The organism is Rhizobium sp. BK602 (assembly GCF_014195095.1).
In the GTDB taxonomy this organism is placed as follows: Bacteria; Pseudomonadota; Alphaproteobacteria; order Rhizobiales; family Rhizobiaceae; genus Rhizobium.
On the sequence record NZ_JACIBC010000011.1, the window covers coordinates 1 to 57,671 of the forward strand.

Sequence of the window (57,671 nt, forward strand, 5' to 3'; positions counted from 1 at the left end):
AAGCTGATCGGGGCGACGGCGCATTATGTGACGGCGGATCTGGACGAGGGACCGATCATCGAGCAGGACACGGCGCGGATCACGCATGCGCAGTCTGCGGAGGATTATGTGTCGATCGGCCGCGACGTGGAGAGCCAGGTGCTGGCACGGGCCATCCATGCGCATATCCACTACCGCACCTTCCTCAACGGCAACCGCACCATCGTCTTCCCGGCAAGCCCCGGAAGCTATGCATCCGAACGGATGGGGTAGGGGATGGCGCCTTGCCGCCATGGCCGGGTTAACGCAGTGACCCGTCGGCGGTTCGATCCCTTCGGGGCAGTTACGAGAGCTTGTTCTGATCCCAAACGGCGCATGGGATTACCGGCCGATATGATGCATTCTGAAATGTTGCGCGCCCCTCCAGTTCTTTACGATCGATGCATGAAGGATGGATCAAATTCGGCGAAGCGATCTTTCTGCTGATCGTGAAAGTCGGACCTGTGTCTGCAGGCGACGCTTGTTTCGGGTTCAGGAATTGCCGCTTTCGTTTCCCGTCGGACTATCCGTAAACTACCTTGCAGACCGCCTCGCATTTGTCGAGATCCAGCCAGCCATTCGTGCGAATGCCCGATTCCATGTCGATCCAATAGAGATCGCCGGCGCAAGCGCCGATGGCAGCGATGATGGCGGCAACATTGTCGGGCTTTATGCCGCCGGAATAGCCGCAAAATGGTCCGCCTTTTGGAAGCGTTGGCCATGCTTTCGGCGTAGCTCCGGTGCCGAAAGACGTGTCGAACAACCAGTCCAGGCGGGTCTCATCCGGAAACGCGTCCTTGCACTGAAGCATGGTCCGGACACCCAGCCGCCGACCGAAGCGCCAGCTATTGTCAATTTGCGTGGCCGAACTGCCGGAGAAGCTGTGATTGACCTGAATGCGCTGAAAACCGGTGAGGTCGAGCGATACAGTGTCGGGTGCGTTGGCTATCTTCGATGCCTCCACGCCGCAGACATGGGCGGCGAGACGCAGGCCTCCGGCTGTCAGAAAGGCTTTGCGCGCTCCCGCATCCGGAAACAGCGGTTTTTCCTCCTGCGCATCATCCACAAGCACGCCCCATTCGATCGGATAGCGCGCCGAAAGGCTCTGCAGATCGCTGATCAATCGCGCGTCGTCCAATCCGGTGAAGGCGATAAAGGCAGGCGCCTGGGCCATGGATGTTCCTCGATTTGTCGTTTGTGTGGGCATGTGCCTGTTTTGTGAGCTTCTTGGAAACATAATGGTACGTACCATATATGTCAATTTTGTTCAGATAGGCTGAAAACTTGGCGTAGTATGAATTTTTATTGACACACTGGTACGTACCATATAGTTCTAGCAAACAGTCATTTCGGAACTGGTGCGATGGTGGACTTGCTGGACGAAACGGGTGATCTCGAACTGGCGCAGTCGGGCGTGCCGCTTTACCGGCAATTAGCTGCAAAGCTCAGGGCGGAAATCGAGAGCGGCTCGCGAGGCTCGAACGAACCTTTGCCTTCGGAGCGTGATATCGCGGTTCGCTATGCGATGAGCCGGGACACGGTGCGCAAGGCTGTTCGTTTGCTGGAAGAGCAGGGGTTGCTCTATAGCGAGCACGGTCGGGGAACCTTCGTGGCGCCGTCGTCGGTCAGGGAGATGTCGCGGTTTCTCGACAGCTTCTCGCAGGATACCGAAAAGCGCGGAGGCGTTGCCGGCCAGGCCATCATCCTCGTCGAGCAAATGCCGGCCAACCTTGCGATTGCGGGTGTTCTCAAGATCGAGCCGCGCCAGATGGTCATGCGCGTGAAGCGCATTCGCACCGTTGATGGTTCTCCGGTCGGCATTCACGATGCCTATCTGGTGCTTCCGCCGGGTGCTGTCTTTACGGCCGACGATCTGGTTCGATCGGGTTCGCTCTACAAGCTGCTTGGCGATCGTTTTGGTCTGAACGCGGCGGAGGGTCTTGAAAGCTTGAGTTCGGTTGCAGCCAATGCCGAGGACGCGAGCCGGCTCGGTGTGGCTGTCGGGGCGCCCTTGCTCCTGTGCGAGCGCATCACCCTTTCCGAGCGCAGGCAGCCGATGGAATATTGCGAGATGAAATACGTGTCGAGTTATCGCTACACGACGCGTGTCAACAAATTCAGTCAAAAATAAAAATAGAGCAACCTCAGAGGGTTACGTTATGGGAATGATCAGATTGGGCGCCGCTTTGCGGCGTGCGCGTACGATTGCCTTGTCCGCCGGCATGGTTCTTGCCGCGATGACGGTGGGCCATGCGGAGGACCTTAATCGTCCGGCGCAGAACATCGTCTACTTTGTCAACGGCACGCTCGGCGACAAATCTTTCTTCGACTCGGCGGAGCGCGGCATCCAGCGCGTCAAAAAAGAGCTGTCGGTTTCGACCCAGACGGTCGAAGGCGGTGTCGATCCCACCCGTTGGGAAAGCGCGATTATCGACCTCGCGGAGGGTGGTGACTACGATACGATCGTGCTTGGCACCTATACGATGGTGCCCATGGTCGAAAAGATCGCGCCGCAGTTTCCCGACATCCGCTTCATCCTCTTTGACGGTGCGGTGGACTATTCCAAATGCAAATGCGGCAATGTCTATTCCATTCTCTTCCGGCAGAACGAGGGAGCCTACCTGGCTGGTGTCCTGTCCGCGCGACTGACGCAAGCGGGTATTGCCGATATCGCCGCCGGCAGTCCGCTGGGTACCGTCGGTGCCATGCAGATCCCCGTCATCGACGACTTCCTGGTCGGCTACGAGGCCGGAGCCAAATCCGTCCTGCCGGATGTCAAGGTGTTGAAGCAATATGCCAATTCCTTCAGCGATCCGGCGACGGGCAAGGAGATCGCCAAGGCACAATTCGCCCAGGGCGCCGGCATCGTCTTCCAGGTGGCGGGTGCGACGGGGCAGGGTGTCATCGAGGCCGCAGCCGAGGCCGGGCGTTATGCCATCGGTGTCGATTCCGATCAGGCCCTGATCTATGAAACCTCCCGCCTGGACACGGCCAAGCGCATCGTCACCTCCGTCATGAAGAATGTTGACAATACCGTCGTTCGCTCTGTCGCTTTGATGAAAGAGGGCAAGCTGCCGCTCGGCACGGCGGAATCGCTCGGCCTGAAGGAAGGCGCAATCGGTCTGGCGGACAACAAGTTTACTCAAGCCATCGTTCCACCGGCTGTTATGGGCGAGGTCGACAAGGTCAAGGCGGATATCATCGCCGGCAAGGTGAAGGTTCCGACCGCCTTCTGACCGCTTATGGTCTCGTCTCTTGCGAGGAGCGTCCTTCGATGGAGCATCATCCTTCTGGCGCCCGCGGAATGGCGCCAGCCATAGAGCTGCGGGGTGTCAGCAAGCGCTATGGCAACGGCACCTTGGCGAACGAGGGCGTGTCGCTGACGATCGAGCGCGGCGAGATCCACGCGATTTGCGGTGAGAACGGCGCCGGCAAGTCGACGATCATGAAGATGATCTACGGCCTGATCCAACCGAGCGCCGGCACCATTCTGATCGAGGGTGTCGAGCGTCATTTCACTCATCCAGGCCAGGCAATCGCAGCCGGCATCGGCATGGTGGCGCAGCATCTGAATCTCGTGCCCTCTTTCACCATCGCCGAAAATGTCGTGCTCGGTCAGGAACCGTCCGGCCGGGGCGGGCTCCTGAGCCGGGAGGCTAGCATCGTCGCCGTCCGGGAACTGGCGAAATCCTTTGGGCTTGATGTCGATCCGACCGCACGGGTAAGCGATGTTTCCATCGGGATGCAGCAGCGCACGGAGATACTGAAGACGCTTTATCGTGGCGCGCGGATCCTGCTGATGGACGAACCGACCGCCGTTCTGACACCGCAGGAAACGGACGAGCTGTTTGCGGCGATCCGCCGGCTGGTTGTGTCGGGCGTCACGGTCGTCGTTGTCACCCATAAGCTTGCCGAGGTGAAGGCGATTTCCGACCGGCTGACCGTGCTGCGCGATGGCCGGGTGACCGGGCATGCCGATACCGCCGACATCGATCACAAGACCATCGCCGAGATGATGGTCGGCCGACCGTTGGCGCCGCAGATCGTCAAGCGCATCGACGCGCGCGGTCGAGAGCCGCGTGTGCGGGTGCGTCAGCTTGGTTATGTCAATGCGCAGGGCAGCGTGCGTTTGTCCGATGTCAATTTCGATCTCGCCGGCGGCGAGATTCTCGGCATTGCCGGGGTCGAAGGCAATGGGCAGAATTCGCTGGCGCGTGTGCTGAGCGGGCTTGCCGCGCCGCATGCGGGAGGGGGCGATCTCGATGGTATGCCCTTTACCGGCCGGGGCGTTCGAGCCGCGCGTAAATCCGGTGTGGCGACGGTTCCCGAGGATCGCTTGACCGAGGGTGTCGCGGTCAATCTCGACATCGAGCAGAATATCGTCGCGACGACCTATTACGGACCGTCCTTCTCTTCCTTCGGCTGCCTGAAGACCGGCGCGATCGGCCAATGGGCCAGGGATCTGGTCAAGCAATTTGGGATCAAGACGGATTCGAGCAAGACGCCGGTCGGCGCGCTTTCCGGCGGCAATATGCAAAAGGTGGTCATGGCGCGCGAAATATCGGGCGAACCGAAATTCCTCATCGCCGCCCAGCCGACGCGCGGCGTCGATGTCGGTGCGGCCGGCTCGCTGCGGGACGAGCTGGTGGCGCTGCGCGATCGCGGCGCGGCCGTGCTGCTGATCTCCGCCGACCTGGAGGAGGTCCTGAGCCTTTCCGACCGGATCGCCGTGCTCTTCAAGGGTGAGATCGTCGCGCATTTCCGCGCCGACACGGCCGACCAGCGTGAGATCGGCCTCTATATGACCGGGCTGAAGCGCCAGCCGGATGCGGCGGCGAGGCTCGACGCCGCCTTCGCCGCAACTCCACAGGAGGCAATCGCATGAGTGCATCGTCAAGCACTGCCTCCCGCCTCGTTGCACAGGTCCTGCGTCTCGCTTTTGTCGTCACTGCCGCTCTCGGCTGTGGCTTCGTCCTGACGGTTCTGGTCAGCGCCGAGCCGTTGAAAGCCTATGGGGCGTTGCTCACCGGCGCCTGGCCGGATTTCGGCTGGAACAGTGCGGGACAGTTCACGGTTCGCCGGATGACCCGGCTTGGTTCGCTGCTCGAAGACGCGACGACATTGACGCTGTTGGGTCTCGCCGTCGCTATCCCTTTTCGCGCCCGGCAATTCTCCATGGGGGCGGATGGCCAGCTTTTCCTTGGCGCGATCGCCGCGGCGGCCGTCAGCCTTGCGCTGGGCGGTCCGGCGATCATCGTCATTCCCGCCGCCTGCCTGGCGGCGATGACGACCGGTTTCCTCTGGGGCCTGCTGCCGGGCGTGCTGAAAGCGCGTTTCGGCGCCAGCGAGATCGTCACCACCCTGATGCTGAACGTCATCGCCGTTCAGTTCTACCGCCTGGTCATCACCTATTGGCTTCGCGACCCCTCCGCCGGCTTTATCACCACGCCGTCACTGCCGGACGCGGCCGTGCTGACGGCGCTGCTCGCCCGCACCAATGTGACGGTCATGGGTTTTGTAGCGATACTCGCCGCCGTGGCCGCATGGTTCCTGATCAAGCGGACGACTGTCGGCTACGAGATCACCCTTGTTGGCGAGAATTCGCGATTTGCCGAACAGGCCGGCATCCCCGTGAAGCGCGCCACGGCGCTCTCGATGGCTCTCGGTGGCATCTTTGCCGGCCTTGCCGGTTTCCATACATCGAATGCGCTTTTGAAAGCCCTGCCGGTCGATCTCGCACCCGGTCTCGGCTTCGAGGGTATCGTGGTGGCGCTGCTCGCCCGCAACAATCCGCTCGTAATCCCGATCGTGGCCATCCTCTATGCCTATCTTCGGATCGGCGCGCAGGTGATGGAGCGCAGCTCCGATGTCACGCGCGAGATGGTCATGATCATCCAGGCCTTCATCATCCTGTTCGTCATCGCCGAGCGCTTCGGCCCGACCCTGCTGACGGGCTGGCTGCGGGCGCGATCATCTGCGAGGGCCGGAAAGGAGGTGCGTGCATGAGCACCGAATTCGTCCTTTGGGGAACATTCCTCGGAACGCTCCTTGCCGCCATATTGCGCGCTTCCGCGCCGATCATCCTATCGGCCTTCGGCGGTCTGATTTCGGATCTTGCCGGCAGTGTCAACATTGCGCTCGAAGGTATCATGCTGGTCGCGGCCTTCTTTGGCGTTATCGCGTCGGCCTATTCGGCGATCTGGTTTCCCGAAGCACCGCTCTGGCTGCATCCGTGGATGGGTTGCCTTGCCGGCCTGATCGCGGGCACGGTGATTGCCGGCGTGCTCGCGGTCTTTCACCTCGAGCTTGGCGCCGACATCATTGTCGCCGGCGTCGGCATCAATATCCTGGCCTCCGGCCTGACGGTCTTCCTGCTTGTCTCGATCACCGGCGACAAAGGGTCGACCGCGACTTTGACCAGCTATGCATTGCCGTCGCTTCATATTCCTTTCGTCGATCATGTCCCGATCATCGGGACGATCCTCAACGGTGACGGCCTGGTCGGCCACAACATCGTCGTTTACGCGGCGCTTCTCGCCACGCCGCTCCTGTCGCTATTGCTGTATCGCACCCGCTTCGGGCTGAGACTCCGCGCGGTCGGCGAGAACCCGGATGCGGCCCTTGCGGCCGGCATCTCGGTCAAGCGCGTGCAGTATTCGGCTCTGTTGCTGAGCGGGTTGCTGGCGAGCCTCGGCGGCGTGTTCCTGAGCATGGGCTATCTCACGCTGTTCCAGGCCGACATGACCGGCGGTCGCGGTTTCCTGGCTCTGGCCGCGGTGTTTCTCGGTGGTCGCCGACCGCTCGGTACACTCGTCGCCGCTGTTATCTTCGGCGCATCGACCGTGTTTGCCGCACAGTTGGGCAGCTACAACGTGCCAAGCCAGGTCGTCTTCATGATCCCGCCGGCACTCACCATTCTCGCTCTGGTGTTCTTCAATATTCAGCAGAGGCGCCGGGTGGCCAAGCGCATCGCCAGGGCTGCGGTCGTTCTGCGCCACGCCTGATGCCGGGAGTGTCGGCAAATGAACGATAAGAAACGGACCAGGGATGACAACAAACAAGTTTTACGATTCGATCCTCGCCTCCCTTGCGCTTGCCGGCATCGGCGATGCGCTCGGCGCGCCAACGGAGCTTTGGGGGATAGACGAGATCTTCGCCCGTTACGGAGGGCTTGCCGATCGCTTCGAGGAGCCGACGCCGGACACGTTCGCGGGTGCCAACAACGGCAAGCGCGGCGAGGTCACCGATGACGCCAGCCAGATGTATTATCTTGCCCGTGCCTTGATAAGGGCAGGCGGCCAGCTCGATCAAGCAGGCTGGGTTGCTTGCCTGCTCGATTGGGCCGAGACCTCGCCGAAGGCCGGATTCATGGGGCCGACCACTGCGGCGATCGTCGCCGCCTTGCGGGCAGGCGAAAGTCTTGACCATGTCGGCGTCGTCGGCACATCGCAACGCAAGTTGCCGACCATGGGCAACACCAATGGCGCCGCCATGCGCGTTGCGCCTGTCGGTCTCGTGCATCCCGGCAATGTTGTCGCCGCTTGCCAACAGGCGCTGGTGACGTGCCTGCCGTCGCACGACACCGATGTCGCCATAGCATCCGCCTGCGCGATCGCTGCCGGTACGGCTACGGCGCTTGTGGAACGCGATATCGGCGCTGTTGTTCGGGCTTGCTGGGAGGGTAGTGCGATCGGCGCGCGTTTGGCGGCCGGGCATGCGCGCGTGCCGCCGGGTCCGCGGTTCTCGACGCGGCTGGACATGGCGTTGGAGATTGCAGCGCGAGCGGCGGATGATCGCCAATTTCTGTACGATCTCGATGCGACCATTGGCGCTTCAATGCTCGCCTGCGAATCCGTGCCGGCGGCGATTGCCGTCTTTGCCTATGCGAAAGGCGATCCGCTGCGCACGGTGGCACTGGCGGCAAGTGTGGGCAATGACACGGATACCGTCGCCACTATGGCTGGTGCGATGGCGGGCGCCATGACCGGCACGGCAAAACTGCCGCAAACGCTTTACCGCGAGTTCATCGCGGTCAATGATGCAGAGTACCATTTGCAGAAGCTTGCGGCCGGGTTGGCCGATATCGCCTTGGAGAATGACAGCCATGGTCGATAACAGAACCGAACTTGCGACACTCTTCCAGAGAAATGCCGACCGCCCCTTCGATGTGCTCGCCTATGGCGACCCGAACATCGACTATGTCTTCGAGGCCGCGCGCGTGCCCTTGGCAGACGAAAAACTTCTTGGCCGACGGCTCGGCACATTTGCCGGCGGCACCGTGGCCAATGTCGCCAGCGCTGCGAGCCGGCTGGGTGCTCGCGTCGCGGCCTACGGGCGCGTCGGTGGGGATGCCGACGGTCAGCTGCTGTTGACGGCCAACGAGGAGGCCGGCGTGTCGAACGCATTCCTGCGCGTCGTGGAGCAGTCGACGGCGGCGGCAACGATTATTGTCGATGCTGCCGGCGAAAAGGCATTGGTCTATGCGCCTATGTCGGGTGAAGCGGTGGACGAGCCGATCGTGTCGGCGGCGCTACGGCAAAGCCGGCTGCTTTATACCATGCCCTATGATCTCGCCGAATTCCGGCAGATTACCGCCCTGGCGCATGCCCACGGCGTTGCCGTCGCCATCGATATCGAGGCGGCCGTCGCGCCGACCCGCGAACGCCTCGATGCCTTGCTGGAATGCTCCGATATCGTCTTCATGAACGAAGGCGGTTTTCGCGCCACGTTGGACGGAGAGATCACCGTTGAAACCATTCGCCCGCTTCTGGACAAAGGCCCGCAATTGATTGTCGTTACCATGGGGGCCGCCGGCGCTATCGCCTGCAGCCGCGCCGCATGGGCCGAACACCCGGCCTTTCCGGTCAAAATGGTCGATGCAACTGGCGCAGGGGATTGTTTCAACGGCGCTTTCCTGGCCGCCTGCTTCAACGACCGTACCCTCCGGGAGAGTCTGGTCTTTGCCTGCGCGGCGGCAAGCATCGCGGTTTCGGCAGTCGGCGCGCGAACCGCGTTGCCGACGACAAGGGAGGTCGAGGGCTTGATTTTGAATCACTCGGCGGGGAGAACATGAGGCGTTGCCGCTTGGGCGGCCTCTTCATCGGTCGGATCGGCGGAAGCCACCGATGGTTTTCCGCGTGAAGAGGTGAATGCTATGATCAATGCCGTTTGCATGTGAAGTGATGGTTGAATTTACTGTTTATCTGGGTCTGTTCATCGCTGCTTTTGCAGCCGCCACCATCCTGCCCATGCAGTCCGAGGCTGCTCTTGTCGCGCTGCTCCTGACAGGTGAGCATTCGGCCTTTATCCTGATTGCCGTTGCAAGTGCGGGCAATGTTCTCGGCTCGGTGCTCAACTGGGTTCTCGGACGCGGTGTCCTGCGGTTTCGTTCCCGGCGCTGGTTCCCCGTCGGCGAGGACAAAATGGAGCAAGCACAGAAATGGTATCGCCGTTATGGGCGATGGTCATTACTGGCAAGCTGGTTACCCATCATCGGAGATCCCATCACAGTCGTTGCCGGCATGCTGCGAGAGCCTTTACCCATATTTCTGCTGCTGGTGACGATCGCGAAGGTTGGGCGCTATGTCGCGATTGCCTTGGCGACAACGAGCCTGGCTTCAGGCTTTTATTCCTGAATCTCAATGCGACGCTCACGGCGCTGAAGCGTTTCGGCGTCGCAGAGCAGATGTGGGCCGCAAACGAGATTATATGGACAAAGATCCCGCAATACTTAGCCAGGGAACCGATTTCCAGTTCGCGCACCGAGGCTGGCGCTACCTTCGCCATATCATTGAAATATTAGCAGCTGGAAATCAGTGTGGCAAAGCAGCTACACCTGCCGCTCGCCAAGCATAAAACCGTAGTTTTCTAAAAATAGTCCGTAGTTTTCTAAAATACCGCCGTCACGAATGGCGCCATCCTCACCATCGTAACCATTCGGTGCGTTATGGACACTCAATTCCCAGGTTTTGAAATCTTTGCTCCGAAAATCGAGCCGGGCCGGATCGCCTTGCAACGGCAATGTGCCGACCGCCTCATCGGCGCTGAACTCGACCATCTATTTGCCTGCCATGTCTATGGGTTGATCTCTCCGGCCTGTGCCGAACGGGAGCCGGCTCTTCAATTCGATATCTGCCGCGCGCTAGTCGCGGTACGGAGTGGTTTGTCCGGTTTCCAGCATGCTGGCAAAGCCAAGGCCAAACAGGACCAGATCTGACAAGACGTGCATCACCTGATGGATTTTGCCGCCGGCATGAAATGTGTGCGAAGCGTCGATCGTCCGTGACTTGCGCGTAGTGCATGCAGCCAACCTTTACGAATTCGGCAATGCCGATGCTTCAATCGATCGGGAGAGTCGCATGAATACCGAAAAAATCATCATCTTCGACACCACATTGCGTGACGGCGAACAAAGCCCCGGCATCAACCTCGACGCCAGTGAAAAGGTCGAGATCGCGCTTATGCTCGAAGGGCTGAAGGTCGACGTGATCGAGGCCGGCTTTGCCGTCTCCAGTCCAGGCGAGTTTGACGCGATCAAAGCCGTGGCGCGCGCTGTCAAGGACAGTACGATTTGCAGCCTGAGCCGGGCGGTCGAGCGCGACATCGACCTGACGGCGGAAGCTGTTTCCGGTGCGGCGTCGTCCCGCATCCATATCGTGCTGGCGACCTCGCCCATTCACATGAAATACAAGTTGCAAATGACACCGGAAAACGTGCTCGAGCACGCCGTTCGCGCCGTGCTCCACGCGCGGCGCTATTCCGAGGACATCGAGTTTTCCTGCGAGGACGCGAGCCGGTCGGAGCCGGAGTTTCTCGCGCGTTTCGTGGAACAGGTGATCAAGGCCGGCGCGACCACGGTCAGCCTGCCGGACACCGTCGGCTATGCCACGCCGCACGAATACGGCAAGCTGTTCACCTATCTTCGCAATACCGTACCGAACGCCGACAGGGCCGTGTTTTCCGCGCATTGTCACAACGATCTGGGCATGGCTGTTTCCAACTCGCTGGAAGCGACCCGGCAGGGTGCGCGCCAGATCGAATGCACGATCAATGGCATCGGCGAACGCGCGGGCAATGCGTCGCTCGAAGAGATCGTCATGGCGCTGCACACCCGCGAGGATTTCTTCCGGTGCCAGACGTCGATCGAAACCCGCCGGTTGACCGCTGCATCCCGGCTCGTCTCGGAGATCACCGGCTTCGTTGTGCAGCCGAACAAGGCGATCGTCGGCAGGAATGCCTTCTCGCACCAGTCCGGCATTCACCAGGACGGCATGCTGAAGAACCCGTCGACCTATCAGATCATGACGGCGGCGGAGGTCGGCGCCGACGAATATCGGCTGGTGCTCGGAAAGAATTCGGGTCGTAACGGCTTTCGCATGTGCATGCGCACGCTGGGCGTCGAGTTTGGCTCCGATGCCGATCTGGATCTCGCTTTCTCGCGTTTCAAGGATATCGCCGATCGCAAGGCATCGCTTTGCGATGAGGATCTTCTGGCGACGGTTGCGGGCATGGAAGCGCTCTCCCAGGAAAAGCGCATCGCATAATTATGCTTCCAGGCCATGCAATCGGGATCGTCTGCGTGGCGGAGCCGTGCTTGCCTCCGGGCTCGGGTCGGTTTGGGCAAACACGCGTCAATATCTTGCGGAATTCAGGAACAGGGATCATCGCGGAAAGGCGAGCAAATGACGGTGAATCTTGCAGTCGAAACGGCAGGAGATGTTCGGCTCGTCAAGCCGAAAACAGGGTATGAATTCCTGATCGACACACTCAGATCCTGGCATGTGCGTCACTATGCCGGTGTCACGGGGGGAGGGGTCATCCATTTGCTCAAACATCTCGAGCCGATGGTCCTTCCCGATGACGATGCCGAACGCCCGGTCTTTTTCAATATTGGAGAGTATGTCGCCGGCTTCATTCCCCTGGGATATTATCTGGCGAGCGGGAAAATCAGTGCGGCCATTGCAACGACAGGAGCCGCAACGCGGCTGCTGACCTGCGGCCTGAGTGACGCGAAGTTGCACAATATTCCCGCTATCTACCTCATTCCGCTCAGTCCGGCGGAGACGCGACACCGCGCACCGCTGCAGGACACCAGCCCGGAGGGCGCCGATGTCGTGGCTCAGTTGAAGGCCGAGCTGCCGTCCGGCACATTCGTCTTGGATGATCCGGACCATATCGGCGAACAACTTGAGCAGGCCCGCAAACATCTCGATCAAGGCTCCCCCATCGCACTCCTGATGCCGCCGGAGGTGCTCGGAAAGATGATGCCTGAGCCGGTTTATATGCCATGGCGCGGCGGCTCCATCGCAAAGCCGAACAAGATCGATCAAGGGTCCCTTGCTCATTTCCTGGCTGAGTTCCCGCGGCAATCGGCTGGGCGTCGGGTGATCGTGCTCGCCGGGGAAGAGGCGGCCATGTATCAACACATGCCCATGCTCACCACACGTTTATGCAAGGCATTACAGGCGCCTATCGTCTGGAGCATAAACGGGGCGAATGCGGTGGCGCGCAACAATAGCTTCGGTTTCGGCTATCTGGGCTTTGGCGGCAATGATCGTGCGACGCAGCTCTGGAGAAGCCTCGGCCCCGACGATATCGTCATTACGCTTGGGTTTTGCCCTGACGAGTATACATTGAACTTCTCCGACATACCCGCCCATACGACATGGAATTTCACCAACCTGACCGCCCCATACGGCAGCGTTGGGGGCGAGTTTCGGCATCGTGTGCGCGGCGAATATTTCGATGTGCGAGGGCCGATCGATCAGGTGCTGAGCGAAGTGATCGGCCGGATCGAGAATGTCCGTCCACAGCGGCCCCCGGCACCGGCTTTTATGGTCGATCTCAATGATCGCGAGATCCTGCCGCCGCGCGCCGGGACAATCGATATCGCCCAATTTTACCAGGAACTCGATCGTCTGTGGCTGCCGGGAAGCATTGCATTCGACGATGTATGCCTTGCCTACAAAGACCGTCAATATGTCACGCAGCGCCCGCATCCGAACGTCCGCTTTCATTCGCTTTATCGCGGTTCGGCCATGGGCGGGGCATTCGGAACGGCAATCGGCGCAAAGCTTGCAAAGCCGGAGGCGACGATCTTCGCCTTCACGGGCGACGGGTGCTTCCGGTTGATTGCCGGTTGCCTGGCCGAAGCGCGGTCGTTGGGGATCGTCCTGTTCGTGCTGGACAACGGCGCACTCGGCATCATGGTGCAGGGCCTGCCCGTGGTCATTCCCGACCATTCGTCCTCCCGCTATCACAGCGATCTGCACCGCATCGACTTTGGAGCGATGGCGCGCGCATGCGGCTGGGAAAGCCGCAAGCTGATGCCGGATCTGAGCAATCTGGCCGAGATCATGCACGAAAGCTACAGTCCCGGTCATCCATCCATATTGGTTGAGGTGCCAGTCGACGCAGAGCAGGTGGTGGGACAAAATCCACGGGCTAACAATCTGTAGCGCCGGCACGTCGGCTCGCCGTTGTTATGCAGGAGAGAAGCGCGGGCTGCGAAAAGACGTTGAGCATGTAAAGATCTGGTCCTGTCGATCCGCGATCTCGGCTGGAAATTGCCATAGGGAGAATATGCATGTGGAGCACCATCGTGCGATCGCGTATGTGTTGAGGTCGGTAAACAGTGCGATCATCTGCGCCTACGGAAGGCGATGTCTAGTTCAGATTCGAGTCTGCGGAGATTGATCGACTGGGTGCATGGCACTGGCGCTGTCATCTTTCAACGTCACCCCGCTGGCGCCCGAGCGAAAGGCATTATCGACAAGCCACGCCATTTTGAATGCCGCAGCCTGATAGCTGAGACCGCCCGTCCGTATATTTGAGACGCAGTTACGGTTGGCATCCGTTCGATCTTGTCCTGGATCCAAAGTGATGTATGCACCAAGGCTGTCAGCCGCTGATAGGCCGGGTCTCTCGCCAACCAGAATGATCGACAAGCGCGCCTTGCAGAGCGCGCCAATCTCATCAGCAATCGCAACTCGTGCCTGTTTGACGAATACGAGTGGTCCCAGTGACAGATGCATGGATCTTAAGCGGGGGACCAAGTGAGAAAGCAAGGCTGCTGCGCCTTCCTGAACCGCCTTTGACGAGAGGCCGTCGGCGACAACGATGATGACGTCCTCGCTTTTGCTTCTGCGCTCCGACAAAGCCGTTCGAGACCATTCGGAAAGGCGACGCCCGAGATCTGGTCTCCTAAGATAAGTCTGTCTGTCGTTGCAAGCGCTCTCTACGACTATTTGCTCAAGCTCCAGTTCTGCGCAGCTCTGCCGGAGCGTGTCAAAATCCAATGGAGCGTGGACGGCATCGCGTGCGCGTGCGTGGTCGAAGGCAAAATCGAGTGTGGCCCGCGTCGGAAGGCTGGAACCGGCGCGGCCAAGCCCCAACCGTGCCTCGGTGGCATCAGCAGGTATCCGTACGATGTCGGGAGTGACAAAATCCTCCACCTGAGCGGAGTGGCCTTCAATCTCACCAGTGGTCATGCGGATAGCCTCATGATGCCCGAATTCAGCGGGTGATTATTTTGCAGAGGCTTGAGGCTGCCGTCAGCCGATGTGATGTCCATCTTGAGCAGCCATTCCGCGAATTCCGGGGATCGGCGAACGCCCAGTAGATCACGAGCGTAAAGCTGATCGTGAAACGATGTGGACTGATAGTTCAGCATGATATCATCGGCGCCGGGCACCGTAATGATGAAGTTTATTCCGGCCGATGCGAGAAGCGTCAGGAGCACATCCATGTCGTCCTGGTCGGCTTCGGCATGGTTGGTGTAGCAGATGTCGCAACCCATCGGTAAGCCCATCAGCTTTCCGCAGAAATGATCCTCAAGGCCCGCGCGGATGATCTGCTTTCCGTCATAAAGATATTCGGGGCCGATGAAGCCGACCACCGTGTTGACCAGCAGCGGCGCGAAGGGGCGGCATGTCGCATAGGCACGTGCCTCGCATGTTTGCTGATCGACGCCATGATGCGCAGCAGCAGAGAGGCAGGAGCCTTGTCCGGTTTCGAAATACATCACGTTTTGGCCAACCGTGCCCCTATTTGCGGACAGGCCGGCATCATAGGCCTCGCGCAACGTTGACAGAGAAATGCCGAAGCTCGCGTTGGCGGCTTCTGTGCCAGCGACTGACTGGAAAACCAGATCGACCGGGACATTACTTTCGATGAGTTTGATCGACGTGGTCGCGTGCGTCAGCACGCAGGACTGAGTTGGGATATCGTAACGGGTAATCAGCTCGTCCAGAAGATGAATGATTTGCGCGACCGTTGCCGGAGAATCCGACGCGGGATTGATGCCGATCACGGCATCTCCGCATCCATAGGTCAGTCCCTCGATGGTCGACGCGAGAATGCCGCGCGGGTCGTCGGTCGGATGGTTGGGTTGCAGGCGAGTCGCCATGGTACCGGCGAGGCCGATCGTGTTCCGAAACCGGGTCGTGACCTGGATCTTTGCCGCGACCTTAAGCAGATCCTGGTTGCGCATCAGTTTCGAGACGGCGGCGACCATTTCCGGTGTAAGTCCCGGCGCAAGACGCGCCAGCCGATCGCTCGTGGCGTGATCCGAAAGAAGCCAGTCCCGAAACTCCCCGACGCAAAGGTGAGAGACTGGAGCGAAGGCGACCGGATCATGCGTATCGACAATGAGCCTGGTGACCTCATCCTGCTCGTAGGGAATGAGAAGGTCGGAAAGGAAGGTCTTGAGCGGAACGTCGGCCAGGCGGATGCGGGCGGCGGCCATTTCCTCCGCCGTTTCGGCTGCGATGCCCGCGAGAAAGTCTCCTGACCTCGGCGGAGTTGCCTTCGCCATCAACTTCTTCAGGTCCCGGAAAGCCCAAGTCTTATTCGCCAGTGTCGTTCTGTAGGTCACGATTGCATGTCCTCGTGCATCTGTGCGGCGATCATCCTGCTCACCATGCGAGCCGTGCGCGGCGCCAGTGTCAGGCCGATATGCCCATGGCCAAAGGCGAGGATGACGTCCCTGCCGCCCTTCGACGGGCGGATGACAGGTACGGAATCCGGCATGGATGGGCGAAAGCCAAGCCAGCTTCGGGTCGGAGCACCGAGATAGGGGAAAACGCGTCGAGCATTTGTCAGGAGGGCATCCAGACGTCTCTGATTTGCTGGTGCGGAAAGCCCGCCAAGCTCGACGGTGCCGGCGACGCGCAAACGTCCTGCCATAGGGCAGAAATAGAATCCGTGTTTCGTCGGGCAGACGGGACGCTCGACCGGCATTTCGTCCATGTCGAATTCCAGGTGATAGCCGCGCTCGGTATCGAGTTGGACCCGGTCGCCGACCTGGGCCGCAAGTCGGCCCGAATGAGCGCCGGCCGCGATGACGACAGTTTTGGCATCAACCATCGTACTCCTGGCGGTGACCCGCACACGGCGATGTTGACGCACGATGGTGGAGGCGGCGTCCTTTAGAAAAAAGACGCCCGCAGTCGCAGCAGCCTGCTCCAACCGCTTCATCACCATTCCCGGATCGGTGAAGTTGATGGCTTTTGGGAAGAACAGCCCCCCTCCGGCGATTTGCGGCAGATTGGGTTCCATTCGGCTAACCTCATCCGGAGACATCAGCTGCTGCTCGATGCCCACGTTTCGGCGCAGCGCAATATCGGATTGGGCCGACTTGAATGCCTGTTCCGTCTGATAGAGGTAGAGGCATCCCTTGGCGCTCAACAAGTCGGAAGCGTCAATCTGTGCCGCGAGTTCCAGCCATTCCGGCGAGGCTTCCGAAAGTAGGTCCGAAAGCTTGCGCGTATTGTCTCGGTAACGATGCGGCAGGGATTCATAGGCGAATCTCGCCAGCCAAGGAAACAAGGTCGGCAAAGCTGCCTTGCGGATGGCGAGAGGACTGTCGGCGTTGAGAAGCAACGATGCGATGTTTCTCAACACCGACGGCGTCCCGACGGGAATGATTGCGTAATCCGCAACGGTCCCCGCATTGCCATAGGATGCACCAGATCCGGGTTCATTCGGCTCAATGAGAACGACGTCGCGACCTTCCGTCCGCAACTGGAGCGCAGTCGCCAACCCAATGACGCCGCCGCCGATAACGGCGATATCCGTAGTCAATATTTTCATGATATTTCAGTCGTTTTTACGGAGGCGAGCATTGGTGATCGTAGCCAGTTGCGACTGGGCACCGCATCTCTTCGACATGCCGCACTGCCTTTTGGGGTTATAAAACTCAGCCTGGGGACGCGTACCGGGCAACATAAGCCGCCGTGCGCGGTTCTTTTGGCCGTTCCAGAACCTCGGCTGCAGTTCCCTGTTCGATGATCCGCCCGCCATCGATGAACACGACCCAGTCCGAGACGTCCTTCGCAAAGGGCAATTCATGCGTAACGATAATCATCGTCATGCCGTCGGCCGCCAGTTCCCGCATGACGCGGAGCACTTCGCCGGTCGATTCAGGATCAAGAGCCGATGTTGGTTCATCAAAGAGAAGCACCGAAGGCCCCAATGCAAGCGCGCGAGCGATGGCAACGCGCTGCTGTTCACCGCCGGACATCTGTTCGGGATAGGCCATCGCGCGTTTTGCCAGCCCGACGCGGGTCAACAGCTCAACAGCCTTTTTAACGGCGTCGGCTTCCAGGATCGAAGCTGCGTGCATTTGCGCCAGAACAACATTTTCCACCGCGGTGAGATGCGGGAAGAGATTGAACCGCTGAAACACCATGCCGACCCGCTGACGCAGCTTGGCAAGATCCCGGCACGCGACCTTGTCATCGGAGAAGATGGTTTCGTCGCCGATGGTGATCGAGCCGCGATCGGGTTGCTCAAGAAGGTTCACGCAGCGCATCAGCGTCGTCTTGCCGCCACCGCTCTGGCCGATGATGGTGACGATCTTGCCCTTCGGGACGTCGAGGTCCACCTGGTCCAGCACCAGCCGTCCGTCGAAAGATTTGCGCAGGCCCGAAATCTTTATCTCAGGTCGACCGGCTGTCGGTGCCGCATCCGTTACAATTTCAAATTTCGTTGATGCCATGGCTCAGAGCCTCCCCTCGCTCAGAAGTGTTTTGGCAAGTGCGAGCCGACGCCTTCTACCGATTGAAAGCGGGACGCCCCCGTGAATTTTTCGTTCCAGGAAGAGCAACGACTGGGAAACCGGGTAGCAGATTGCGAAATAGACTGCCGAAATGACGAGGTAGACCTCAAGCGATCGGAATGTTTCGGATGCGATCAATTGCGCATTCGTCATGAGTTCCGCAGCCGATATCGTCACGAGCAGCGATGTGGACTTGATAAGATCGACGAACATCGTGTTCGTTCCGGGTAGCGCAAGACGAACGGCTTGCGGCAGCACCACGTGCGAGAACGTCTTGCTGCGGCTGAGGCCAAGGGCTTCCGATGCTTCCTGCTGACCGCGATGGACGCCGGAAATGGCTGCGCGGAAGATCTCGGACAAGTAGGCGGCGTAGAACAGAATGAGACTGAGTATGCCAGCTTCAAACACCTGCAGCTTCACGCCAACGGACGGAAGGCCGAAATAGGTCAGGAAGATGATCGCCAGAAGCGGAATATTCTTGAAAATCTCGGTGTAGAACGCCGCAACGAAGCGGCTCGTCTTTGAGCGGTTAAGCCGCATCAGAGCGACGACCAACCCTAAGGCCGAGGCTCCGATAAAGCTTGCGACCGTGTAGCCGAGGGTCCGCAGCAGACCCTCGCCAATGCTTCCTAGATAGTCGTTCCATGGCACTTGGAACAGGTTGCCTAATGCTGTGAACAAGGCCACGGCTCCCCTTATAGGATTACAGTTTTACTGGATCGACGGCGGCGCCCAGTCGGCCGGGCGATCGATTCCCCGACGCTGTGCTGCCATGTCAGGCGACGGTGTCAGGAACTGCTTCGGATCACCGCCCCATTTGGCAACAAGAGCGGCCAGCGAACCATCCTTGTACATGGCGTCGATCTGGACAGAGATGGCCTTTTCCAGCTTCGCGGCCTGCTTCGGCAGGTAGAATGCCGTCATATAAGGTTCGAAGTACTTATAGTCTGGATGCGCCTTGATCTGCTCGGCCGTCGGCGGGATCATGTACTGGATCTTGACTTTCATGTCCGGCCGCTGCTGCTGCTGATAGGTGACGAGCAGCGGATCGAGGAAGCCGGCATCCAATCGTCCCGACGCGATATCCGCAAACACGCTATCCGCGGACGGGAAATTGCGGGCGGTGGCATGCGGAACCTGAGCGATCGATTTTGCCCAGACATAACCGGTCACAGTCCCAAGGCTCTTGCCTTCAAGGCTTGCTAGATCCGGAAGGTTTGTGGATTCAAGCACCGCCATTGCTGGCGGGGAGTAATACGGCGGATCAGTAAACAACCCAGCTTTCTGGCGAGCTTCGGACCAGGCAATCCCGCCGATGGTGATGTCCGCGCGCTGCGCCTGCACCGATCCGAGCATGCCGGCAAAATCGGTAACGCTGTACTCGATCTTGAGGCCAAGCTTTTCCGCCACGGCCGACAGGATGTCGCTATCCAGGCCGACCAGCTTGTCGTCCTTGACTGCCGTATAGGGCATGTAGGGTTGGATTGTGACGGTCAGCGTGCCCGGCTTGATAAGCTCAAAGTTTTCCGCCTGTGCAGTTCCTGCTCCGCTTACAGTCAGCGCGGCGATGCCGAGACCGACGAATGCAGAAAGGCTGCGTGCGACGGACTTCCCGAAGATTCCAGTGATCATTAGCTGCGTTCCCTCTTATATATTGGTGATATATTGACGATATCCATATATTGCCTTCTGTCAAGCACGATCGTATTGTGCGTATTAAATAGGCGTTTTGGTCTCGCTTGACCAAAAACTGGATGGGTTTTGAAAGAAATGAACAACATGCTGGCACTTCACGCCGACTACGTAGAATCGGAGCCAACGATTGCCGATCGCACGTACATCCAGTTGCGGGAGGACATCATCACGACAGCACTTCCGCCTGGCACTTTGTTGCGGGAGACGGAGCTTATGGAACGGCTGGATGCCGGTCGCACACCTGTCCGCGAGGCAATTCAGCGGCTGCAGCGTGATGGCTTTGTGGTGGTCAGCGGACGACGAGGGACGTTTGTCAGCACGATCGATCTCAGCGATCTGACAGCAGTCTACGAAGCACGCGCGCGTATTGAATCATACGCTACCCGGCTGGCAACGGAGCGACTGCGAGAATACGAACGCCAGGAAGCGCGGGCTCTGATTGAAGAGTTGAAGGCGATCGTTGGTCCTATGGAGCTTGATGATATTCTAGCCCTAGACCGCCGTGTCCACCGCTTCATATATCGCACCGCGAAGAACCGGTATCTCCTGGATACCCTTGAGCACTATCACAATCTTTCCCTGCGCATTCTCTACGCCTCAATGAAGCGCTTCCCGGTCCTCGTTCCTCGGCTGGAAGATGTCTTGCGCGAGCAGATTATAATGCTCGAGGCCGTATGTAGTGGTGACGGAGAACGGGCGGAGCAGGTGTCCATGCATCATGTGCTCAGCTTCGAAATCGAGGTTCAGAAGATACTCTAACCTGGCGCAGTTGTGATCGATAAGCTCAACGGGCGGGCACTCAGTATTACGATCGCCGTAGGCAAAAGGCCTGCGAAGCGATTGACAGCTTCCTCATTCAGCTTGAAAAGGGGCCGACCCGGGTCGCTGCTTTTCCATATCCTGATCAGTAAAGAGCTGAAGAGTGCCTATTAGAGAAGCACCGCCCACAAAACCACGTCATCCTGAAACGACGCCACTGACATCGCTCGTCAAAAGTCTCGCGGAAAATCCTTCCAGCTCTTTCGGGCCGCGACAGGATTTTTGCAACAGAGCCGCCCGGCTCTGGATTGAGAGGGAACTCGAACTTTTCCCGTCCGAAATCGAGCCAGCGATCCCATCAGTGATGAGAGCCGGCACATCGGCGGTCAACCCTGAGGAGGATCGCGTTGCCGCGATCCTCCCTTCTGCCTGTTTCAGGCTTGCGCCGGGGTCCTTGCCGGGACGACGGCATTGACCACGATGGCGACGGCGATGTTTGCCGCAAGGGCGAGCAGGCCGGTATAGACGGTGAAGGGTTCCCCACCGAGGCTGATCAGGTGCAGCGGCTTCCAGCCGGCATCCCAGACGAGATAGGTGCCGCCGATGAAGCCGACGAACCAGCCGGCAAGCAGGGCCGGTGCCCGGAACCAGTTGGTGTAGAGGCCGAAGATCAGCGCCGGCAGCGTCTGCAAGATCCAGATGCCACCCAGCAATTGCAGATCGAGCGCGAATTGCGTCGGCAGGAAGATGATGACGAGCAACGCGCCCACCTTGACCACGAGCGAGGTCAGTTTGGCGACCTTGGCTTCGCCCGCGTCGCTGACATTCGGATCGACATAGGCTTTCCAGAAGTTACGGGTGAAGAGATTGGCGGCACCGATGCTCATCACCGCTGCCGGCACCAGCGCGCCGATGGCGATCGCCGCGAAGGCGAAGCCGGAGAACCAGCCCGAGAACAGCGTCTTGAACAGGACCGGCACGACGTCGTTGGCGCTTTCGAGCTTCAGGCCGGCGGCGTGGCCCATATAGCCGAGCAGGGCGAGAAGGCCGAGCAGCAGCGTATAGGCCGGCAACAGGACGGCATTCTTGCGGATCGTGTTGCCGCTGTTGGAGGCGAAGATGCCGGTCAGCGTGTGCGGGTACATGAAGGCGGCAAGCGCCGAGCCCAATGCCAGCGTGGCATAGGCCACATATTGATTGCCACCCAGCAGAAGATTTCCCGATCCCTTGGCCTGGAAAGCCGCATCGGCGGAGGCGAAGACGTTGGCATAGCCGCCGAGCTTCGAGGGAATGAGCGCCACGGCCGCGATCACCACGATGTAGATCATGATGTCCTTGACGAAGGCGATCAGCGCCGGTGCACGAAGGCCGGCCGAATAGGTGTAGAGCGCAAGCACGACGAAGGCGATGGCCAGCGGCAATTCGCCATGAAGCCCAAGCGCCTTGAGGACCGCCGTCATGCCGACGAGCTGCAGCGCGATATAGGGCATGGTGGCGATGACGCCGGTTGCCGCCACGGCGAGCTCGAGGCCGCGCGATCCATATTGGCCATGCACGACGTCGCCAGCCGTCACATAGCCGAAATCCCTGGCGCGTTTCCACAGAAGCGGCATCACCATGAAGACGAAGGGATAGACGACGATCGTATAGGGCAGGGCGAAGAATCCGTAGGCGCCGACCGTATAGACCAGCGCCGGCACGGCGATGACGGTATAGGCCGTATAGAAATCGCCACCGACCAGGAACCAGGTGATCCAGGTGCCGAAGCTGCGGCCGCCGAGACCCCATTCGTCGATATGGGCAAGGGTTTTCGGCTTGCGCCAGCGCGAGGCGACGAAGCCGAGAACGGTCACCAATGCGAAGAAGAACAGGAAGACGGCGAGTGCTGTCGGATCGATATCAGTCGTCATGGCGCGTGCTCCGATAGGCGATGAAGGTCAGCGCAGCGGTGATCGGCACCCAGAGAAGCTGATACCAATAGAAGAACGGAAAGCCGAAGAGTGCCGGCTCGCGGATATTGTAGAGAGACGGCCAGAGCAGGCCGATATAGGGGATGATGAGCAGCCAGAGCGCTGCCTTGTTCCGTGGTTTTTCCATCTCGGATACCTCTCGGGCGCCGGATGCGGCGCCAAGTTGCAGTTGTCGCGTGGAAGGCGGGCTCGTCAGTCGCTCGCCGCGGCAAAGCTGGCGCGGGCCGTCGCAACGGGTTTTCCGATTGAACGGAAGCGGATGTAATGCATTGAAATCCTCCCAACGGCATGCCCGTGGGCGGCCGCGATCAAGTCCTATGGCGAGGTTTTTTGTCCGGCAAGATGGCCGGAAAGATGAAATGCCCGCGTCTACCCAGAAGTGGGTAGGTGCGATCACTCCGTTTTCACACCGATGCCATGATCTAGCGCATAGCGGATCAGTCCTGCCGTCGTCGCAATGCCGAGCTTCTTCTTCAGGTTCTTGCGATGGGTTTCGGCCGTGGCCGGCGTGATGCCGAGGGCCTCGGCCATTTCCCTGTTGCTCCTGCCGGAGCCGATGAGGCCGAGAATGTCGCGTTCGCGCGGCGTCAGCGGGTCTGCGTCATTCCCGCTCTCCCGTTCCATGAGCACGTCGACGACACCAGACGAGAAATAGGTTCCGCCGTCGGCCACGGTCTCGATGGCCCGAACGATCTCGTCGCTGGACACGTCCTTGAGAACGTAGCCGGCGGCGCCACGCATCACCGACGAGGAAATATATTCGCGGCTGTCATGCATGGTGAGCATCACGATGCTCGTCTCCGGCAGTTCCTTGCGGAAGAGTTCGATGGCGTCGATGCCGTTCAGCTTCGGCATGTTGATGTCCATCAGGACGACCCGGGGCCGGACTTTGCGGCCGATCTCGAGGCCGGCCTGCGCAAGCCCCGCCGTGCCGACGACCTCGATGTGATCGAAGCTCTCGAGCACGGCTTTCAGCCCGTCGAGAAGCACCAGATGGTTGTCGATCAGCAGGACCTTGATTTTCGCGGGGGCGGTCATGCGGCCTTGACCTGGTCGTGTGGCTGCATATTGGCCGATTTCGGCATCAGCGCCGTCAGGGTCGTGCCGGCCGCCGTGCTCTCGATCAGGAGCAGGCCGCGGAAATGTGCCATTCTTTCCTGCATGTTGCGCAGGCCGAGACCGCCGGGGCTTGCCTCCTCGCCAAAGCCCGTACCATCGTCGGAAATCATCATGCGGGCGCGTCCGTCTTCGCTCCAGAGCTTGACCGCGAGATGGCGGGCACCGGAATGCCGTTCGACATTGGTGAACGCCTCCTGCGCCACGCGGTAAAGCGCCGTGCTGGCTTCGGGCTTCAGCTGGTCGACGAAGTCGGAAGCCTCGATATCCGTCGCAATGCCAGTTCGCTCCTGGAAGTTATGACACAGCGCCTGAAGCGCCGCGGTCAGTCCCATGTCGTCGAGCACGCGGGGGCGAAGATCGTGGGACAGGCGGCGAATTTCCTTGATCGCGCCGTTGAGAGCCTCGACGCCGCGATCTATGGTCGATGCCGCCTCATTGACATCGGTCCTGACCTTCCGTCCGGCGAGGTCCATCGCATAGCGCACGCCGACGAGGTTTTGCGAAATGCCGTCATGCAGTTCGCGGGCAAGCCGGGCGCGTTCCTCCTCTTGGGTATCGATCACCCGCTGGGTCAGCGCCTTCAGCTTGCCGTCGGCCAGGCGCCGCTCATGGAAGGTCAGAAGCATGCAGGTCGTGAAGACGACGAGAACGGCGGGCACCGCAATCAGCACCACGATCACGAAGGTGTTCTTGATGCTGTCACGCATGCTCGCATTCGCCGCCGCCGTCTGCGCGTAGACGTCGTCCAGATAGACGCCGGTTCCCACGACCCAGCGCCATTTGTCGAGGCTGACGACGAAGGAGAGCTTATCGGCCATCTGGCCGTTGGAGGGTTTTTGCCACTTGTATTGATGCAGGCCGCCGCCCGCCTTGGCGGTGGCGATCAGTTCCGCGATCACCTTGTCGCCGTCGGGATCGGTCAGGTCGAGCCAGTTGCGCCCATGCCTGAAGCTCTGGCGCGGATGGACGATATTGTTGCCGTCATAGTCGTAGACAAAGAAATATCCATCCTCGCCGTAGTCGAGCGAGGCCAGGATCGCTGCGACCTTGTCCTTGGCGGCCTGGTCGTCGGCGGACGCGTCGCGGTAGGTCGTCTGGGTTGCCGACAGGGCGAGATGGGTCAGGTTGAGGATTTCTGTTTCCTTGGCCTTCAGCATGTTCTGCTGGAAGGTGGCGATATTGTCCTGGGTCAGGTTCGCCGACTGCCAGGTGATGAAGCTCGTGATCGCCAGGATCGCGATCACGAGCGGAATGATCGCAAGCGCAATGATCTGGTATCTTAGCGTCAAAGAGATCTCCTCCCATGGCCCGGTCGGGTTCGCGCATCTCACTCCACGTCACGAACCGCCGAAATATCGTTCACTAAGGCGGCAAGGACAGCGTGCGGTCAAGTCTGGGGTTGCCCAATCGGATAGCATGTCGCCTGGCTCCGGCGATAGGAGGCGTTCTCGGAGCCGCCGGGCGGTAAATAAGGATGTTGCACGATAGAGAGCGCTGTCACGCCGCTCTTGTCGGCGCGGGAAACACCGCTATGCGGTCTCGCCCGCCTGTTTTGGCATCGTAGAGCGCCCGGTCCGCCGCCTGTATGAGCTCCGACGGGGTCGAAAGGAAAGACGTCGCGCCGACGTTCGCCACGCCGATGCTGGCGGTGACGACGGATTTCGCGCTGGCGCGATGTGGGATCGCACGTCCGTGAAGTTGGGCGCGAAGGGCTTCGGCCACATGCATCGCGCCATCGGCGTCGAGCCCCGGAAGAAGAATGGCGAATTCCTCGCCGCCATAGCGGGCCGCGAGATCCGATGGGCGCTTGCAAACGGCCGTCAGGCATGCGCTGATCTGCTGCAGGCAGCGGTCGCCTTCGATATGGCCATAGGTATCGTTGAAAGCCTTGAAATGATCGATATCGATCAACAGCAGGCTCAGCGGCGATCCGTTGCGGGTAATGCCGGAAAACTCCCGGGCGACGGCGTTGTCAAAGGCGCGGCGGTTGGCGATGCCGGTGAGGGCATCGGTTTCGGCAAGTCCGCGCATGTCTTCGGCGAGCTTCTTCAGATGTTCCTCGGATTGCTTCATCGCCGTGACATCGGACACGACGACGAGTGCGGAGCCGTCGGCGGCAAGACGCGTGCGCAGGCTGAGCCAGCGGCCGTCGAACATCGGAATTTCCGTATCGCGCTCGAGGAACAGCTGCTGTGCGGCGGCCTGAATCCACTCCTCGCTGACATCGGTGTCGACGTCGATGCGCTCGGCGTTGCGAACGACGGCGCGCACGATGTCGGCGATATGCACACCGGGCTGGCGCGCATAGGCGGAACGGGGGAATGCGGCGCGATATTGCTCGTTGCAGAAGAGCAGCCGCCCTTGGGGATTGAACATCGCCAACCCATCCGACATTTCCGCCATCGCCTGCGAGAGCAGGTTCCTGCTGTCCAGGAGCTCCTGTTCCAGCCGCTTCCTTTCGGTTATGTCGCGGGTCACGCCGGCCAATCCGATCAGATCGCCATGGCGATTACGCAGAGGAACCTTTGATATGAGAAACCAGCGTCCTGGGCCGTTTTCTTCAGGCAGATAGTCCTCGAAATCCACCAATGGCTCGCCGGTATCCATGATCGCCTGCTCGCGATCGAAGTATTTCTGGGCGATATCGCGTGGATAAAGCTCAAAATCCGTCAGTCCGACCATTTCTGACGAGCGCATGCGGCCATGTTGACGCGCAACGTTGAGGTTGGTCACCACGAACGCGCTGTCGAGATTCTTGACATAATGGAAATCGGGCGCTTGCGTCAGCGCGGCTCTCAGCATGTCGCGCTCGATCGTAAAGCCGCGGAAATAGGTGATCACCGAGGCGGCCAGCAATGTGGCAATGAACTTCAGGCCTGTCATCAGCAGGCTGATCGTTCCGAAACCGGTGCCGCGCGCATCGAAGAGGACACTCATCGTCAAGGAAAACGCAGTCACCGTCAGGGCGGCGATCCAGATTCCCCTCGGACGGGCGGCCGAACGACCGAGCAGGAAGTGCACGGCCAATGAGACGAGCGAGAGGATAGTGATGGAGATAAGTCCCGGCACCATGCCGACGCCGCCCATATAGGCGCGACCGGCGAGCGTCATCGGGCCCGTGACCGCGATGGCGAGAGGGCCGCCATATATCGCCGAAATGGTGATCAGCGTCGAGCGCAGGTCGAGATAATATCCCGCATCGATCCTGACGGAGAGCAACATGGATACGAGAGCTGCCAGGCCCATCATCAGGCCGAAAGCCAAATTGGATTGGGCAGCGCTCAGCCGGTGGAACTTATAGTGCAGATGCATCCACACCGAAATCAGAAGCGCAACAGCCGTGACGTTGCCGATTAAAACCTGCCAGACCATGATGCTCTTCCTGAGAATTCAAGGAAAACTAGCTTGAATTCTTTGAGAAAGATTGAAAGACGGATCCTGCTTCGGGCCGCCTGCCAATGTTTTTCACAAGGCGCGCCGAACATTGCCTCGGATCGATATTGTCCGGGCTTTCTTACGCGCGCTCTCGTTCCCATCGCAGATCCTCCTGGAGCAGCTTTCGCGAAATCTCGTCGGCCGATACGGGCTTGCCGACCATGTATCCCTGAAGCTGGTCGCATCCGGCGTCGCGCAATACCGCTGCCTGTTCAGCGGTTTCGATGCCTTCGGCCGTGACTGGAATTCCCAGCGCCGTGGCCAGGGAAATGGTCGCACGCAAGACGTCGGCTCCGTTTCCGGCTGCCTCGACACCCGACACCAGCGACCGATCGATCTTCATGCGGTCGAAACCGAATTGCCGCAGCGCGCCGATGCTTGCATAACCGCAGCCGAAGTCGTCGAGCGCGAACCGGATGCCAATGTTCTTGAGTTGGTCGATCGACCGGCGCGCCTGATCCGGATTGGTGATGAGGACACCTTCCGTGATCTCCAGGGTGAGCCGGGCCGGATCGAAACCGAAATCCTCCAGGACGGCGATCACCTGCGCGCCGAAATCCGGATTGCACAGCTGAATCGGCGATACGTTGACCGATAGCGTCAGGCCATCCCAGTTCTTTGCATGCGCGATCGACCGCCGCAGCATGTGAATGCCCAAGGCGTCGATCAGGCCGGATTTTTCGGCCAGCGGTATGAAGATCTCGGGGCTGATGTTGCCCCTCGCGCTGGGCCAGCGCGCCAGGGCTTCAAGGCCGGTGATCATCCCCGTCGACGCGGACACCAGGGGCTGAAAGGCGGGTTCGATGATACCGCTGCCGATAGCATTTCTCAGCTCGCCTTCCAGTTCGGCGATCCGCTGACGATCCTGATCGAGCGCCGAATTATAGGCGACCGCATGGCCCTTTCCGTTTTCCTTGGCGCGATATAGAGCCATGTCGGCCCGGCGCAGAAGTTCCAACGGAGCGATGTCTGCGGCACTGGCTGCCGATCCAATGCTGGCGCCGGCCTCGATTGTCCGCCCATCGAGTTTGAAAGGCTCCATGAAGAGGTCGAGAATTGCCTTTTCCACCTCTTCGCGTGTGGCGAACCCGACCTGCACCAGCGCGAACTCGTCGCCGCCGAGCCTTGCCGCGGCAGCGATGTCGCGATGACAGTTCGGCAGTGCGTCGGCGATAATGCGGATCAGATCATCGCCGACGGCGTGCCCCCATGCGTCATTGACGGCCTTGAAGCCGTCGAGATCGATCAGGTAGAGCGACATCGCCGTATTGCTCGAATTGCCCAGATGGTCGAGTGCGCTCAAAAGCCCATGCCGGTTGAGCAGGCCGCTGAGACTATCGTGGCTGGCTTCGAAACGGGCCGCTTCCGCAAGCGCGCGCAGGCGCCGTGCCTCGGACCTGCCGGCGAACAGGACGCCTCCCAGGAAGAGAACAAGAATGACGACCGCCGTCGCGATATAGGGATAGACATTGTGGAGCACCGCGGTTCCCGGTGCCTTGCTGGGCCAGACGAGATAGGTGATCGCCACGCCGTCGATATCCCTGACGGGCGTGCTGAGGAGGTTCTGCGGGGGCACGGGCGCCAGGCGCAATTCCTCAAGTTCGTGTTCGTCCGACAATGTGTTGAGAACATCGGACGTCAGCTCCTTGTAGAAGCTGAGCACGCTGAGCTTCGGGAGTTCCACGCCCGGCGTGAAAGGCTGGATTGCCTGCGATGCCACGAGGGCAACACCGCTCTCGGTCTTCATGAAATTGATGACAGGTTCCTGCCTTGGGCCGGCGGCGGCTTCGATCTGGCGATCGAAGGCTTCTCCGAAAAGGTCATGAGGCTGGAAGGGCTTGCCCTTGGAATAGGCCGAAATGACCGCGCCGTCCGGACCGATCACCGCCACGCCGTCATAGAGAGGATAGTTCGCGCTGGTCTTGCCCCAATTTGTGTAGGCCCAGTCTGCCGCGGTCGCCGAGCCGATTGCACTATAGGCATCGTCCCATACGGCGTTGTCCGTGGTGGTGCCGCTGAGACGCGAGATCAGCGCCGCCACCCCGGCCTGCGCGGCGCGGCCCGCGCGGGCATCGTCCATTTCGTTTGCCGAGCGTGTCATTGTCGTAAGGACGTGCGTTACAAGTCCCGTGAGCACGAGTGCGATCAAAAGGAAGCAGGCGGTCACGGCGAACACGGAAGACGTCTGGGCACGCGCCTGCCCAGTTGCGCGGTTGAGCGACATGAAAAGTCCGAGGTACAGATTGGGGGGATCATGTCGGCGAGACTGCAGGAGACATCATGTCCGCAATGCGCTGCATCCTCAATCTACCTGATGATCGTGTAGGCGCGATTAAGGGGCGTGGTTAACAAGCCTGTTGGACCTGGGTCGCATTGATCCAGCTGTTTTAAGGATCGAACGTCATCGTGCGAGGCATCGAAGTCTGATCTCTGACGGTTCTGGCAATATTTTGCTTGCTGGCGGAATCCATCTGGCAAATTCTTGCCGGATGAAGGGTTGCGGCCGAATCCCTCTCCACGATCAAATCTGGGGACGCGATCGTCGATAAATTTCGAAATCTTAGAGTTTTTCGTACGTTAGCGGGAACGTCTCGTGTGGGAATTCGGCGGGTCTCCATCCCGGCGGGCATTTGGCACATGCCTTGCTCCCGTATTGGCGATCCGTTTGTGGATCGCTGTTTTTGGGAGGAAAACATGAACAGTTTGAAGCGCCGGCTGCTGCTGGCCGCCGTTGCCCTTATGGCTGCAACATCCGTGAACGCTGCCGATAAGGTCCGGCTCGGCAATCTGAAATTCGCCCATTACGGTGCGATCTCCTACATGAAGGAGCTGGCTCCGAAATATGATCTGGAGATCGAGGAGCGCTTCTTTGCCAAGGGCATCGACATCCTGCCGGCCATCGTCGCCGGCGAAGTGGATGTCGCCGCAAGCGCCGTCGACGCGGCAATCGCCGGCCGCGCCAAGGGCGTGCCGATCTATGCCGTCGCCGGTTTCGCCAAGGGTGGCGCCCGCATCGTGGCCGGCAGCAAATCCGGCATCACCTCGATCGCGCAATTCAAAGGCAAGAAGGTTGGCGTTGCCCGCGGCGGCGCCCAGGAACTGCTGCTGCTGGCCGAACTCGACAAGGCCGGCCTGACCTGGTCGGAAAAGCCCGGCAAGGACGTGCAGATCCTCTACATGGCCTATGCCGACCTCAACCAAGCGCTGATGGCCGGCGATATCGATGCCATGAGCCAGTCGGAACCGCAGGCGAGCCAGGCGATCAACAAGGCCTTCGGCGTCGAGATCCTCAAGCCCTACGATACGCCGATCGGCATGCCTGTGCGTTCGCTGGTCTTCTCGGAGGACTTCTACAAGAAGGGCGACGTTGCCGAGCGCACCATGAAGCTTTTCGTCGAGGCGACGAAGACCTTCATCGGCAAGCCGGATCTGGCGGAGAAATACGTCATCAACGACATGTTCAAGGGCCAGATCACGCCGCAGGATTTCAAGGACGCCATCGGCAACTCGCCCTACAGCTATGAGATCACGCCGGAGCATGTTCAGATCACCACCGACCTGATGGTGAAATATGGCGTCGGCAAGCTCGCCAATCCGCCGAAGGCGACCGACTGGGTCAAGACCGACCTGCTGGAAAGCGCCCTGAAATGATGAAGCGGCTGTTTCAGAATCTGGCCGTTCCGGTCGTCCTGCTGATCGTCTGGCAATTGATGTCGGTCTTCGGCCTGGTCAGGCCGGAGATCCTGCCGTCCCCCGTCGCGATCCTGGAGCGGTTCTGGCTCTATCTGGCGCCCGAGCAAAGCCTCCAGGAAGCTGGCGGCCTTGGTGCCTGGGTCATGTCGAGCGAGCTTCTGGGCGATCTGCTGGCAAGCCTCCAGCGCGTCGTCCTGGGTTTTGTCGTCGGAGCGGGCCTGGCATTGCCGCTGGGGCTGCTGATGGGTACGGATCGCACGATCGAGCGCTATCTGAACCCGGTCATCCAGTTCCTGCGGCCGATCCCGCCGATCGCCTATATTCCGCTGGCGATCCTTTGGTTCGGCCTCGGCAACCCGCCGGCCATCTTCCTGATCGCCATCGGCGCCTTCTTTCCGGTGCTGATCAACACGATCAGTGGCGTGCGCAACGTCGACAGCATCTATGTGCGGGCGGCCACCAATCTGGGGGCGGACAGGCTGACGCTGTTCCGGCGGGTCATCCTGCCGGCCGCCACGCCGTATATTCTCACGGGCATGCGCATCGGCATCGGCACGGCCTTCATCGTCGTCATCGTCGCCGAGATGATCGCGGTCAACAGTGGTCTCGGATACCGCATCCTCGAAGCCCGCGAATATATGTGGTCGGACAAGGTGATTGCCGGGATGATCGCCATCGGCCTGCTCGGCCTTGCCATCGATCTCGGCGTCAACCGGCTGAACAGCCATCTCCTGCGCTGGCATCGCGGCATCGAGTCGTAATCCGGCGCAGCCACAGTCGTTTGTCTTCAATCTGCCGGTCCGCCTGTCCCGATGGATGGAGGGGACATCGGACCGGCGCGATGGCATTGATCCATCAATGTTCGCGACAGGGAGGAACCATATGTCGATCACCTCTGCAAATCTCGCCCCGCAGGCGGCCACCGCCTCCGCGCCCCAGATTCTCGCGCGCGGCGTCAACAAGATCTTCGGCAAGGAGCCGGCTTCGGTCACCGCGCTGAAGGACATCGATCTTGAAATCAGCGCCGGGGAGTTCGTCTGCCTTCTCGGCCCTTCCGGCTGCGGCAAGTCAACCCTGCTTAATGCCATCGCCGGCTTTTCGCTACCGACGACGGGGACGCTGGAGGTCTCCGGCAAGGCCGTCGCCGCGCCGGGGCCGGATCGCGGCATGGTGTTCCAGGAATATGCGCTGTTTCCGTGGATGACCGTCGAGCGCAATATCGCCTTCGGGCTGGAGATACGCGGTCTGGGCAAGCAGCAGATCGCCGAGACCGTCAATCAGCTTCTCGATCTCCTCGGCCTCAAGGAATTCCGCCAGCGTTTCCCCAAGGATCTCTCCGGCGGCATGCGCCAGCGTGTGGCGATTGCCCGCGTTCTGGCGCTCGATCCGCCGATCATGCTGATGGACGAGCCGTTCGGCGCGCTCGATGCGCTGACGAGGCGCTCGCTGCAGGACGAGTTGCTGCGTATCTGGCAGGCGGTCGGCAAGACCATCGTCTTCGTCACCCATTCCATCGAGGAGGCGATCTATCTAGGCTCGCGCGTCGTCATCCTCACCTACCGGCCCGGCACGATCAAAAAGGACATCGCGATCGAACTGCCCTATCCCAGGGACACCAACTCGGTCGAGTTCAACGAGATCAAGCGGGAGCTGGCGCAGATCGTCCATGCCGAGCAGGATCGCTTCGCGCTGGACGAGCGCAAGGGGCTGACCCTGGATTGACAGATCGGGAGGCTGCGTGATTGGAGATGTCCAATGCTCCTTCGTCACGCGGCTCATCCTGTTATGATGCCGCGATCGAGCATGGGTGGGGGACGCCGTTGCGATGGAAATACCTGATACTGGCGCTTGTGCTCGCGATCCTCTGCGTGGGCATGCCGGCGCTTGTTCAGGATATGACGCGCAAATACGGGCTGCGTGAGGCGGCGGTCCAGTCGCATGAGAGGCTGAAGCTGATTTCCGCCACGCTTTCGACCCGCATCGAACGGTTCCGCTACCTGCCCGACGTCGTGGCGCGCTCCAGCGAGATCGAGGATCTCTTCCGCTCCGGCATGGCGCAGGCGAAGCGGCCGGACATCAACCGCTTCCTTGCGCGCCTTGCCGACGCTTCCGGCGCGGTGGCGCTCTATGTCACCGATACGACGGGACTGGCGATCGCTTCGAGCAACTACGACACGCCCGACAGTTTCGTCGGCCATGACTATAGCTACCGGCCCTATTTCCGCGATGCCATGGCCAATGGCAATGGCGGCTATTACGCGATCGGCGCGACCACGGGGCAGCCGGGCTATTTCCTCTCCGTACCGATCAAGGTCGACGACAGGGTGGTGGGTGTTTCCATCGTCAAGATCGACCTGCTGCCGGTCGAAAAGCAGTGGCACGATGCCGGCGAAGAGGTCGCCATGACGGATAGCGAGGGTATCATTTTCCTCTCCTCGCGACCGGATTGGCGCTATACGGCAACCGTACCGATCTCGCCGACGGCATTGGCGCAGCTGAAGCAGGAGCGCCGCTATGGCGACGCGGCGCTGGCACCGAAGATCCGCGTCGTTCAATCCTCGGGCTTCGATCTGGCGACGGTCGGAAATGACGGGGCGTCGGAGCAGCGCCTGCAGGTCAAGGCACCGTTCGGTGAGAAGGGCTGGACGCTGATCTATTTCGCCGATCTCGCCGACATCAGGCGGCAGGACGATATTGTCGCCGTCGCCACGGCGCTGGCCGGCCTGCTTGTGCTCGCCGGCATCACCATCGCGGTGCAGAGGCGCCGCGGCCGTCTGGCGGCAAGGCGGGCCTTCGAGCAGCTCGAACATCGCGTTGCCGAACGCACCCAGCAATTGAAGCTCAGCCATGACCTGCTCGAGCGGGAAATCGCCGAGCGCAAGGAGGCTGAACGGCAGCTGAGCGTCACCCGCAGCAATCTCTCGCAGGCAGAGAAACTGGCCCTGATCGGCCAGGCCTTCGCCGGTCTTGCCCACGAGATCAACCAGCCCCTGGCGGCCTTGTCGACCTATATCGCCTCCACGCGGCTGCTCTTGAAGCGCAAGCAATATGAGCCGATCGAGGAAAATATCGACACGATGAACGAGGTCGTCGGCCGCATTTCCGATCTGACCGGCCAGTTGAAGCGGCTGGCACGCCGCAGCGACGACGAATTCGTCGATGTCGATCTCGGCGCGATCGTCAAGCGCACGCTGAAACTGCTGAAGTTTCGGTTTTCCGATCTCGGCATCAACGTGTCGCAGGATATCGATGCCCGGCTCAAGGTGCAGGGCAGTGCCGCGCAACTGGAGCAGGTGGTCCTCAATCTTCTCACCAATGCGGTCGATGCTGTAAGACACCGGAAGGACCCGGCCATTCATGTCAGCGGACGGGCGGACGGGGCGTGGTGCATGATTACCGTTGACGACAACGGTCCGGGGATTGCCGCCGAGATGGGAACACAACTGTTCGAGCCTTTCTATACGACCAAACTGCCGGGCGAAGGCCTCGGTCTCGGCCTGGCGACGGCGCACCGCATTGCCAACGATCACGGGGGCTCATTGTCCTTCGACCGGTCACCGCTGGGTGGCGCCAGCTTCGTCCTGCGCCTGAGGCAGAACGGCAGCAGCGTATCGCGTCGCCGCGAAAGGAGTGAGGGATGACGGAGACCCTTCCGGTCATTTTGCTGATCGAGGACGACGCGGCGCTGCGCCGCTCGCTCGCCCAATGGCTTTCGCTCAACGAACTGGAGGTGATCCAGGCCAAGGACGGCAACGAGGCGCTCCGCATTTTGCGCACCACAACGGTCGATCTGGTGATCTCGGATGTGCGCATGCCGGGCATGTCCGGTCTCGAACTGCTTGCGATCGTGCGGAAGAGCTGGCCGGATTTGCCGGTGATCATCCTCAGCGGCCACGGCGACGTTCCGATGGCGGTCGCGGCCATTCAGGCCGGGGCATTCAATTTCCTGACCAAGCCCTATGTGCCGGAACAGCTGATCGGCACGCTGCAGAATGCGTTGGAACAGACGCGGCTGCGCCGGCGGCTCGTCTCGCTGGAACAGGGCAATGCGACGCGGGCAAGGATCGAGCGGCAGTTGCTCGGCGCCGATCAGGCGGCTGTCCGGCTGAAGGCGGCAATAGAGCAGCTCGCCTCCTATCCTGTCGATGTGCTCATCAAGGGGGAGACCGGCGCCGGCAAGGAAGTGGTCGCCCGGCTGCTGCATGAATGCAGCCCGCGCCAGTCCGGCCCCTATGTCGCGATCAATTGCGCGGCGCTGCCTCTCGATATCGTCGAAAGCGAGCTCTTCGGCCATGAGAACGGGGCATTTACTGGGGCGTCGGGCACACGCATCGGCAAGTTCGAATTCGCCAATGGCGGTACGATCTTCCTGGATGAAATCGAAAGCATGCCTTTATCCGCGCAGGCAAAGCTGTTGCGCGTTCTGCAGGAGCGCAGGATCACCCGGCTGGGATCGAACAAGGAAATCCCCGTGGACATAAGGCTGCTGTCGGCGACGAAGGAGGATCTGCGCGAGCGCGCCTCGCAGGGGCAGTTTCGCGAGGATCTATACTATCGGCTGGTGGCAGCCGAGATCGACATTCCGCCCTTGCGCGAGCGTAGCCACGACGCGCTGCTGCTGTTCGAGCATTTCGCGCAATCCATGGCAAAGCGTCTGGAGCGCAGCGTCCAGCCTCTGACATCCGAGGAAACCCGCTTCATCCTCGGCTATGGCTGGCCCGGCAACGTGCGGCAGCTCAAGCTTCTGGCCGAACGCCGCGCCCTGGGGCTGGACTGGCAGCCGGACGCCGGCCGGCAGGACCATCCGCCGATGGACGACCGTCCCCTGTCCGAGCTTGTCGATCAGTTTGAACTTCAGATCATCGAACAGGCCCTGAACGCGGCCGGCGGCAAAGCGAGCCTTGCCGCCGAACGCTTGCAGGTGCCGCACAGGACGTTCAATGAAAAGCTGAAGCGGCTGAGCATGAAGCACAAGGATTTCGGCTGACGCCCGAGGCGGCGACGGATAGCGTCAGCTTGCCAGCAGAACCCGCTCCTGCTCATAGTGGCGGCCGAAGCGGCTGTTCAGGAAGAGGTCGAGCTTGATCTCCTCCTGTTTGACGAAGCCCGTCGCCGATATCTCGCCCTTGGAGAGAAGATCGAGAACCGCGCAGATGCTCGATGCCGTGGTGATCTGGATGGCACTCATGGTGCGTCCGGCGATCTTGGCGCTGTAGACCTTGTTTGCATAGGTTTCCTGCACCAACTGTCCGTTCCGGCGTCCGCAGACCGTCACGAAGATGATCACGACATCCTGCAGCGTCGAGGGCAGGGCATGCTCCAGAATGTCCTTCAGCACCTCGCGGCGGTGGCGCAGGCCGAGATCGTTCAGGAGCGCCTTCATGATCGCCGCGTGTCCGGGATAGCGGATCGTCCGGTAGTTCAGCGTCTTGACCTTGCCTTCCAGCGTTTCGCACAGCGTGCCGAGGCCGCCGGAGGTGTTGAAGGCTTCGTAGGTGACGCCGTCGAGCGAGAATTCCTCGCGCTCTTCCATCGCCGGAACTTCCGTGATCTGGCCGTTCACGATGGCCTCGCACGGCTCGATATATTCGTTGATGATGCCGTCCGTGCTCCAGGTGAGATTGTAGTTCAGGGCATTGGACGGGAATTGGGGCAGGGCGCCGACACGCATGCGCACGCTGTCGAGCGTGTCGAAGCGGCTGGCGAGATCGCTGGCGACGATCGAGATGAAGCCGGGGGCCAGGCCGCATTGCGGGATGACGGCAGTCTTCGCGGTCTCCGCGATCGCCTTGACTTTGCGGGTCGACTGAACGTCCTCGGTCAGATCGAGGTAATGGGCGCCGGCGGCGACCGCCGCGGTAGCGATCGGCACGGTCAGATGGAAAGGGGCAGCGCTCAGAACCGCGAATTTGCCGGCAAGAAGCGAGGCGAGCGCCGTCGCGTCCGTGATATCGATGTGGGCAACCGAAAGCGCCGGACCGGTTTCGAGCTGGCGCAGCAGCTCCGCGCTGCGGTCCGCGACGGTCACGCGGTAGTCGCCCGAATGCACGAGCATGCGCGCGATGGTGGAGCCGATTTTGCCTGCGCCGATGACGACGATGTCTCGCATATGAAGTCCCCTATAGCGATCCGAGAAATTTTTATGGTTTCTTTATCCCGAACGCTTCTGTTAATTCATAGTGTCGGATCGATCGATCCGATAAGCTATTTTAAGCGAATCGACGTTCAAGGTGATCAATATGACGTTGGCCGACAAGGACAGGCAATTGCTGTTGCTGCTCGGTGAGAATGCGCGCATGTCAACGGCCATGCTGGCGCGCAAGCTCGGATTGTCGCGTACCACGGTGCAGACAAAAATCGAGCGTCTGGAGCGGGATGGCATCATCACCGGCTATGGCGTCCGGTTGTCGGAGGCCTATGAAAGCGGCCTGGTGAAGGCGCATGTGCTGATCACCCTGAAAGCCAAGATGCTCGGCCGCGTCACCCAGCAATTGCAGGCGATCCAGAATGTGAGTTCGGTGCATTCCGTCAGCGGCAGTTTCGACATGATCGCCATGGTCGCCGCCACATCCATCAGCGAGCTCGACCGGGTGATCGACAAGATCGGCGAGATCGACGGCGTGGAAAAGACGCTGTCGTCGATCATATTGTCGACCCGCATCGATCGCTGAGCCCCTGCTCTTGGGCGTGCCGGTTGGGATTGCGACCGCGCGTGCGAACTATCCTTCATGCGACGGCTTGTCTTCTGCCTGTTTTGCCGGCAGAGCCCGCGCATTGCATTAGAAAGCCCTCACAATTGCCGGTTTAGTCAAAGTATTAATGAGTTTTGTCTATGCTAATCTAAGCCATATCTACCGGGGATATTAATGCTGCGCTTTCTATCGACATCCATCGTGCGTCAGGTCGTTGCGATCACACTCTGTCTGCTCGCCGCCAGTACGGCCGCAATCGTTGCTGTGACCTATTACAATCTCAGCCGCTACGTGATGGATAGCGCCGTTGCCGACGCAAGGGACGCCAGCCGCGCGATGGCGATCCTTTATGCGGGAGGCGACGGGGCCGCGAAGATCGCGCTGAAGGACACCGATCTCGCTTCGGTGACCGAGGAGAAGATCCCCACCTTCGCCGACCATGATCTGGTTGACCGCGTGGCACAGTCGATTGCCGGTGTTGCGACGATTTTCGAAAAGCAGGACGGCGATTATGTTCGCGTTTCGACCAATGTGAAGAAGCAGGACGGTAGCCGCGCGGTCGGCACCAAACTTGCTGCCGACCACCCCGCCCAGCCCGTGCTTGCCAAGGGTGAGGCTTACTATGGTCCGGCGCAGCTCTTCGGACGGAATTTCATGACGGGCTATTTCCCGGTCAAGAATGCCGCGGGTGCCAATGTGGGCATTCTGTTCATCGGCATCCCGATGGAAGTCTATTTCGCGCATCTGAACCACCTGCAGCTCCTCGTGCTGTCGGCCGGGGGCGCGGTCATGGCGTTGGTCGGCCTTCTCGCCTTTGTCGCCATCCGCCGCGCGACAAGGCCGTTGCAGGCCTTGACGAAGACGGTTCACGAGATTTCGGCGGGCAATTTCAACGGTGTCATTCCCTGCGTCGAGAAAAGAAACGAGTTCGGCGAAATCGGCCGCGCCCTGGAGGCATTCCGCGACAGTGCGCGCGCGCGCCTCGATCTGGAAACGCGTGCGGCCGAGCAGCGCACGCTCGCCGAGGCCGAGCGCACGCGCAACGACGAGGACAAGCGCATTCTCGACGGACAGATCGAATTTGCCGTCAGCCAGATTGCCGCCGGCCTCGGGCGCCTGGCGCAGGGCGACGTTTCGCTGACCATCGAAACGCCCTTTGTCGGCCGTCTCGAGCAGCTTCGCATCGATTTCAATGCCTCGCTCATCCGTCTGCAGGATACACTGACCCATATCCGCGACAGCGCGACCGTCATCCAGCGCAACAGCAGCGCGATGCGCTCCTCCGCCGATGAACTCTCCAAGCGGACCGAGGCACAGGCGGCCAATCTCGAGGAAACCGCCGCGGCGGTGGAGGAAATCACCGTCACCGTCCGTTCGTCGGCCGAACGGGCTCGTGAGGCCAATGGCGTCGTCGCGCTGACCAAGAAGACCGCCGATGGTTCCGGCACCGTCGTCGGGGATGCGGTTGCCGCCATGTCGCGCATCGAGCAGGCATCGCAGCAGATCGAGCAGATCATCGAGGTGATCGACGATATCGCCTTCCAGACGAACCTGCTTGCCCTGAACGCCGGCATCGAGGCCGCACGCGCCGGCGAAGCGGGCAAGGGTTTCGCAGTCGTCGCGCAGGAAGTGCGCGATCTCGCCCAGCGCTCGGCTGGAGCCGCCCGCGAGATCAAGGGGCTGATCGAAAAATCGACCGGAGAGGTCACCGCCGGCTCGGCGCTGGTGCAGAAGACCGGTAGCGTCCTTGCCTCGATCAGCGAGGAAATCATCGCGATCAGCAAGCATGTCGAAACCATCGCGACCGCCAGCCAGGACCAGGCTGTCGCGTTGCAGGAGGTCAATGGTTCCGTCAACGCCATGGACCAGATGACCCAGAAGAACGCGGCCATGGTCGAGGAAACGACGCAGGCCAGCCGTGGACTTGCCGAAGAGGCCGATACGCTGATGAAGCTCTTGCGGCAGTTCCGTATCGATGCGCCTTCGCAGCGTCATGGCGGGCAGAGGCAAGCGGCCTGATCGAGGCGATTGGCAGCGGCCGCGATTCCCCCCGCCAGCCATCTCGATCCGCTCAGCGGCAAGAATGCAAGCGCCATTCTTGCCGCCGGTATCGCTGAGGATCGGGGCGGCGCCGGTAGCCGTGATTTTTATGTTGCCGAGATTAAGCCCGATACGTAAGGTTCCCTTGATATAGCTATAGGGGTATTTCCTGGAGTCCGACGCACGAGGAACCACATGGCCAAAGATCCGCCGCCGAGTGCTACAATCGGCGCCGACATTGATCTTGGCATTGTGTATAGCTGGGCTTTTGTCCGCGGAGCTGTGGCGAAGCTATTGGGCGGCGCGACAAGATGGCGAAAGAACCGTTTTCAATCTGGTCCATGTCCTGTCCGAGCAAACGGCCAGGACGGTGCAGTCGATCGATCTGAATATCCAGGATATCGTGAAGGAGCTTTCGGATAATCCGTCGCTGCCCGACAACGACGCCGATTTTCGGGCCGAACTGCATAATCGGTTGAGCACGCTGCCCTATGTCCGGGCGATCTTTGTCATCGGACCCGACGGATTCATCACCCACGACACCGATTATCCCACGACGCCGCATGTCAGCCTTGCCGACCGGCAATATTTCAAGGCGCATGTCGACGATCGCTCGCCAGCTCTGCATATCGGTCCGCCGCTGATGAGCCGATCGGTCAACCGCTGGTTCATAAGCCTGACCCGGCGCATCGAAGGAAAAGACGGGCGTTTCGCGGGCGTCGTCGTCGCGGCAATGGAGCCGCGTTACTTTAAGGAGTTCTACCAGAAGCTGTGGGTCGGCGACGGGACGATCGCGCTCCTGCTCGCCGACGGAATATTGCTGACGCGTTCTCCGACAGACGAGGGCGTCGTGGCCAAATCCTTTGCGGATGCGGAACCGTTCAAGAGCCTGCTTTCCCGGGGCAATCGCGGCGTCTTGTGGTCCGAGAGCCCGATTGACGGGGTCCGGCGCGTGGTCGGTTACCAGCGGCTGGAGAGTGCTCCGCTCGTCATGCTTGCCACCCTGAACGAACATGACGTCATGGAGCCCTGGCGCTCGCATGCCATGATAGAACTTTCAGGCGCCGGAATACTTCTGGTGTTGCTGGTGATACTGCAATGGCTGGCATGGCGGTATCGCCGTCGCGAGGAGCTGGCACAACAGCGGCTGGAGCGGACGCAGCGGCTGGAATCGATCGGCCGTTTTGCCGGCGGCGTGGCGCATGATCTGGGCAACCTGCTGAGGGTTATTCGCTCGTCTGTCCTGCTGTTGCGGCCGACCGTCAGCGACCGGCCGGAGGCGCTCGGCGTCCTCGACGAACTCGATGGATCGCTGGATTCGGGGCGCGAGCTGGTCAATCAGCTGCTATCTTATGCTCGTGACAGGCAGTTTCAGGCCGGGGCGACGGATCTGGCGCGCCTGATCACCGATGTCCTGCCGATCCTGAAGCAGGCAGCAGGCCCGAGAATATCGATCGTCAAGACATTTGCGGATGTCAGGGCCATATGCGTCATCGACGACGCGCAATTTCGCGCGACGATGGTCAATCTGGTTTTGAACGCCCGCGATGCGATGCCTTCTGGCGGCGCGATCTTCATCGATCTTCGTTTGGTCGGCGAACGGAAGGCGGACAACAGGCCCGCCTGGGCCGAGGTCGCCATTCGCGACGAGGGAACAGGGATGAGTGAACATGTGCGCAAGCAGGCATTCGATCCCTTCTTCACGACAAAAGGGCCCGGTTCGGGCAATGGTCTGGGGCTCAACCAAGTTGCTGATTTCATTGAGAGGTGCGCCGGTCAGGCCGAATTGGTCAGCGAGGAAGGCAAGGGTACGACTGTCAAACTCCGCTTTCCGGTGAGCGAGGCTGACGACGCGTCGGATACCGGACGTTGAGGAATGGGTCATAGCCGCCCCGGATGCCGCTGTAGGGCGCTGAAATACTGCTGAAAGTCGAAAATATGACTGGGCATATGCCGAAAATCGTAATTGCGGACGATCATCCGATCGTTCGAGCCGGTATACGGGCCGCTCTTGCGCGCCGGCCGGACTGGCGCGTCTGCGCCGAGGCCGATGATGGGGAAGCCGCCATTCGGCTCTCTCTCGAGCATGGCGCCGACATCATCATTCTCGATCATAGTCTACCGATCATCAATGGGCTCGAGGCAACCCGACGGCTATCCCGGGAGATGCCGAAGCTCGGCGTTCTGGTCTATACGATGTATGAGGATCATGGCCTTGTGCGGGATATCCTGAAGGCGGGCGCACGCGGCTATGTGCTCAAGACCGAGGACGATGCCAGCCTTCTTGCCGGCGTCGAGGCGCTGATCGGCGGCAAAAGCTATATTTCCCGACAGGTGCAGGACAGTATCGCCGAGAGCGAGGGAAGCGGAGAGAGGTTCGATCATCCCGATTCCCTGACGCCGAGAGAGCGTGAAGTGGTGCAGTTCGTCGCGGAGGGAAAGTCCAACAAGACGATTGCCGAGCTTCTGGGCGTCAGCATCAAAACCGTCGATTCCCATCGGACCTCCTCGATGAGGAAGCTGAAATTGCGCACGGCGGTCGATCTGGCGCGATACGCGATCCGGAACAAATTGATCAAGCTTTAAGGCAGGTCGCAGGCGCGGCTGAACCGCCGCCCCATGTTTGCGCGCAAAGGGCGAAAGCGACCAGCATTTCCAGCCGAGTATCCCGCCAGGGGTCATGTGCTTGGGCATTCTTGTCAGGTCTACACCTGATGGTTCCCCGATTGGCGGCATGCTATCGACGTGCCTGCTTCTTCGACCGGTCATGGAGGGCGGCCAAATGGTCGGGGAGCGGAAGCCGTCGCTGTCCGCGATGGCCCCAGCATCATTGAGAGCGGCGCATGTTCCGGAAACGAAATTTTTCATCTCTTCGCAATTTCGTCACGGCCTGCTCAACAGCCCGCCGGCCTTGGCCGGGCGAAATGCCGGCATGTCACATCCGCTGAACATCCGTGCCGTGATGTCCTTCTCATCATTCCCTTCTCCTCCTTCTTTCCAATCGATCTCCAGGGCAAGAATGCGCCATCCCCATCGCGATGTGCTTGCCGATATGAACAGTGGAGTGGGTCCGCAAAGGCGCAGAGCATGACAAAAAATATCGACGTCGCGGGCCGGATTCGCGCGATCCGCAAGCAGTTGAACATGACCCAGGGCGAGCTTGGCGAGCAGGCCGGCCTCAGCCTTGCCACTATCGGCAAGATCGAGCGTGGCGAGATCAGCCCGACGATTGCCGCCCTTCAGAAAATCGCCGTCTGCCTGCGCGCACCCCTTGCGGCTCTCATCGATGACGCGATCGACGGGCCGAGGCGGATCTTCTTCGCCCGCAAGGATCTGACGGTCGCATCCTTCGGCAAGCATACAGTCCGCCAGGTGGGTAGGAATCTCGGCCGTCGCGCGCTGCAGATGACCGAGGATACCTATGAGGTCGGCGCCGACACCGGAGAGATGATGCAGAGCCACGCCGGCGAGGAGGCGGGCTTTGTCATTCGCGGCAAGCTCGAAGTCATCGTAGGCTACCAGTCGCGGATTCTCGGTCCGGGCGAAGCCTATTTCTTCGAAAGCCGGCTCCCTCATCGTTTTCGCAATGTCGGAAGCGAAATCTGCGTGGTCGTTACCGCGACGACGCCGCCGAACTAAGGCTGCGTCTTGCCGTAGCGCCGTCTCTGGCACCGATACACGGCAATTCATTTGTCGGCTTTCGCTGATATCCGGACGGCGTATGCTTGCAAGCGATGCCCATGCCCAATCCGACGGGGAAATCTCTTGCTGCCTGTGGGCTGGTCGTGATGCATTTTGATAATGTCGCAGAAAAGCTCCGATGTCGCAGTTGCTCGGGGTAATGTCTCGGCAAATCCAAAGCGTGGAGTCGCAAGCAATGGCAGAGTTTCCTCAAAAGGCCAAAGTCGTCATCGTCGGCCTGGGCGGTATCGTAGGCGCATCGATCGCCCATCATCTGATCGAGCGCGGATGGGACGATATCGTCGGTATCGACAAATCCGGTATCCCTACCGATATCGGCTCGACGGCGCATGCCTCCGACTTCTGTTATACCACCAGCCACGATTATCTCTCGGTCTGGACCACCCAGTATTCGATCGATTTCTTCGAGAAGATGGGGCACTACGCCCGCATCGGCGGCCTCGAGGTTGCGCGAACGGGTGACGATACCTGGATGGAAGAGATCAAGCGCAAGGTTTCCTCCGGCAAGGCTTTCGGCACCAATGTCCGCCTCGTCACCCCCGCCGAGATCAAGGAAATGTTCCCGCTGATCGAAGAGGATCAGGTGCAGGGCGGCATGTTCGATCCGGATGCCGGCCTCGTCGTTCCGCGCTCGCAGACGGTTGCCGGCAAGCTGGTGGATGCCGCCGAAAAGTCCGGCAAGCTGCAGGTATACGGCAATACGCCGGCGCAGTCGCTGATCGTCGAGGGTGGCCGCATCAAGGGCGTGGTCACGCATCGCGGCACGATCATGGCCGACCACGTCGTGGTTTGCGCCGGCATCTGGGGCCGCCTGATCGCCGAGATGGTCGGCGAGGACCTGCCGGTCATGCCGGTCGATCACCCGCTCACCTTCTTCGGTCCCTATAACGAGTTCGAAGGCACGGGCAAGGACATCGGCTTCCCGCTGCTGAGAGACCAGGGCAATTCCGCCTATATGCGCGACACCGGCGATCCGAAGACGACGGAAGGCGGCCAGATCGAGTGGGGCTATTACGAGACCACCAATCCTCGCCTCTGCCACCCGCGCGACATTCTGGAAAAGCATGAAGCCCGCCTGTCGCCCTCGCAACGCGACCTCGAGATGGAACAGATCATCGAGCCGCTCGAGCGCGCCATGGAGCTGACGCCGATCCTCGGCGAACTTGGCTACAACGAGGGCCATTCCTTTAACGGCCTGCTGCAGGTTTCCGCCGCCGGCGGCCCGTCCTGCGGCGAAAGCCAGAAGGTGCGCGGCCTCTGGTACTGCGTCGCCATCTGGGTGAAGGACGGTCCGGGCTACGGCAAGCTCATCGCCGACTGGATGACCGACGGACGCACCGAGATCGACCACAACTCGATCGACTATGCGCGCTTCTATCCGCACCAGCTGACGGAAGAGTTCATCGAGGGCCGCTGCTTCGAAGCTGCCCAGAAGATCTATTTCCCGGCCGTGCACACGCGCGAACCCTACGCCTCGGGCCGCAACGTCAAGCGCTCGCCGTTCTACGAACGCGAGAAGGAGCTCGGCGGCTATTTCATGGAGCTCGGCGGCTGGGAGCGCGCGCATGGTTATGCCGCGAACGAGCATCTGCTGGAGAAGTACGGCGATCGCGTGCCGGTGCGCGAGAACGAGTGGGACAGCCGCCATTTTTGGCGCGTCTCCAATGCCGAACATCTGGCGATGAGCGAGGATTGCGGCATCGTCAATCTCTCGCATTTCCACATGGTCGACCTTGAAGGCCCTGATCATGTCGAGCTGCTGGAGTGGCTGTGCGCGGCAAAGATCGGCGGCGACGGCAATATCGGCAAGGGCATCTACACCCACTTCCTCGACGACGAGGGCATGGTGCGGGCCGACTTTACTGTCATTCGCATGGCCGATCGCTGCCGGCTGATCAACGGTGCCGATGCCGGACCGCGCGACTTCCATTATATGCGTCGCGTCGCCCAGGACCGTGGTCTCGACGTCACCATCACCGACGTGACCGAGAAGTTCATCACCATCGGCATCTGGGGTCCGAACGCCCGCGAAACGCTGAAGAAAGTCGTCGCCGATCCGGCGGGGCTCGATGCGGAAAACTTCCCCTTCGCGGCGATCAAGCAGATCGAGATCGGCGGCAAGCCGGTGACCGCCTTCCGCATCTCCTATGTCGGTGAGCAGGGCTGGGAACTGCACATGAAATACGAGGACGGCCTTGCCGTCTGGGATGCGCTGCGCTCCACCGGCGTGATGGCCTTCGGCGTCGAGACCTATGCGAATTCACGTCGCATGGAAAAGAGCCTGCGCCTGCAGAATGCCGACCTTCTGACCCAGTACAACCTGATCGAAGCCGATCTCGCCCGTCCGAAGGTCAAGGAAGCCGACTTCCGCGGCAAGGCGAAGCATCTGGAGTACAAGGCCCGCGATCATCAGCCGGCCATGCTCTGCACGCTGGTCATGACGGAGAATACGGACAGCCAAGGCGTCAAGCGTTATCCGGTCGGCAATCTGCCTGTTATCGATCCGGAAACCGGCAAGGTGCTTGTCGATGAACTCGGCCGCCGGTCTTACACGACCTCCATCGCCTTCGGTCCGACCATCGGCAAGAATATCGCACTGGCCTATCTGCCCTGGGAATATTGCCAGGAAGGCCGCAAGCTGCAGGTCGAGTATTTCAACGAGGCCTATCCGGTCGAAGTCGCCGGCATCGGCTACAAGCCGCTCTATGATGCCGAAAACCTGAAGCCGAGAAGCTAAGCGGAGCCATTCGCCTCCGGCTTTGGTGTCAATGAAAAAACGCCGCCTGGATGAGAGATGTCCAGGCGGCGTTTGCATTTACTGTTTTGGTGGCGTCAGCCGGACTCCGACACTTCGCTTGGATTGGCGAGCGGCAGCATGCCGCGATAAATGCCGGGCACGGAGCCTTCGATGGGGATGGCGCCGACGCTACGGCGATAGAATTCCATCGGGCCGGCACCGCCGATGACGCCATAGGCATAGCCCTGGGCGTGCATGTCCAGAAGCGTGGTCAGCAGCAGGGCATGGCCGACACCCTTGCCGCGCATGACGGGATCGACGCCCGTCGGGCCGAAGAAGCCCTTGGCGGTCGCCTCATGGCATGCGAAGCCGATGAGGGCATCATCCTTGACGGCAATGAAGCAGGAGGGCGGCTGGCGCATGGTGGCCACTGTGGCCTCCGCCGCCCAGCCGGCGCCGAACAGCGGTTCGATCCAGGCGGTCAGCGCCTTGAGTTCGGGCGCCAGCACCCGGCGGATGACGATCCCTTCGCCGTCCATGCGCTTCTGGAGAGCTGGGTCCGGCTTCAGATCGTAGAGTCTCACAAGCATGTCCATGGATATGTCCTTGTCTCGTCACCCTTTCACTGCGCCCGCCGTCAGGCCGGCGACGATCCGTCTCTGGAAGAGCAGGACCACGAGGATGAGCGGTAGCGTCACGGTGATGGAAGCGGCCATGATCTGCCCGAAAGGATATTCGTAGCGGCTGTTGCCGGCAATCAGGCCGATGGCGACCGGGACGGTGCGGTTCTCGTCGGTGAGGATGAAGGTGAGGGCGAAGAGGAATTCGTTCCAGGCCAGGATGAAGGCAAGGATGCCGGTGCTGGCGAGCGACGGCCCCATCAGCGGCAGCAGGATCTTCATCAGGATGCGGAAATGCGAGCAGCCGTCGATGATCGCCGCCTCCTCGAGCTCGCGCGGAAACTCGCGGATGAAGGTGGTGAGAATCCAGGTGGTGAACGGCACGGTCGACAGCAGATAGGTGAGGACCAGCGCGCTCGGGCGGTTGAAGAGCCCCATCCAGTTGATCAGTTCGAACATGCCCGACAGCACCACGACCTGCGGAAAGATCGACACCATCAGCACGATCATCAGCACCGCCCGCCGCTGCGGAAAATCGATGCGGCCGAGCGCATAGGCGGCGCTGAGACCGATGACGAGCGACAGCAGCGTCGTCGCCGTGGCGACATAGGCGGAGTTGAGCAACGAGCCCATGAACACCGGATTGTCGAGCAATTGCCGATAATAGGTAAAATCGAGGGCCGGCAGCAGCGCCGACCGATAGAGGGCAGCACCCTGCTTGGTCGAGGAGACGAAGGCCCAGTAATAGGGAAAGAGCGTATAGGCGAGCACGAGCAGAAGTGCGCCGCCCTGCAAGCCCTGGATGAGCCGCCGCCTGAGCCGGTAATAGGACGCCGATTTGCGTCTTGGTCTTTGAATGATTGCGTCTGCCATCGGCGTCAATGCCCCGCTGCCCGGTCGAGGCGAAGCACCCCGATGATGATGATTGCGACCAGCGCGACCAGCAGGAAAACCCAGGTCGAAGCGGCCGAGCCGATGCCGAGTTCCTGGAAGCTGATCAGCCTGTCGCGGGCGTAGATCGATACCGTCATGACATTCTCGTTGCTGGCGGCCATGACATAGGCGAGGTCGAACATGCGAAGCGCGTCGAGCACGCGAAACAGCACGGCCACGCCGATGGCCGGCCGCAGCATCGGCAGGGTGATCGACCAGAAGCGCTTCCAAGCCGGGATGCCATCCACTTCGGCGGCCTCGAAAATCTCCGCGGAGATGAGCTGCAGGCCGGCAAGGATCAGAAGCACCATGAAGGGCGTGGTCATCCACACGTCGACGAAGATGACGACCCCCATGATCAGCGAGCTGTTCGCCGTCCAGGCGACACCATGGTCGATCAGGCCGAGTTCGATCAGGATCTTGTTGATGACGCCGAACTGGTCGTTGAGCATCCATTCCCAGATCTTGGTGGAAACCACCACGGGAATGGCCCAGGGAACGAGAATGGCGGCGCGTGCAAGCCCCCGGCCGGGGATTGCCTGGTTGACGAGAAGCGCGATCGCAAGGCCGAGAACCGTTTCGATCGCGACGGAAATCACCGTGAAGATGAGGGTATTCTTGACCGCGATCCACCAGCCGGGATCCTGGATGACCTCGATGAAATTACCGATACCGACCATGGAATAGGCGGTGGGATTGTCGAGATAGGCGTCGGTGAAGGCAAAGAAGAAGGTGCGGGCGAGTGGCCAGAGGGCCACCGCCAGCATCACCGCGATGATGGGAATGAGAAAAAGCCATGCGGCCCTGTGATCTCGGCGGGCAAGTCGCGCGCTCATCGACCCGTCCCCTCGATTGCCTTGACGACGGAGGGATGGTTTACGGTCAGGCGTTTGCCATTGGCATCGAAGACGAAGACGGCGGCTTCCGAAAAATCGAGGCCCACGCGCGTGCCGATGAGATCGTGTTCCGGCGCCGTTGCGAGCCGGATCACCCAGATCACGTCGTCGGCGATGCGGCAATAGCCGAAATGCTCATGGCCGAGATCCTCGATGCGCTCCAGCGTGCAGGTGATGCGGCCCTTGTCCGCCGCCACTAGGCGCAGCGCCTCCGGACGAATGCCGATCTCGGCGACAGGCTCGGAGGAGGTTTGCATCGAGGCGCTCAAGGAGAGGCCGCCCGGACCCTCGATGCGGCCGGCGCCGGCGGCCTGGCGCATGGTGACGGGCACGAAGTTCATACGCGGGCTGCCGATGAAACCCGCCACGAAGCGATTGTCCGGTGCGTGATAGAGCTGCTTCGGCGTTCCAACCTGTTCGATGCGGCCGTGATTGAGGACGACGATCCGGTCGGCTAGAGTCATGGCTTCGGACTGATCGTGCGTCACGTAGATCATGGTGGTCTTGAGATCGTCGTGCAGCTTGGCGATCTCCATGCGCATCTCCATGCGCAGGTCCGAATCGAGATTCGACAGCGGCTCGTCGAACAAGAATATCTCCGGCTGACGCACCAGAGCCCGACCGATCGCCACGCGCTGGCGCTGACCGCCGGACAATTCCCTGGGACGGCGCTCGAGCAAATGGTCGACCTTGAGCATGCGCGCGACGGCGGAGACCTTCTGGGCGATCGCGTCGCGCTTCAGCCCCAGCGTTTCGAGGGCAAAACCGATGTTGCGGGCCACGCTCATATGCGGATAAAGCGCATAGGACTGGAAGACGAAGGCCACACCGCGTTGCGAGGCCGGCACATCGGTGACATCGTCGCCTCCGATGCTAACGATGCCTTTGGAAGCCGAGATCAGACCGGCGACGATGCGCAGGAGGGTCGACTTGCCGCAGCCGGAGGGGCCGACGAAGACGACGAATTCGCCATCGTTGATCTGAAGATTGACGTCTTGAATGACGGTATGCGTACCAAAGCTTTTCGAAACGGATTCGAGCGAAACCGATGCCATTTTACACCCGGGCCTAGGACAACAGGAGGCTCGCCGCCTCTTTGAGCGGCGGCGAGACAGCGGCGCGAGCCGGCGGAGTGGTCCCCGCCGGCGTTCAAGGCCTCGTCAGCGGCTTTCCTTGAGCTTTTCCAGCCGTCCGGCAAGCGAGGTCAGACCCGACTTGATATCGGTGCCGCCCGAAAGCATGTCGTGGACAGAGCGATAAAAGGCCTGCGAGACGCGGTTGTAGCTGGTGCCGGTATAGCCGGAGGGGCGCACGGCGCTGTCGGCAAAGGCCTGCTGATTGTCTTTCAGGAACGGGATCTTCGCCAGGATCTCCGGATCGCTATAGAGCGCCGGAATGGACGGATTGACCGCGGCCTGGATCGCCCGCATCTTCTGCATCTCCGGTCCGGTGATGAAGTTGACGAAATCGGCGGCAACCTGCGGCTTGGCGCTGTATTTCGACACGCCGTAATACATCGGCCCCAGGCAGCCGCTCGACTTCTGTCCTTCCTTGCCAACCGGCAGTGGCATGACGCCAACCTTGTCGACGATGGCGCTGCCCGTCTGGTGCGAGGTTCCCCAGACATAGGGCCAGTTGCGGTGGAAGACCGCATTGCCGGATTCGAAGATCGCCCGCGAGGCTTCCTCGTCATAGTTCAGCACGCCCTCGGGGCTGATCGAGCCGATCCAGCCCTTGGCCTTGCCGATCGCTTCGGCGGCCTGCGGATTGTCGATCGTCACCTTGCCATCGTCGGAAATGATCGTGCCGCCGCCATTGGAGGCAACGACTTCGATCGCGTCGCAGGTCAGGCCCTCATAGCTCTTGGCCTGCCAGACGTAACCCCACATGTCGCCCTTGCCGGCGGCGCGTTCCTTGTCCTGAATCTCCTTGGCGGTGGCCGCCAGTTCGTCCCAGGTCTTGGGTGGCTGCTTGCCGTATTTCTCCAGCAGGTCCTTGCGATAGAACATCAGCCCGACGTCCATATAGGCGGGCATGGCGATAAGATTGCCGTTGAGCTTGGCGGCATTGAGCGTCGAGGCAAAATGCTTGTCCTGATCGGCCTGCGGGATCAGCGTCTTGAGGTCGAGCAGGTTGCTCTTGAACATGCCAAGCCAGATGACGTCGAGAAACAGGACGTCGATGTCTTTCGATTTCGCGGCAAGCAACTGTTGGTAAAGCGGGATCGCATCGTCCAGCAGGGCCGGCATCTTGTTGATCTTTGCCTCATTGCCCGTCTTTTCCTTCCAGGCATTGGCGACGTTGGTGCACAGTTCGAACTCCGTCGGGGCGCAGAAGACGGAAATCGTCTCGGCATGGGCCGAGACCGTCCAGAGACCGGCCAGGAGCGAGAGGGCGGCAATACTTTTCTTAAACATGAAGTGTTCCCTTGATTGTGATAGTGCTTCGGCATCGGACGGAACTCTTCGGTTCCTTGAAGACAATAGGACTGGTTATGACCAGTCATGTCAACATGGACTTTCAAGAGATTTGCGTCAATGATGGTGAAGACCCGGATGAGGTCGTGAGGGAAGCGGCAGTTGAATACACGCCAGAGCAGGGACACATTGATTGAAACACAGGCAATGGTTGATCGAGGCGATCCGCGCCCGCTGCACAAGCAAGTCTATGAAGCCTTGCTGGCCTCCATCCGCGACGGCAAGCTTCCGCTACGCGGCAAGCTGCCATCCGAGCGGGAACTCGTCGACCTCTACGATGTCAGCCGCATCACCGTTCGTCATGCGATCCGCGAGCTGATCCAGCAGGGCGTCGTCCAGAGCCAGCCGGGCAAGGGGCTCTACGTCACCGAGCGCGGCAGCGGCTTCGAGCTGCAGGTCTTGAAGAGCTTTACCAGCACCGCGCTGGCCAATGGCCGCAATCCCGGCCACCGGCTGATCGAAGCCAGCATCGTGCGCGCGCCGCTCGATATCAGCCGGCCGCTGTTTCTCGCGCCCGGCGCCGAGGTCATCGTGCTGTCCAGACTTCGCCTGCTCGATAATATACCGGCGGTCATCCAGACAGACTGGATTCCGGCCGCCCGAGTCGCCGGGCTTCTCGACCTCGACTGGGGCGTCGCCAACCGCTCGCTTTATGAGGAGCTGCGCGAGCGCTACGGGATCTATCCGAAGCGCGGTCAGACGACGCTCAGCGCCCGTATCGCCACCGACGAAGAGGCTGAGATCCTGGAGCTGTCGCCGCCGGCCGCCGTCCTGACCGTCGACCAGATCGCCTTCGACGATCGCAACAGGCCCGTCAACATGACGGCACTCGTCCATCATCCCGCCCGCTATCCACTGACGTTGCTGCAGTCGGAGACGGGGGATTTTACGCAGTATTAGGGCGGTTATTTGGGAGGGTGATACTAGCGCGTGCCCGCCGTCGTTGGAGGCCGAATGAGAAGTGGGGTCCGTTGGAGACTATTCGTCAATTGGGCGCGACGCGAGTGAGCTTAGATCTTCTGCAAGCCGAACGGGTAGGTCCATTCGATCATGCAGGAGGCTCATGATGCCGATCTTGCCGCTCGGAAGTATCCGGAAAAACACGTAATGCCGCTCGTAGCGGCTGAAATAGGCCTCAAGTCGGAGGTCGGCAGGGATGATGAGAGTGCCTGGCAACCGGCGCCAAAGGGCGCGGGTTTCGGAGAGTTTTTGCAAATGGGCGTGCAGACCGCGAATATAGTTTACAGCTTGCTGCTCGCCCCAGGTCGCAACCGTATCCTTCCAGATGCGATCCTGGGCAGCATCCGCGGTCGGATAAAAGAGATATCCGGCCATGTTCAGCGGCTTTGATTCTGGTTCCGTCGGATCACGTCGTCAGCTGAAACTGTCTTGAACTCGCTCTCGTCCGCCCGAAGGGCCGGTTCCAACTGCCTGCGCAGCCACGCCCAAGCCTCATCCTGGCCCTCAAGATCCTTACGGATGAGCGCCCGGATGTACTCACTGGCATTCTCGTAAAGGCCGTTCTCGCCGATTTGCTGCTGGATATGCGCCTGAAGCGGTCCGCCAACCCGGACATGAATGCTTTCCGATGCCATTGCATATCCTTCCTTTTCCATAATTCATGGAATGTGTAGCAGAATATGTCAATATTTGCGACAGCTGGACGATCGCATCGCATTCGCCCGCTGCAGGCGGTGATGGCCCAACTCAGTTCGACGCGACCCAATCGTGCCATTCGTCCTCGCTGCCATGGAAGGCATTGAGATCGATGCGGCCCTCCACGCCTTGCGACAGGCCGGACCCGGAATATTGCCAGAAGAGCCATTTGCGTCCCGGATAGACCTTCATGGGATGCTCGGCAACCGCGCGGAGCCAGAAGTGGTAGTTGAGGAACTCGCCCCTCAGATTGTCGCGATAGAAATCCGGCGCGGTGTAGATGATCGGACGCTGGCCGTAGTGGCGTTCCAGCTTGTCCATGAAAGCCTGCATCTTTTCGAGCACCCGCGCGCGGGAGACGCGCTGCTTGCAGCTCGATTCCCCGTTCCATTCGACATCGATGACCGGCGGCAGCGCGCCTGCTTCCTTTGGAACGTTGCGGATGAACCAGTCTGCCTGTTCGGCGCCCGTTCTGCACCAATAGAAGAAATGATAGGCGCCGTGCTTCAGCCCGGCTTCCTTGGCGCCGCGCCAGTTCTGCTTGAACATCGGATCGAGATGATCGCCGCCATCGGTTGCCTTGATATAGACGAAGTTGGCACCCTGCGTGCGCAGTGTCTGCCAGTCGATGTCGCCCTGCCAGCGCGAGACGTCGACGCCGTGAACGGCAAGATTTCTGGGCGAGGAGGCGCGGCCGAAATTGATCGGCTTGGCATCGCGGAACCGTCGGCTATAGACCTGCGAGCGTTCCCGCGGCATGGCGCCGACGCTTGGGTTGGTCGGCATGAGCATGGCGACCGGGCGCTCCGTCGGCAGCGGCATGCCGGTGGTCTTGGTGATGGGCACGAATGCCTGCGGCCGGGGCGCCGTGGTGACCGACATATCCTGCTGCCGTTCCGCCTGGGCAATCACGTCGCCGATGCTGACGGCGGGTACGGGGCCATTGGAAATGGAGCTGGTCGTCTCGCGCGACGGCAGCCCGCTTGCGATCTCGTCGGCACCGGAACTGGTGCTGCAGCCCGAGAGGACCAGGGAGGCGAGAAAAGTTGCTGACACAGCCGATAGACGCATAGGAGCCCGCACGCAAAACAAGAATCGACAGCGTTCCATGCCGCTGAAAGTTCACCAGCTTGAATTGCTAACGGACAATTACCAAAAAAGACTAAATGCAATCTTTACAGCGCGATCTTATCGCAAAGGGGCCGGGATGTGTGATGAAGGCCACATGCCGGCCCTTTCTGTTCATCAGGCGAAGGCGTAGGAGCCGTCGGGACGCTTGGGAACGCGGCGCTGCCAGTGAATGTAGCCTTCCTCTTCCATGGCCTTTTCATCCATCTCGACGCCCCAGCCGGGCCGGTCGGGACGAAGCTCGAGATAGCCGTCCTTCGGCAGATAGGGGTCGACGACATAGCGCGTTTCGCCCTGCCGCTTCTCGATATCGTTGCCGCCATAGACATAGGCCTGGCCCTTCGGCAGCCGGTATTCGAGAATGCGGAAGTTCTGGGTGGCGGCCGAGAAATGGACGTTGACGGCGGTTGCCAGCGGTCCCATCGGATTGTGCGGCGCGACGCCGACGAAATAGGCTTCGGCCAGCGTCGCAATGCGCCGCATTTCGCTGATGCCGCCGACGACGCAGATGTCGGGCTGGATCAGGTCGGCACCCTTGACCTGCAGGAGCCGCAGGAATTCGTTGCGATTATAGAGCGACTCGCCGGTCGCCAGCACGCAATTCAACCCCTGCTTCAGATCTCCCCACATATCGATGTTTTCCGGCCGCAGCGGCTCTTCGTAGAACAGCGGATCGTAGGGGGCCAGCGCATTGCCGAGCTGTCTTGCGGCGACGGGCTCGAAAATCTGCGCATGCGCATCGAAGGCGATCTCGTAGTCGTCGCGCACGGTTTCGCGCAGCGAGCGGAAATAATCCGCCGACGCCTTGACGACATTGCCCCAGCGATGGGCGTGGATGTCGACGCGCCAGGGGCTGAGCTTGAAGGCGCTAAAGCCCCATTCGGCGTTCAGCCGATCAAACTCGTCGCGGGCCGCCGGCGCATCCGGCGCGGTATAGACGCCGGCATAGACCTTGATGCGGTCACGCACGGCACCGCCCAGCAGCTTGTAGACGGGGACATTCGCGGCCTTGGCGGCAAGGTCCCACAGGCAATGGTCGAGCGCCGAGATTGCGGAAAGGCCGAGCGCGCCGGGCGGGAAGCGGCTTTGCTGGATGAGCAGGTTCACCAGATAGTCGACGCGGGTCGGGTCCTGCCCGGACAGGAAGCCGTAGAGATAGTCCAGAATGGGCGGCAGCGCCTTGTCGGGGCCGTGATTGTAGCACTCGCCCCAGCCAGTCAGCCCGTCATCCGTATCGAGCGCGACGATGACGCGCGGGCGGTCCTTGTCGCGGGTCACGAAAACCCGCATGCGGTCAATCTTCATCTGTCTGTCCTTCCATTGCTTGATATGCGTGCGGCGCGGGAGGTGCCTCCGCACATGGGAATGCCCAATGCCGGCTTGCGTGTCGAAGAGCCGATATGGGCAAAAGGCGCGTATGGTCGCCGGATTTTCATCGCGCCGCGCTTCCGTTCTTCAACAGGTCCGGTTCGACGTAGCGGAAGCGGCGCGAGCGATCCCGATCGCGTGGGTCGGGGCGCGGAATGGTCGAGAGGAGAGCCTGGGTATAGGCGTGCTCCGGCGCGTTGCAGACCTTGTCGGCCTCTCCCACCTCGACGAGGCGGCCCTTGTACATCACGCCGACGCGGTCACACATGTAGCGGATGACGCCGATGTCGTGACTGATGAAGATATAGGCGAGGCCGAGTTCGTCCTGCAGGCGCATCAGCAGATCGAGCACCTGCGAACGGACGGAAACATCGAGCGCCGACGTCGCCTCGTCGGCGACGATGATGCGCGGCTTGAGGGTGATGGCGCGGGCGATGCCGATGCGCTGCCGCTGGCCGCCGGAAAAGGCATGCGGATAACGCTCGCGCGCTCGCGGATCGAGGCCGACCTGTTCCATCAGCTGGCAGACGCGTTCATCCAGAGCACGGCCCTTGGCGATGCCGTTGACGAGCAGCGGCTCGCCTATGATCTGCGAGACAGTCATGCGCGGGTTGAGCGAGCCGAAGGGGTCCTGGAACACCATGCGCAATTCGCGCCGCGCCGCCGCCAGAACCGGCCCCTTGGCCGTCGCCAGATCGATGAGGTCGCCGTCCGCGCGACGATACAGGATCTCGCCACCGCTCGGATCGATGAGACGCATGATGGATCGCCCCATCGTCGTCTTGCCGGAGCCGCTTTCACCGACGATACCGAGCGTCTCGCCCGGCCTCAGCGCAATCGACACATCGTTGAGCGCCTTGACCTCGCCGAAGGCCATCGACACGTTGCGGAGCTCGAGAATAGGAGCGGCTGCCGTATCGAGCGGCGGCCGCGCCAGCCTGATCTCGGCCTTGCTCTCCAGTTTCAGGACCGAGCCGATCAGCATGCGCGTATAGTCGTCCTTCGGAGCATGGAATATTTGCTCGACCGGGCCGTATTCCTTGGCGACGCCGTTGTGCATGACGAGCACGTCGTCGGCGATCTGTGCCACCACGCCCATGTCATGGGTGATGAAGAGCACCGCCATGCCGTTGGCCTTCTGTAGCCGGGCAATCAGGTCGAGGATTTCCGCCTGCGTGGTGACGTCGAGCGCGGTCGTCGGTTCGTCGGCGATCAGGAGCTGCGGCTTGCAGGCGAGCGCCATGGCGATCATGGCGCGCTGGCGCATGCCGCCGGAATATTGGAAGGCGTAGCGGTCGACGGCCTTTTCCGGCGAGGGGATTTCCACCTGTCCGAGCAGGGAGATCGCCTCGGCGCGTGCCTGCACCTTGCTCATCCTGGTATGCAGGCGAAGCGCTTCCATGATCTGGTCGCCGACCGTGTGGACAGGCGAAAGGGACGCCATCGGCTCCTGGAAGATCATGGCGATGTCGCGGCCACGAATGGCGCGGATCTGGCGGCCGCGCGGATTGAGGCTGACGAGATCGATGGAGCTTCCGTCCGAACCGTTGAGGACGATCGATCCGTTGGTAATACGTCCGGGCGCATCGACGATCTGCAGGATCGAGCGCGCCGTCACCGACTTGCCCGATCCGCTTTCTCCGACGACGCAGAGCGTCTTGCCCGGTTCGATGGCGAAGGAAAGGTTATCGACCGCCCGGAATATGCCCGTGCGCAGGGGAAAGTCGACCGTCAGGTTCTTCACCTGCAGGAGCGGCCTGCCGCCGGTCATGGAAATGATATCGGTCATGCCGGCCTCATTTGTTGTAGGGGTCGGCCGCATCGCGCAGGCCATCGCCGAGAAGGTTGAGCGCCATGACGGCGACGACGACTGCAAGGCCCGGCAGGAAGAGCCAAGGCGCGGTCGCGATCGAGCGGATGTTCTGCGCCTCGCGCAAGAGCACGCCCCAGGAGATGGTCGGCGGCTGCAGGCCAAGCCCCAGGAAGGAGAGCGACGTCTCGGCAAGGATCATCGCCGGCACGGCGAGCGTGATCGAGGCGATGATATGGCTGGCGAAGCTCGGCAGCATGTGGCGGAAGATGATGCGGCTCTCGCGTGCACCGTCGAGCCTGGCGGCGGCCACGAATTCCTCGGTGCGCAGCGACAGGAAGCGGCCGCGGACGACGCGGGCGAGCTGCGCCCAGCCGGTCAAGGACAGGATGATGGTGATCATCATATATTGCAGCGTCGCGGGCCAGCCCTGCGGCAGAGCCGCGGCCATGGCGAGCCAGATCGGGATCGTCGGCAGCGACAGGACGAAATCGATCAGACGCTGCATGAAGAAGTCGATCCGGCCGCCGTAATAGCCCGAAATGCCGCCGAGCACGACGCCGAGCAGCAACGACAGGAAGACGCCGACGAGGCCGATCGACAGTGAGACCTGCGCGCCCTGGACCGTGCGGCTGAAGACGTCGCGCCCGAGCCGGTCGGCCCCGAACAGCAGCAGCGGCGTGGATTTATCGGTCGAGGTGAGCAGGTGGATATTGCTGTTGAAGAGCCCGAACACGGAATATTCGTAGCCGCGGCCGAAGAGGGTAACGGCCACCCGCTTCGTCGTATCCTCCTTGAAGATCGCCGCCAGTGTCTCCGGATCGCGCGTCAGCTTCAGTGGATAATAGTGCAGGCCAAGGGAGAA

General features: G+C 60.9%; 50 protein-coding genes (1 of these 50 running past the window's edge). 24 read left to right on the forward strand and 26 right to left on the reverse strand.

The window, feature by feature from the left end; genetic code table 11:
• Nucleotides 1-252, forward strand: a 252-nt coding sequence (locus tag FHX11_RS27040; RefSeq protein ID WP_281411599.1) for a formyltransferase family protein, incomplete at its 5' end; no start/stop codon positions are given.
• A 289-nt stretch (nt 253-541) separates the two neighbouring features.
• On the opposite strand, the gene FHX11_RS27045 is transcribed toward FHX11_RS27040, so the two are convergent.
• On the reverse strand, nt 542-1,192 hold the full coding sequence (locus FHX11_RS27045) for a phosphoribosylanthranilate isomerase (RefSeq protein WP_184363592.1): 651 nt from the start codon (nt 1,190-1,192) through the stop codon (nt 542-544).
• A gap of 189 nt (nt 1,193-1,381) precedes the next feature.
• On the opposite strand from FHX11_RS27045, the gene FHX11_RS27050 reads away from it, so the two are divergent.
• The 8 genes from FHX11_RS27050 to FHX11_RS27085 all read left to right on the forward strand — a co-directional run bounded on the left by FHX11_RS27050 (nt 1,382) and on the right by FHX11_RS27085 (nt 9,653).
• Nucleotides 1,382-2,149 carry a GntR family transcriptional regulator gene (locus tag FHX11_RS27050; RefSeq protein ID WP_184363595.1) on the forward strand — a complete coding sequence of 256 codons (768 nt, stop codon included), beginning with the start codon at nt 1,382-1,384 and terminating at the stop codon, nt 2,147-2,149.
• Between the two features lie 34 nt (nt 2,150-2,183).
• Nucleotides 2,184-3,254 carry a BMP family ABC transporter substrate-binding protein gene (locus FHX11_RS27055; RefSeq protein ID WP_246781160.1) on the forward strand — a complete coding sequence of 357 codons (1,071 nt, stop codon included), beginning with the start codon at nt 2,184-2,186 and terminating at the stop codon, nt 3,252-3,254.
• Nucleotides 3,255-3,322: 68 nt separating this feature from the next.
• Nucleotides 3,323-4,903 carry an ABC transporter ATP-binding protein gene (locus FHX11_RS27060; protein WP_246781161.1) on the forward strand — a complete coding sequence of 527 codons (1,581 nt, stop codon included), beginning with the start codon at nt 3,323-3,325 and terminating at the stop codon, nt 4,901-4,903.
• The gene (locus tag FHX11_RS27065) at nt 4,900-6,024 is read left to right on the forward strand and encodes an ABC transporter permease (RefSeq protein WP_184363603.1); all 1,125 of its coding nucleotides are present in this window, start codon (nt 4,900-4,902) and stop codon (nt 6,022-6,024) included. Before FHX11_RS27060 ends, FHX11_RS27065 begins: the two co-directional genes overlap by 4 nt.
• Nucleotides 6,021-7,022 (forward strand): ABC transporter permease, encoded by a 1,002-nt coding sequence (locus tag FHX11_RS27070; RefSeq protein ID WP_184363606.1) that lies wholly within the window; start codon nt 6,021-6,023, stop codon nt 7,020-7,022. The genes FHX11_RS27065 and FHX11_RS27070 overlap by 4 nt, the downstream gene beginning before the upstream one ends.
• A gap of 43 nt (nt 7,023-7,065) precedes the next feature.
• Nucleotides 7,066-8,133, forward strand: coding sequence for an ADP-ribosylglycohydrolase family protein (locus tag FHX11_RS27075; RefSeq protein ID WP_184363609.1), 1,068 nt, complete (start codon nt 7,066-7,068; stop codon nt 8,131-8,133).
• Nucleotides 8,123-9,091: a PfkB family carbohydrate kinase gene (locus tag FHX11_RS27080; RefSeq protein WP_184363611.1), complete on the forward strand. Its 969-nt coding sequence runs from the start codon at nt 8,123-8,125 to the stop codon at nt 9,089-9,091. Before FHX11_RS27075 ends, FHX11_RS27080 begins: the two co-directional genes overlap by 11 nt.
• 109 nt (nt 9,092-9,200) lie before the next feature.
• Nucleotides 9,201-9,653: a YqaA family protein gene (locus FHX11_RS27085; protein ID WP_184363613.1), complete on the forward strand. Its 453-nt coding sequence runs from the start codon at nt 9,201-9,203 to the stop codon at nt 9,651-9,653.
• 194 nt (nt 9,654-9,847) lie between these two features.
• On the opposite strand, the gene FHX11_RS27090 is transcribed toward FHX11_RS27085, so the two are convergent.
• The gene (locus FHX11_RS27090) at nt 9,848-10,075 is read right to left on the reverse strand and encodes a hypothetical protein (protein WP_184363615.1); all 228 of its coding nucleotides are present in this window, start codon (nt 10,073-10,075) and stop codon (nt 9,848-9,850) included.
• 301 nt (nt 10,076-10,376) lie between these two features.
• Here FHX11_RS27090 and FHX11_RS27095 point away from each other — a divergent pair, with 301 nt between their 5' ends.
• Together FHX11_RS27095 and FHX11_RS27100 are read left to right on the forward strand one after the other, a co-directional pair.
• Nucleotides 10,377-11,561: a 2-isopropylmalate synthase gene (locus tag FHX11_RS27095; protein WP_184363616.1), complete on the forward strand. Its 1,185-nt coding sequence runs from the start codon at nt 10,377-10,379 to the stop codon at nt 11,559-11,561.
• Between the two features lie 138 nt (nt 11,562-11,699).
• Nucleotides 11,700-13,475: a thiamine pyrophosphate-dependent enzyme gene (locus tag FHX11_RS27100; RefSeq protein ID WP_184363618.1), complete on the forward strand. Its 1,776-nt coding sequence runs from the start codon at nt 11,700-11,702 to the stop codon at nt 13,473-13,475.
• A 213-nt stretch (nt 13,476-13,688) separates the two neighbouring features.
• Here FHX11_RS27100 and eutC read toward each other — a convergent pair whose 3' ends face one another.
• From eutC to FHX11_RS27130, 6 genes are all read right to left on the reverse strand, one after another.
• On the reverse strand, nt 13,689-14,507 hold the full coding sequence (gene eutC, locus FHX11_RS27105) for an ethanolamine ammonia-lyase subunit EutC (protein ID WP_184363620.1): 819 nt from the start codon (nt 14,505-14,507) through the stop codon (nt 13,689-13,691).
• Nucleotides 14,504-15,892: an ethanolamine ammonia-lyase subunit EutB gene (locus FHX11_RS27110; protein WP_184363622.1), complete on the reverse strand. Its 1,389-nt coding sequence runs from the start codon at nt 15,890-15,892 to the stop codon at nt 14,504-14,506. The genes eutC and FHX11_RS27110 overlap by 4 nt, the downstream gene beginning before the upstream one ends.
• Nucleotides 15,889-17,109 carry an FAD-dependent oxidoreductase gene (locus FHX11_RS27115; protein WP_184363625.1) on the reverse strand — a complete coding sequence of 407 codons (1,221 nt, stop codon included), beginning with the start codon at nt 17,107-17,109 and terminating at the stop codon, nt 15,889-15,891. The genes FHX11_RS27110 and FHX11_RS27115 overlap by 4 nt, the downstream gene beginning before the upstream one ends.
• 106 nt (nt 17,110-17,215) lie before the next feature.
• Nucleotides 17,216-18,016 (reverse strand): amino acid ABC transporter ATP-binding protein, encoded by an 801-nt coding sequence (locus tag FHX11_RS27120; protein WP_184363628.1) that lies wholly within the window; start codon nt 18,014-18,016, stop codon nt 17,216-17,218.
• Nucleotides 18,017-18,019: 3 nt separating this feature from the next.
• The gene (locus tag FHX11_RS27125) at nt 18,020-18,763 is read right to left on the reverse strand and encodes an amino acid ABC transporter permease (RefSeq protein ID WP_184363631.1); all 744 of its coding nucleotides are present in this window, start codon (nt 18,761-18,763) and stop codon (nt 18,020-18,022) included.
• A 24-nt stretch (nt 18,764-18,787) separates the two neighbouring features.
• On the reverse strand, nt 18,788-19,708 hold the full coding sequence (locus tag FHX11_RS27130) for a transporter substrate-binding domain-containing protein (RefSeq protein ID WP_184363634.1): 921 nt from the start codon (nt 19,706-19,708) through the stop codon (nt 18,788-18,790).
• A gap of 138 nt (nt 19,709-19,846) precedes the next feature.
• Here FHX11_RS27130 and FHX11_RS27135 point away from each other — a divergent pair, with 138 nt between their 5' ends.
• The gene (locus tag FHX11_RS27135; protein ID WP_246781168.1) at nt 19,847-20,530 is read left to right on the forward strand and encodes a GntR family transcriptional regulator; all 684 of its coding nucleotides are present in this window, start codon (nt 19,847-19,849) and stop codon (nt 20,528-20,530) included.
• Nucleotides 20,531-20,964: 434 nt separating this feature from the next.
• Here FHX11_RS27135 and mctP read toward each other — a convergent pair whose 3' ends face one another.
• The 6 genes from mctP to FHX11_RS27165 form a co-directional block, all read right to left on the reverse strand.
• Complete coding sequence (gene mctP, locus FHX11_RS27140) at nt 20,965-22,440, reverse strand: sodium:solute symporter family monocarboxylate transporter (protein ID WP_184363637.1); 1,476 nt, start codon at nt 22,438-22,440, stop codon at nt 20,965-20,967.
• Nucleotides 22,430-22,627 (reverse strand): DUF3311 domain-containing protein, encoded by a 198-nt coding sequence (locus tag FHX11_RS27145; protein ID WP_184363639.1) that lies wholly within the window; start codon nt 22,625-22,627, stop codon nt 22,430-22,432. Before FHX11_RS27145 ends, mctP begins: the two co-directional genes overlap by 11 nt.
• Nucleotides 22,628-22,893: 266 nt before the next feature.
• On the reverse strand, nt 22,894-23,538 hold the full coding sequence (locus FHX11_RS27150; protein WP_184363642.1) for a response regulator transcription factor: 645 nt from the start codon (nt 23,536-23,538) through the stop codon (nt 22,894-22,896).
• Complete coding sequence (locus tag FHX11_RS27155) at nt 23,535-24,908, reverse strand: cache domain-containing protein (protein ID WP_184363645.1); 1,374 nt, start codon at nt 24,906-24,908, stop codon at nt 23,535-23,537. The genes FHX11_RS27150 and FHX11_RS27155 overlap by 4 nt, the downstream gene beginning before the upstream one ends.
• A 208-nt stretch (nt 24,909-25,116) precedes the next feature.
• Nucleotides 25,117-26,991, reverse strand: coding sequence for a diguanylate cyclase (locus FHX11_RS27160; RefSeq protein WP_184363648.1), 1,875 nt, complete (start codon nt 26,989-26,991; stop codon nt 25,117-25,119).
• Between the two features lie 142 nt (nt 26,992-27,133).
• On the reverse strand, nt 27,134-29,278 hold the full coding sequence (locus FHX11_RS27165) for an EAL domain-containing protein (RefSeq protein WP_184363651.1): 2,145 nt from the start codon (nt 29,276-29,278) through the stop codon (nt 27,134-27,136).
• Nucleotides 29,279-29,748: 470 nt separating this feature from the next.
• On the opposite strand from FHX11_RS27165, the gene FHX11_RS27170 reads away from it, so the two are divergent.
• From FHX11_RS27170 to FHX11_RS27190, 5 genes are all read left to right on the forward strand, one after another.
• Nucleotides 29,749-30,705: an ABC transporter substrate-binding protein gene (locus FHX11_RS27170; protein ID WP_184363654.1), complete on the forward strand. Its 957-nt coding sequence runs from the start codon at nt 29,749-29,751 to the stop codon at nt 30,703-30,705.
• Nucleotides 30,702-31,508: an ABC transporter permease gene (locus tag FHX11_RS27175; protein WP_184363657.1), complete on the forward strand. Its 807-nt coding sequence runs from the start codon at nt 30,702-30,704 to the stop codon at nt 31,506-31,508. Before FHX11_RS27170 ends, FHX11_RS27175 begins: the two co-directional genes overlap by 4 nt.
• 121 nt (nt 31,509-31,629) lie before the next feature.
• Nucleotides 31,630-32,469 (forward strand): ABC transporter ATP-binding protein, encoded by an 840-nt coding sequence (locus FHX11_RS27180; protein WP_184363660.1) that lies wholly within the window; start codon nt 31,630-31,632, stop codon nt 32,467-32,469.
• A 98-nt stretch (nt 32,470-32,567) separates the two neighbouring features.
• A complete protein-coding gene (locus FHX11_RS27185; protein WP_246781163.1) occupies nt 32,568-34,388 on the forward strand; it encodes an ATP-binding protein in 1,821 nt (606 codons plus the stop codon).
• Entirely contained in the window at nt 34,385-35,734 is a 1,350-nt protein-coding gene (locus FHX11_RS27190) for a sigma-54 dependent transcriptional regulator (protein WP_184363664.1), read from the forward strand. Before FHX11_RS27185 ends, FHX11_RS27190 begins: the two co-directional genes overlap by 4 nt.
• Before the next feature lie 24 nt (nt 35,735-35,758).
• Here FHX11_RS27190 and FHX11_RS27195 read toward each other — a convergent pair whose 3' ends face one another.
• A complete protein-coding gene (locus tag FHX11_RS27195) occupies nt 35,759-36,856 on the reverse strand; it encodes a saccharopine dehydrogenase family protein (RefSeq protein ID WP_184363667.1) in 1,098 nt (365 codons plus the stop codon).
• A 130-nt stretch (nt 36,857-36,986) separates the two neighbouring features.
• Between FHX11_RS27195 and FHX11_RS27200 the strand changes: the two genes are divergently transcribed.
• The 6 genes from FHX11_RS27200 (at nt 36,987) to FHX11_RS27225 (ending at nt 45,918) form a co-directional block, all read left to right on the forward strand.
• A complete protein-coding gene (locus FHX11_RS27200) occupies nt 36,987-37,418 on the forward strand; it encodes an Lrp/AsnC family transcriptional regulator (protein WP_184363670.1) in 432 nt (143 codons plus the stop codon).
• A 195-nt stretch (nt 37,419-37,613) separates the two neighbouring features.
• The gene (locus FHX11_RS27205) at nt 37,614-39,458 is read left to right on the forward strand and encodes a methyl-accepting chemotaxis protein (RefSeq protein WP_184363673.1); all 1,845 of its coding nucleotides are present in this window, start codon (nt 37,614-37,616) and stop codon (nt 39,456-39,458) included.
• 238 nt (nt 39,459-39,696) lie between these two features.
• Nucleotides 39,697-41,352 carry an ATP-binding protein gene (locus tag FHX11_RS27210; protein WP_348649741.1) on the forward strand — a complete coding sequence of 552 codons (1,656 nt, stop codon included), beginning with the start codon at nt 39,697-39,699 and terminating at the stop codon, nt 41,350-41,352.
• 77 nt (nt 41,353-41,429) lie between these two features.
• Nucleotides 41,430-42,065, forward strand: coding sequence for a response regulator transcription factor (locus FHX11_RS27215; protein ID WP_246781165.1), 636 nt, complete (start codon nt 41,430-41,432; stop codon nt 42,063-42,065).
• Between the two features lie 501 nt (nt 42,066-42,566).
• Complete coding sequence (locus tag FHX11_RS27220) at nt 42,567-43,118, forward strand: cupin domain-containing protein (protein ID WP_184363682.1); 552 nt, start codon at nt 42,567-42,569, stop codon at nt 43,116-43,118.
• A 238-nt stretch (nt 43,119-43,356) separates the two neighbouring features.
• Nucleotides 43,357-45,918: an FAD-dependent oxidoreductase gene (locus FHX11_RS27225; RefSeq protein WP_184363685.1), complete on the forward strand. Its 2,562-nt coding sequence runs from the start codon at nt 43,357-43,359 to the stop codon at nt 45,916-45,918.
• Between the two features lie 95 nt (nt 45,919-46,013).
• Here FHX11_RS27225 and FHX11_RS27230 read toward each other — a convergent pair whose 3' ends face one another.
• The 5 genes from FHX11_RS27230 to FHX11_RS27250 form a co-directional block, all read right to left on the reverse strand.
• Complete coding sequence (locus tag FHX11_RS27230) at nt 46,014-46,514, reverse strand: GNAT family N-acetyltransferase (RefSeq protein WP_184363688.1); 501 nt, start codon at nt 46,512-46,514, stop codon at nt 46,014-46,016.
• 18 nt (nt 46,515-46,532) lie between these two features.
• Nucleotides 46,533-47,411 (reverse strand): carbohydrate ABC transporter permease, encoded by an 879-nt coding sequence (locus FHX11_RS27235; protein ID WP_184363691.1) that lies wholly within the window; start codon nt 47,409-47,411, stop codon nt 46,533-46,535.
• Between the two features lie 5 nt (nt 47,412-47,416).
• A complete protein-coding gene (locus FHX11_RS27240; RefSeq protein WP_184363694.1) occupies nt 47,417-48,307 on the reverse strand; it encodes a sugar ABC transporter permease in 891 nt (296 codons plus the stop codon).
• Entirely contained in the window at nt 48,304-49,422 is a 1,119-nt protein-coding gene (locus FHX11_RS27245) for an ABC transporter ATP-binding protein (protein ID WP_184363697.1), read from the reverse strand. The genes FHX11_RS27240 and FHX11_RS27245 overlap by 4 nt, the downstream gene beginning before the upstream one ends.
• A 105-nt stretch (nt 49,423-49,527) precedes the next feature.
• Nucleotides 49,528-50,784, reverse strand: coding sequence for an ABC transporter substrate-binding protein (locus FHX11_RS27250; RefSeq protein WP_184363699.1), 1,257 nt, complete (start codon nt 50,782-50,784; stop codon nt 49,528-49,530).
• 207 nt (nt 50,785-50,991) lie between these two features.
• Between FHX11_RS27250 and FHX11_RS27255 the strand changes: the two genes are divergently transcribed.
• Nucleotides 50,992-51,744, forward strand: coding sequence for a GntR family transcriptional regulator (locus tag FHX11_RS27255; RefSeq protein ID WP_184363702.1), 753 nt, complete (start codon nt 50,992-50,994; stop codon nt 51,742-51,744).
• Between the two features lie 78 nt (nt 51,745-51,822).
• Here FHX11_RS27255 and FHX11_RS27260 read toward each other — a convergent pair whose 3' ends face one another.
• The 6 genes from FHX11_RS27260 to FHX11_RS27285 form a co-directional block, all read right to left on the reverse strand.
• On the reverse strand, nt 51,823-52,179 hold the full coding sequence (locus FHX11_RS27260) for a type II toxin-antitoxin system RelE/ParE family toxin (protein WP_184363705.1): 357 nt from the start codon (nt 52,177-52,179) through the stop codon (nt 51,823-51,825).
• 2 nt (nt 52,180-52,181) lie between these two features.
• Nucleotides 52,182-52,439, reverse strand: a complete 258-nt coding sequence (locus FHX11_RS27265) for a type II toxin-antitoxin system ParD family antitoxin (protein WP_184363708.1) — start codon at nt 52,437-52,439, stop codon at nt 52,182-52,184.
• 112 nt (nt 52,440-52,551) lie between these two features.
• Complete coding sequence (locus tag FHX11_RS27270; RefSeq protein WP_184363712.1) at nt 52,552-53,571, reverse strand: GH25 family lysozyme; 1,020 nt, start codon at nt 53,569-53,571, stop codon at nt 52,552-52,554.
• Between the two features lie 174 nt (nt 53,572-53,745).
• Nucleotides 53,746-54,933, reverse strand: coding sequence for a galactarate dehydratase (locus tag FHX11_RS27275; protein WP_184363714.1), 1,188 nt, complete (start codon nt 54,931-54,933; stop codon nt 53,746-53,748).
• A gap of 127 nt (nt 54,934-55,060) precedes the next feature.
• On the reverse strand, nt 55,061-56,785 hold the full coding sequence (locus FHX11_RS27280) for an ABC transporter ATP-binding protein (protein WP_184363717.1): 1,725 nt from the start codon (nt 56,783-56,785) through the stop codon (nt 55,061-55,063).
• A 7-nt stretch (nt 56,786-56,792) separates the two neighbouring features.
• Nucleotides 56,793-57,671, reverse strand: the 3' portion of a protein-coding gene (locus FHX11_RS27285) for an ABC transporter permease (RefSeq protein WP_184363720.1). Its footprint extends 243 nt past the window's final position; the window shows 879 of its 1,122 coding nt (coding positions 244-1,122); the start codon falls outside the window, past its right edge; its stop codon occupies nt 56,793-56,795.

Bases quoted from the DNA above. Each gene is read 5' to 3' on its own strand.
- FHX11_RS27045 (WP_184363592.1), bottom strand. From the start codon at position 1,192: ATGGCCCAGGCGCCTGCCTTTATCGCCTTCACCGGATTGGACGACGCG.
- FHX11_RS27050 (WP_184363595.1), top strand. From the start codon at position 1,382: ATGGTGGACTTGCTGGACGAAACGGGTGATCTCGAACTGGCGCAGTCG.
- FHX11_RS27055 (WP_246781160.1), top strand. From the start codon at position 2,184: ATGATCAGATTGGGCGCCGCTTTGCGGCGTGCGCGTACGATTGCCTTG.
- FHX11_RS27060 (WP_246781161.1), top strand. From the start codon at position 3,323: ATGGCGCCAGCCATAGAGCTGCGGGGTGTCAGCAAGCGCTATGGCAAC.
- FHX11_RS27065 (WP_184363603.1), top strand. From the start codon at position 4,900: ATGAGTGCATCGTCAAGCACTGCCTCCCGCCTCGTTGCACAGGTCCTG.
- FHX11_RS27070 (WP_184363606.1), top strand. From the start codon at position 6,021: ATGAGCACCGAATTCGTCCTTTGGGGAACATTCCTCGGAACGCTCCTT.
- FHX11_RS27075 (WP_184363609.1), top strand. From the start codon at position 7,066: ATGACAACAAACAAGTTTTACGATTCGATCCTCGCCTCCCTTGCGCTT.
- FHX11_RS27080 (WP_184363611.1), top strand. From the start codon at position 8,123: ATGGTCGATAACAGAACCGAACTTGCGACACTCTTCCAGAGAAATGCC.
- FHX11_RS27085 (WP_184363613.1), top strand. From the start codon at position 9,201: ATGGTTGAATTTACTGTTTATCTGGGTCTGTTCATCGCTGCTTTTGCA.
- FHX11_RS27090 (WP_184363615.1), bottom strand. From the start codon at position 10,075: ATGGTCGAGTTCAGCGCCGATGAGGCGGTCGGCACATTGCCGTTGCAA.
- FHX11_RS27095 (WP_184363616.1), top strand. From the start codon at position 10,377: ATGAATACCGAAAAAATCATCATCTTCGACACCACATTGCGTGACGGC.
- FHX11_RS27100 (WP_184363618.1), top strand. From the start codon at position 11,700: ATGACGGTGAATCTTGCAGTCGAAACGGCAGGAGATGTTCGGCTCGTC.
- eutC (WP_184363620.1), bottom strand. From the start codon at position 14,507: ATGACCACTGGTGAGATTGAAGGCCACTCCGCTCAGGTGGAGGATTTT.
- FHX11_RS27115 (WP_184363625.1), bottom strand. From the start codon at position 17,109: ATGAAAATATTGACTACGGATATCGCCGTTATCGGCGGCGGCGTCATT.
- FHX11_RS27120 (WP_184363628.1), bottom strand. From the start codon at position 18,016: ATGGCATCAACGAAATTTGAAATTGTAACGGATGCGGCACCGACAGCC.
- FHX11_RS27130 (WP_184363634.1), bottom strand. From the start codon at position 19,708: ATGATCACTGGAATCTTCGGGAAGTCCGTCGCACGCAGCCTTTCTGCA.
- FHX11_RS27135 (WP_246781168.1), top strand. From the start codon at position 19,847: ATGAACAACATGCTGGCACTTCACGCCGACTACGTAGAATCGGAGCCA.
- mctP (WP_184363637.1), bottom strand. From the start codon at position 22,440: ATGACGACTGATATCGATCCGACAGCACTCGCCGTCTTCCTGTTCTTC.
- FHX11_RS27145 (WP_184363639.1), bottom strand. From the start codon at position 22,627: ATGGAAAAACCACGGAACAAGGCAGCGCTCTGGCTGCTCATCATCCCC.
- FHX11_RS27150 (WP_184363642.1), bottom strand. From the start codon at position 23,538: ATGACCGCCCCCGCGAAAATCAAGGTCCTGCTGATCGACAACCATCTG.
- FHX11_RS27160 (WP_184363648.1), bottom strand. From the start codon at position 26,991: ATGGTCTGGCAGGTTTTAATCGGCAACGTCACGGCTGTTGCGCTTCTG.
- FHX11_RS27165 (WP_184363651.1), bottom strand. From the start codon at position 29,278: ATGTCGCTCAACCGCGCAACTGGGCAGGCGCGTGCCCAGACGTCTTCC.
- FHX11_RS27170 (WP_184363654.1), top strand. From the start codon at position 29,749: ATGAACAGTTTGAAGCGCCGGCTGCTGCTGGCCGCCGTTGCCCTTATG.
- FHX11_RS27175 (WP_184363657.1), top strand. From the start codon at position 30,702: ATGATGAAGCGGCTGTTTCAGAATCTGGCCGTTCCGGTCGTCCTGCTG.
- FHX11_RS27180 (WP_184363660.1), top strand. From the start codon at position 31,630: ATGTCGATCACCTCTGCAAATCTCGCCCCGCAGGCGGCCACCGCCTCC.
- FHX11_RS27190 (WP_184363664.1), top strand. From the start codon at position 34,385: ATGACGGAGACCCTTCCGGTCATTTTGCTGATCGAGGACGACGCGGCG.
- FHX11_RS27195 (WP_184363667.1), bottom strand. From the start codon at position 36,856: ATGCGAGACATCGTCGTCATCGGCGCAGGCAAAATCGGCTCCACCATC.
- FHX11_RS27200 (WP_184363670.1), top strand. From the start codon at position 36,987: ATGACGTTGGCCGACAAGGACAGGCAATTGCTGTTGCTGCTCGGTGAG.
- FHX11_RS27205 (WP_184363673.1), top strand. From the start codon at position 37,614: ATGCTGCGCTTTCTATCGACATCCATCGTGCGTCAGGTCGTTGCGATC.
- FHX11_RS27215 (WP_246781165.1), top strand. From the start codon at position 41,430: ATGCCGAAAATCGTAATTGCGGACGATCATCCGATCGTTCGAGCCGGT.
- FHX11_RS27220 (WP_184363682.1), top strand. From the start codon at position 42,567: ATGACAAAAAATATCGACGTCGCGGGCCGGATTCGCGCGATCCGCAAG.
- FHX11_RS27225 (WP_184363685.1), top strand. From the start codon at position 43,357: ATGGCAGAGTTTCCTCAAAAGGCCAAAGTCGTCATCGTCGGCCTGGGC.
- FHX11_RS27230 (WP_184363688.1), bottom strand. From the start codon at position 46,514: ATGGACATGCTTGTGAGACTCTACGATCTGAAGCCGGACCCAGCTCTC.
- FHX11_RS27235 (WP_184363691.1), bottom strand. From the start codon at position 47,411: ATGGCAGACGCAATCATTCAAAGACCAAGACGCAAATCGGCGTCCTAT.
- FHX11_RS27240 (WP_184363694.1), bottom strand. From the start codon at position 48,307: ATGAGCGCGCGACTTGCCCGCCGAGATCACAGGGCCGCATGGCTTTTT.
- FHX11_RS27245 (WP_184363697.1), bottom strand. From the start codon at position 49,422: ATGGCATCGGTTTCGCTCGAATCCGTTTCGAAAAGCTTTGGTACGCAT.
- FHX11_RS27250 (WP_184363699.1), bottom strand. From the start codon at position 50,784: ATGTTTAAGAAAAGTATTGCCGCCCTCTCGCTCCTGGCCGGTCTCTGG.
- FHX11_RS27255 (WP_184363702.1), top strand. From the start codon at position 50,992: ATGGTTGATCGAGGCGATCCGCGCCCGCTGCACAAGCAAGTCTATGAA.
- FHX11_RS27260 (WP_184363705.1), bottom strand. From the start codon at position 52,179: ATGGCCGGATATCTCTTTTATCCGACCGCGGATGCTGCCCAGGATCGC.
- FHX11_RS27265 (WP_184363708.1), bottom strand. From the start codon at position 52,439: ATGGCATCGGAAAGCATTCATGTCCGGGTTGGCGGACCGCTTCAGGCG.
- FHX11_RS27270 (WP_184363712.1), bottom strand. From the start codon at position 53,571: ATGCGTCTATCGGCTGTGTCAGCAACTTTTCTCGCCTCCCTGGTCCTC.
- FHX11_RS27275 (WP_184363714.1), bottom strand. From the start codon at position 54,933: ATGAAGATTGACCGCATGCGGGTTTTCGTGACCCGCGACAAGGACCGC.
- FHX11_RS27280 (WP_184363717.1), bottom strand. From the start codon at position 56,785: ATGACCGATATCATTTCCATGACCGGCGGCAGGCCGCTCCTGCAGGTG.